General features: G+C 61.3%; 50 protein-coding genes and 3 pseudogenes (1 of these 53 running past the window's edge). 28 read left to right on the forward strand and 25 right to left on the reverse strand.

Annotated features, from left to right (window positions below; genetic code table 11):
* On the forward strand, window positions 1-273 hold a 273-nt coding region (locus SO156_RS27515), incomplete at its 5' end, for a hypothetical protein (protein ID WP_498536946.1).
* Between the two features lie 378 nt (window positions 274-651).
* Window positions 652-894 (forward strand): hypothetical protein, encoded by a 243-nt coding sequence (locus tag SO156_RS27520; RefSeq protein WP_498536947.1) that lies wholly within the window; start codon window positions 652-654, stop codon window positions 892-894.
* 1,290 nt (window positions 895-2,184) lie between these two features.
* Here the strand turns inward: SO156_RS27520 and SO156_RS27525 are convergent.
* Both SO156_RS27525 and SO156_RS27530 read right to left on the reverse strand, forming a co-directional pair.
* A complete protein-coding gene (locus tag SO156_RS27525) occupies window positions 2,185-3,453 on the reverse strand; it encodes a glycoside hydrolase family 16 protein (protein ID WP_498536948.1) in 1,269 nt (422 codons plus the stop codon).
* Window positions 3,454-4,319: 866 nt separating this feature from the next.
* Window positions 4,320-5,444 (reverse strand): hypothetical protein, encoded by a 1,125-nt coding sequence (locus SO156_RS27530; protein WP_498536949.1) that lies wholly within the window; start codon window positions 5,442-5,444, stop codon window positions 4,320-4,322.
* Window positions 5,445-5,577: 133 nt separating this feature from the next.
* Between SO156_RS27530 and SO156_RS27535 the strand changes: the two genes are divergently transcribed.
* The 6 genes from SO156_RS27535 to SO156_RS27560 all read left to right on the forward strand — a co-directional run bounded on the left by SO156_RS27535 (window position 5,578) and on the right by SO156_RS27560 (window position 13,348).
* A complete protein-coding gene (locus SO156_RS27535; protein WP_498536950.1) occupies window positions 5,578-5,838 on the forward strand; it encodes a hypothetical protein in 261 nt (86 codons plus the stop codon).
* Between the two features lie 1,996 nt (window positions 5,839-7,834).
* Window positions 7,835-8,113, forward strand: a complete 279-nt coding sequence (locus SO156_RS27540; RefSeq protein ID WP_498536951.1) for a hypothetical protein — start codon at window positions 7,835-7,837, stop codon at window positions 8,111-8,113.
* Between the two features lie 168 nt (window positions 8,114-8,281).
* Complete coding sequence (locus SO156_RS27545) at window positions 8,282-9,694, forward strand: mannose-1-phosphate guanylyltransferase/mannose-6-phosphate isomerase (RefSeq protein WP_498536952.1); 1,413 nt, start codon at window positions 8,282-8,284, stop codon at window positions 9,692-9,694.
* A gap of 731 nt (window positions 9,695-10,425) precedes the next feature.
* Window positions 10,426-11,496 (forward strand): GDP-mannose 4,6-dehydratase, encoded by a 1,071-nt coding sequence (gene gmd, locus SO156_RS27550; protein ID WP_498536953.1) that lies wholly within the window; start codon window positions 10,426-10,428, stop codon window positions 11,494-11,496.
* Window positions 11,477-12,430 (forward strand): GDP-L-fucose synthase, encoded by a 954-nt coding sequence (gene fcl / locus SO156_RS27555; RefSeq protein WP_498536954.1) that lies wholly within the window; start codon window positions 11,477-11,479, stop codon window positions 12,428-12,430. Before gmd ends, fcl begins: the two co-directional genes overlap by 20 nt.
* Window positions 12,431-12,469: 39 nt before the next feature.
* Complete coding sequence (locus SO156_RS27560) at window positions 12,470-13,348, forward strand: aldose 1-epimerase family protein (protein WP_498536955.1); 879 nt, start codon at window positions 12,470-12,472, stop codon at window positions 13,346-13,348.
* Between the two features lie 8 nt (window positions 13,349-13,356).
* On the opposite strand, the gene SO156_RS27565 is transcribed toward SO156_RS27560, so the two are convergent.
* Genes SO156_RS27565 through SO156_RS27575 form a run of 3 tightly spaced genes read right to left on the reverse strand, consistent with a single transcriptional unit; the run spans window position 13,357 to window position 15,948 of the window.
* The gene (locus SO156_RS27565) at window positions 13,357-13,929 is read right to left on the reverse strand and encodes a hypothetical protein (protein ID WP_498536956.1); all 573 of its coding nucleotides are present in this window, start codon (window positions 13,927-13,929) and stop codon (window positions 13,357-13,359) included.
* Window positions 13,926-15,104 carry an ERF family protein gene (locus SO156_RS27570; protein WP_498536957.1) on the reverse strand — a complete coding sequence of 393 codons (1,179 nt, stop codon included), beginning with the start codon at window positions 15,102-15,104 and terminating at the stop codon, window positions 13,926-13,928. The genes SO156_RS27565 and SO156_RS27570 overlap by 4 nt, the downstream gene beginning before the upstream one ends.
* On the reverse strand, window positions 15,088-15,948 hold the full coding sequence (locus SO156_RS27575) for a YqaJ viral recombinase family protein (RefSeq protein ID WP_498536958.1): 861 nt from the start codon (window positions 15,946-15,948) through the stop codon (window positions 15,088-15,090). Before SO156_RS27575 ends, SO156_RS27570 begins: the two co-directional genes overlap by 17 nt.
* A gap of 247 nt (window positions 15,949-16,195) precedes the next feature.
* Between SO156_RS27575 and SO156_RS27580 the strand changes: the two genes are divergently transcribed.
* Complete coding sequence (locus SO156_RS27580; RefSeq protein ID WP_498536959.1) at window positions 16,196-16,591, forward strand: hypothetical protein; 396 nt, start codon at window positions 16,196-16,198, stop codon at window positions 16,589-16,591.
* A gap of 176 nt (window positions 16,592-16,767) precedes the next feature.
* Here SO156_RS27580 and SO156_RS27585 read toward each other — a convergent pair whose 3' ends face one another.
* From SO156_RS27585 to SO156_RS27610, 6 genes are all read right to left on the reverse strand, one after another.
* Window positions 16,768-18,468, reverse strand: coding sequence for a glycoside hydrolase family 26 protein (locus SO156_RS27585; protein WP_498536960.1), 1,701 nt, complete (start codon window positions 18,466-18,468; stop codon window positions 16,768-16,770).
* 696 nt (window positions 18,469-19,164) lie between these two features.
* On the reverse strand, window positions 19,165-19,500 hold the full coding sequence (locus SO156_RS27590; RefSeq protein ID WP_498536961.1) for a DUF5681 domain-containing protein: 336 nt from the start codon (window positions 19,498-19,500) through the stop codon (window positions 19,165-19,167).
* The gene (locus SO156_RS27595) at window positions 19,497-19,919 is read right to left on the reverse strand and encodes a DUF5681 domain-containing protein (RefSeq protein WP_498536962.1); all 423 of its coding nucleotides are present in this window, start codon (window positions 19,917-19,919) and stop codon (window positions 19,497-19,499) included. The genes SO156_RS27590 and SO156_RS27595 overlap by 4 nt, the downstream gene beginning before the upstream one ends.
* The gene (locus SO156_RS27600; protein ID WP_498536963.1) at window positions 19,909-21,321 is read right to left on the reverse strand and encodes a site-specific DNA-methyltransferase; all 1,413 of its coding nucleotides are present in this window, start codon (window positions 21,319-21,321) and stop codon (window positions 19,909-19,911) included. Before SO156_RS27600 ends, SO156_RS27595 begins: the two co-directional genes overlap by 11 nt.
* A 938-nt stretch (window positions 21,322-22,259) precedes the next feature.
* Window positions 22,260-23,510, reverse strand: coding sequence for an NAD(P)-binding domain-containing protein (locus tag SO156_RS27605; RefSeq protein ID WP_498536964.1), 1,251 nt, complete (start codon window positions 23,508-23,510; stop codon window positions 22,260-22,262).
* Window positions 23,507-24,973 carry an ATP-grasp domain-containing protein gene (locus tag SO156_RS27610; RefSeq protein ID WP_498536965.1) on the reverse strand — a complete coding sequence of 489 codons (1,467 nt, stop codon included), beginning with the start codon at window positions 24,971-24,973 and terminating at the stop codon, window positions 23,507-23,509. Before SO156_RS27610 ends, SO156_RS27605 begins: the two co-directional genes overlap by 4 nt.
* A 180-nt stretch (window positions 24,974-25,153) precedes the next feature.
* Between SO156_RS27610 and SO156_RS27615 the strand changes: the two genes are divergently transcribed.
* Window positions 25,154-25,309: a hypothetical protein gene (locus SO156_RS27615; RefSeq protein WP_498536966.1), complete on the forward strand. Its 156-nt coding sequence runs from the start codon at window positions 25,154-25,156 to the stop codon at window positions 25,307-25,309.
* Between the two features lie 1,112 nt (window positions 25,310-26,421).
* Here SO156_RS27615 and SO156_RS27620 read toward each other — a convergent pair.
* Window positions 26,422-26,802 (reverse strand): hypothetical protein, encoded by a 381-nt coding sequence (locus SO156_RS27620; RefSeq protein WP_498536967.1) that lies wholly within the window; start codon window positions 26,800-26,802, stop codon window positions 26,422-26,424.
* Window positions 26,803-27,608: 806 nt separating this feature from the next.
* Here SO156_RS27620 and SO156_RS27625 point away from each other — a divergent pair.
* Window positions 27,609-27,889 (forward strand): annotated as a pseudogene (locus SO156_RS27625) (AbrB/MazE/SpoVT family DNA-binding domain-containing protein).
* Window positions 27,804-28,259 (forward strand): type II toxin-antitoxin system VapC family toxin, encoded by a 456-nt coding sequence (locus tag SO156_RS27630; RefSeq protein ID WP_498536968.1) that lies wholly within the window; start codon window positions 27,804-27,806, stop codon window positions 28,257-28,259. The pseudogene SO156_RS27625 and the gene SO156_RS27630 overlap by 86 nt, the downstream one beginning before the upstream one ends.
* Before the next feature lie 31 nt (window positions 28,260-28,290).
* Here SO156_RS27630 and SO156_RS27635 read toward each other — a convergent pair.
* A pseudogene (locus SO156_RS27635) lies at window positions 28,291-28,494 on the reverse strand (transposase domain-containing protein); the annotation flags it as partial.
* 777 nt (window positions 28,495-29,271) lie between these two features.
* Here SO156_RS27635 and SO156_RS27640 point away from each other — a divergent pair.
* Entirely contained in the window at window positions 29,272-29,676 is a 405-nt protein-coding gene (locus SO156_RS27640) for a hypothetical protein (protein WP_498536969.1), read from the forward strand.
* Window positions 29,677-29,720: 44 nt separating this feature from the next.
* Here the strand turns inward: SO156_RS27640 and SO156_RS27645 are convergent.
* Window positions 29,721-29,828: pseudogene (locus SO156_RS27645) on the reverse strand (IS5/IS1182 family transposase); the annotation flags it as partial.
* A 39-nt stretch (window positions 29,829-29,867) separates the two neighbouring features.
* Entirely contained in the window at window positions 29,868-31,805 is a 1,938-nt protein-coding gene (locus SO156_RS27650; RefSeq protein ID WP_498536970.1) for an autotransporter family protein, read from the reverse strand.
* Here SO156_RS27650 and SO156_RS27655 point away from each other — a divergent pair.
* From SO156_RS27655 to SO156_RS27670, 4 genes are all read left to right on the forward strand, one after another.
* Complete coding sequence (locus tag SO156_RS27655) at window positions 31,780-32,181, forward strand: hypothetical protein (protein ID WP_458145179.1); 402 nt, start codon at window positions 31,780-31,782, stop codon at window positions 32,179-32,181. The genes SO156_RS27650 and SO156_RS27655 overlap by 26 nt on opposite strands.
* 15 nt (window positions 32,182-32,196) lie before the next feature.
* Entirely contained in the window at window positions 32,197-32,361 is a 165-nt protein-coding gene (locus SO156_RS27660) for a hypothetical protein (protein ID WP_458145180.1), read from the forward strand.
* 1,935 nt (window positions 32,362-34,296) lie between these two features.
* The gene (locus SO156_RS27665; protein ID WP_498536971.1) at window positions 34,297-34,554 is read left to right on the forward strand and encodes a hypothetical protein; all 258 of its coding nucleotides are present in this window, start codon (window positions 34,297-34,299) and stop codon (window positions 34,552-34,554) included.
* Window positions 34,555-34,869: 315 nt separating this feature from the next.
* On the forward strand, window positions 34,870-35,256 hold the full coding sequence (locus tag SO156_RS27670) for a carboxymuconolactone decarboxylase family protein (RefSeq protein WP_498536972.1): 387 nt from the start codon (window positions 34,870-34,872) through the stop codon (window positions 35,254-35,256).
* A gap of 296 nt (window positions 35,257-35,552) precedes the next feature.
* Here the strand turns inward: SO156_RS27670 and SO156_RS27675 are convergent, their stop codons facing one another.
* Together SO156_RS27675 and SO156_RS27680 are read right to left on the reverse strand one after the other, a co-directional pair.
* A complete protein-coding gene (locus tag SO156_RS27675; protein ID WP_498536973.1) occupies window positions 35,553-36,641 on the reverse strand; it encodes an ABC transporter substrate-binding protein in 1,089 nt (362 codons plus the stop codon).
* A 199-nt stretch (window positions 36,642-36,840) separates the two neighbouring features.
* On the reverse strand, window positions 36,841-37,176 hold the full coding sequence (locus SO156_RS27680; RefSeq protein ID WP_498536974.1) for a transposase domain-containing protein: 336 nt from the start codon (window positions 37,174-37,176) through the stop codon (window positions 36,841-36,843).
* 296 nt (window positions 37,177-37,472) lie between these two features.
* Here SO156_RS27680 and SO156_RS27685 point away from each other — a divergent pair, with 296 nt between their 5' ends.
* A complete protein-coding gene (locus SO156_RS27685; protein WP_498536975.1) occupies window positions 37,473-38,198 on the forward strand; it encodes a winged helix-turn-helix domain-containing protein in 726 nt (241 codons plus the stop codon).
* A 44-nt stretch (window positions 38,199-38,242) separates the two neighbouring features.
* On the opposite strand, the gene SO156_RS27690 is transcribed toward SO156_RS27685, so the two are convergent.
* On the reverse strand, window positions 38,243-39,364 hold the full coding sequence (locus SO156_RS27690) for an alpha/beta hydrolase family protein (protein WP_498536976.1): 1,122 nt from the start codon (window positions 39,362-39,364) through the stop codon (window positions 38,243-38,245).
* A 241-nt stretch (window positions 39,365-39,605) separates the two neighbouring features.
* Here SO156_RS27690 and pgm point away from each other — a divergent pair, with 241 nt between their 5' ends.
* The 4 genes from pgm (at window position 39,606) to SO156_RS27710 (ending at window position 44,412) form a co-directional block, all read left to right on the forward strand.
* Window positions 39,606-41,252 carry a phosphoglucomutase (alpha-D-glucose-1,6-bisphosphate-dependent) gene (gene pgm, locus SO156_RS27695; protein WP_498536977.1) on the forward strand — a complete coding sequence of 549 codons (1,647 nt, stop codon included), beginning with the start codon at window positions 39,606-39,608 and terminating at the stop codon, window positions 41,250-41,252.
* Between the two features lie 363 nt (window positions 41,253-41,615).
* Window positions 41,616-42,665, forward strand: a complete 1,050-nt coding sequence (locus SO156_RS27700; RefSeq protein WP_458145185.1) for an aromatic ring-hydroxylating dioxygenase subunit alpha — start codon at window positions 41,616-41,618, stop codon at window positions 42,663-42,665.
* 4 nt (window positions 42,666-42,669) lie between these two features.
* Window positions 42,670-43,422, forward strand: coding sequence for a GntR family transcriptional regulator (locus tag SO156_RS27705; RefSeq protein ID WP_498536978.1), 753 nt, complete (start codon window positions 42,670-42,672; stop codon window positions 43,420-43,422).
* A 9-nt stretch (window positions 43,423-43,431) separates the two neighbouring features.
* Window positions 43,432-44,412, forward strand: coding sequence for a PDR/VanB family oxidoreductase (locus SO156_RS27710; RefSeq protein WP_458145187.1), 981 nt, complete (start codon window positions 43,432-43,434; stop codon window positions 44,410-44,412).
* A gap of 86 nt (window positions 44,413-44,498) precedes the next feature.
* Here SO156_RS27710 and SO156_RS27715 read toward each other — a convergent pair whose 3' ends face one another.
* The 4 genes from SO156_RS27715 to SO156_RS27730 form a co-directional block, all read right to left on the reverse strand.
* On the reverse strand, window positions 44,499-45,029 hold the full coding sequence (locus SO156_RS27715; RefSeq protein ID WP_498536979.1) for a hypothetical protein: 531 nt from the start codon (window positions 45,027-45,029) through the stop codon (window positions 44,499-44,501).
* Between the two features lie 276 nt (window positions 45,030-45,305).
* Window positions 45,306-46,388: a winged helix-turn-helix domain-containing protein gene (locus SO156_RS27720; protein WP_498536980.1), complete on the reverse strand. Its 1,083-nt coding sequence runs from the start codon at window positions 46,386-46,388 to the stop codon at window positions 45,306-45,308.
* Window positions 46,389-46,565: 177 nt separating this feature from the next.
* The gene (locus tag SO156_RS27725) at window positions 46,566-48,527 is read right to left on the reverse strand and encodes a putative bifunctional diguanylate cyclase/phosphodiesterase (RefSeq protein WP_498536981.1); all 1,962 of its coding nucleotides are present in this window, start codon (window positions 48,525-48,527) and stop codon (window positions 46,566-46,568) included.
* A 173-nt stretch (window positions 48,528-48,700) separates the two neighbouring features.
* Window positions 48,701-49,066, reverse strand: a complete 366-nt coding sequence (locus SO156_RS27730) for a nuclear transport factor 2 family protein (protein WP_458145191.1) — start codon at window positions 49,064-49,066, stop codon at window positions 48,701-48,703.
* A gap of 103 nt (window positions 49,067-49,169) precedes the next feature.
* Here SO156_RS27730 and SO156_RS27735 point away from each other — a divergent pair, with 103 nt between their 5' ends.
* Genes SO156_RS27735 through hemC form a run of 3 tightly spaced genes read left to right on the forward strand, consistent with a single transcriptional unit; the run spans window position 49,170 to window position 52,454 of the window.
* Window positions 49,170-49,760, forward strand: coding sequence for a TetR/AcrR family transcriptional regulator (locus tag SO156_RS27735; protein ID WP_458145192.1), 591 nt, complete (start codon window positions 49,170-49,172; stop codon window positions 49,758-49,760).
* A 57-nt stretch (window positions 49,761-49,817) separates the two neighbouring features.
* On the forward strand, window positions 49,818-51,446 hold the full coding sequence (locus SO156_RS27740; RefSeq protein WP_498536982.1) for a GMC family oxidoreductase: 1,629 nt from the start codon (window positions 49,818-49,820) through the stop codon (window positions 51,444-51,446).
* A gap of 27 nt (window positions 51,447-51,473) precedes the next feature.
* Complete coding sequence (hemC, locus tag SO156_RS27745; RefSeq protein ID WP_498536983.1) at window positions 51,474-52,454, forward strand: hydroxymethylbilane synthase; 981 nt, start codon at window positions 51,474-51,476, stop codon at window positions 52,452-52,454.
* Window positions 52,455-52,637: 183 nt separating this feature from the next.
* Here the strand turns inward: hemC and hemE are convergent, their stop codons facing one another.
* Window positions 52,638-53,690 carry a uroporphyrinogen decarboxylase gene (hemE, locus tag SO156_RS27750; protein ID WP_498536984.1) on the reverse strand — a complete coding sequence of 351 codons (1,053 nt, stop codon included), beginning with the start codon at window positions 53,688-53,690 and terminating at the stop codon, window positions 52,638-52,640.
* 96 nt (window positions 53,691-53,786) lie between these two features.
* Between hemE and SO156_RS27755 the strand changes: the two genes are divergently transcribed.
* Both SO156_RS27755 and SO156_RS27760 read left to right on the forward strand, forming a co-directional pair.
* Window positions 53,787-54,008 (forward strand): hypothetical protein, encoded by a 222-nt coding sequence (locus SO156_RS27755; RefSeq protein ID WP_458145196.1) that lies wholly within the window; start codon window positions 53,787-53,789, stop codon window positions 54,006-54,008.
* A 174-nt stretch (window positions 54,009-54,182) separates the two neighbouring features.
* Complete coding sequence (locus SO156_RS27760; protein ID WP_498536985.1) at window positions 54,183-56,084, forward strand: sensor domain-containing diguanylate cyclase; 1,902 nt, start codon at window positions 54,183-54,185, stop codon at window positions 56,082-56,084.
* A 15-nt stretch (window positions 56,085-56,099) separates the two neighbouring features.
* Here the strand turns inward: SO156_RS27760 and SO156_RS27765 are convergent, their stop codons facing one another.
* Together SO156_RS27765 and trhO are read right to left on the reverse strand one after the other, a co-directional pair.
* On the reverse strand, window positions 56,100-56,315 hold the full coding sequence (locus SO156_RS27765; RefSeq protein ID WP_458145198.1) for a SlyX family protein: 216 nt from the start codon (window positions 56,313-56,315) through the stop codon (window positions 56,100-56,102).
* Window positions 56,308-57,075 (reverse strand): oxygen-dependent tRNA uridine(34) hydroxylase TrhO, encoded by a 768-nt coding sequence (gene trhO, locus SO156_RS27770; protein ID WP_498536986.1) that lies wholly within the window; start codon window positions 57,073-57,075, stop codon window positions 56,308-56,310. The genes SO156_RS27765 and trhO overlap by 8 nt, the downstream gene beginning before the upstream one ends.
* A 188-nt stretch (window positions 57,076-57,263) precedes the next feature.
* Between trhO and ggt the strand changes: the two genes are divergently transcribed.
* A protein-coding gene (gene ggt / locus SO156_RS27775; RefSeq protein ID WP_498536987.1) for a gamma-glutamyltransferase crosses the window boundary here: on the forward strand, window positions 57,264-57,671 show its start. The gene runs 1,179 nt beyond the window's last position; 408 of the gene's 1,587 nt are visible here — the first part of the coding sequence; it begins with the start codon at window positions 57,264-57,266; its stop codon lies beyond the right edge, outside the window.

Below are 57,671 nucleotides of genomic sequence, written 5' to 3' on the forward strand. Positions count from 1 at the left end.
ACCCATTCAACCTTCAATCTGTCGACCGACGGAAACGCCGGCACTCTCGTCATCGATCCGCCTGCCGACGCGTTCAGATTCGCCATCACCACCTCGCAGCCTGGATCCACCTCTGCCTCGACGTCCTTGGCTACCGGACCCGTTCCTCACTCGCAGGAGTTGTCTGCATTGTACGACCTCCATGCTGACTCCGGCGTCCAGCATGCCGTGGAGAGCGTCCATCTCCCCGCGTCCCTCGCATCACCGATCGATTCTTTTCTCTTGCACGTTTAGGTGGTCGATTGGGCTTGGAGAGAGGCGATAATAGCCTAGCCGCCCACCCGTGACCGCGGTAAAGGAGGGCGATTGGTCCATTGGGATTTTGAAGGCGACCCTCCGACATGAGACGCTTGTCAGCCAGGGGGCATCTAGGGAGAGCGAGATTTCACCGGTATTGAGCGGGGCAGGCCAGCTTGATTTTTCAGAAGGCGATTTGCCTGCCGTCGACCTCGATAGAATAGGACGATAAAGGATCAGAAGCTTGTGCGAAGTCTTGTAATCGCGTCCCTATTTGCTCAAATTGTTGTTTGGCATCCGGTACCCGTGTTAGCGGGGGGCACCTGCATCCTGCATCCGCAACCGTTCAAACTGCAATCGGATACGATTCATTGGTTGATCAAGATCAAGCCGGGCGCTGAATGTATCCAAGGGCTACGCTGGTCGACGATCATGATTGACACGATCGCGGTTGTTGACCCACCGAAATCTGGCCGTCTTGTCGTGCAGGGCCCTTCATTCCGCTATTTTTCCGACCCGGCCGCACAAGGGGCCGACAAATTCACGATTGCGATCAAGGGGACCTCGCTGCACATCGGCGGAACTTCGTCGATTGAAGTTGACGTCGTCTCACCGTGAATTGCGTAGGACGAGGGATCCTGGTTCGACAGTTCTTTGGCGAGAAGTGATCGAGTGCGCGACCGACCCGAATGGCAAGCCGCTAGTGGGGACTGCTGCAAGTTGTTCGCATCGGCATCATCCGGGCCGTTTCGCGCGAAAAGTCGCCGCAGATGCCGAACCACTGCGCAGGACATCAGGCGCACAGGTGTGACCGCAGGGTATTCGCCTATTTGAATGATCTGATCATTTTATTTCGACTGCGGTGCCAAACAATCGGGACAAATCACTAAGTCTTTTTTCAGTCGGGCCTGTGCTTCCCAAGCCTCGTTTGTTCCGCGATTTCCAGACGTAGTCGAATGTCGCGCACCCCGTTTGTTGTTTGCGAGTTCGCCTTCCTGCTTCTGTCGGCCGTCTGCAGTATCTGGCTCTGGCACGGCTGTTAACCCGTCTCCGTCGATTAAAGAACTGCCAGTGGCCGCGGTACCGCAACCGTTGCCGGACAAGCAGCACCCCCCGAGTGAGAGCCCTGCAATCAACACCGCAATGTATCTTGTCTTCACGTCATTAACTCTGAACTGCGAACAAAAGGGATCAAGGCCGATGGGTAAACCAGACTGACACGGGCCGAGCAAGGGCAAGATCAGCTATCAAAGGCGCTGATGTTCTCGATGGGAGCATGAAAATATTAGCGCGTGCCCCGGGGGAAATCGCGAAAGACCGAGGTGCAGGCGCCTCATCCCCGGCGGCGAAGCGACTGCAGATCGCGGTTCCGGAATTAGCTTGATCCGGTGACATCCAGCTGTGATGGGGCTCGCTAGGTTGGTGCGCCGGACTTTGCCCCGTCCCGGTCCACCCAAGGCGAAGTCGTCGCGCCAACATACTCGGGCGCTGCAGCCTCGTTTGATCTGTAAGGGCGAGCGTATGCGCAAGCTGATGTCACCCGTTTTTCAATGCTTGCCTTTGGTTGACCTTGTTGGCGCTGGTCGTCGCCAGCGTTGCGCGCATAGGGCCTCTAGGTCACTTCATGGGATGCATGACCGGCTACGCTGTCCGAGTATACATCTCTCGTCGACGAAGGCAGCGGCAGATGTGGCAGTAACCGAGTTCACCCAAGATGATCGTGATTTTCTATAGCTTCGTGGGAGCCGCGTTGGCCATGGCGGCAGCTCTCGCTTTGATCTCGTGGGCCTTGCGTCCCGACATTTCGACCGACACTAACCGCGACTAACGCGCTCGCTGACAGAAAGCAGACTGGGTAAGCACCCGACGAGCAGCCATTTGAACAGCGAGCCAAAACCACGTAACGCATCAGAGCGGTGATGGCTCGCCGTATTTTGTCATCGTGTTCGAGTAGGTCTTAAGGTGATTGACAGTCGTCGTCACGGGGCCAGACGGCATGGGGAGTGTGAAACCAGCCGTCGGCCAGCTCCCGCCAATAGCGAAATTGATCATCATCGTGGCTGGCACGGCAGCTTTTCCCTTGAACACCCATGGAAAGTGCCACTTCGCTGTCGGGTTGCCATCGTGGTAGATGGTCATCGTGTCGTCGTCGAGCCAGAGCAGCGATATTTTCACCGGCCTGTTGACCCAATAATCTGCGCCGTAGAGCGCTGGATCGATCTTTAGATAGCCAAACCGCGTGATATAGTTATCGTCATGCCACAGCAGTGTCTTCCTCGCGCTGCAATTGCAATGGATCATGTTGCTGGTTTCATTCGCGCCATTGTAGACGAACTCCATCATATCCATTTCGGGGTTTGGATCGATCTGCCCATCGCCAGGAACGATCCACCATGCGGGCCACACACCGCTTGCCTTGGGCAGGACGATTTCAATTTCACTGAAGAAGTATTGAGCGGTCTTGACCGAGCGGATCATGCCGCTGTCAAAAATCAGGTATCGGCTTCCCGTTGGGTTCGGATTATGCGCGCTTGTGCCAGGGCGCGGTGTTGCCGTGAGCCTGAGGGCGGTGTCGAAGGTTATAGCGCTGTCAACGTAGCGCTGGCATTCATCGTTGAGGTGGTCGGCCTTCGCCCCGTACGAGGACCAGAATTTGCGGCGCCATCTCGTCGCGTCAAACGAACCGACAATGCTCATGTCCGGTATAAGCTGCCAAACTCCGACGCTCGGCAGGTACGAGCCATCCTGTTGCTTGACCAGCTGAACGACGTTAGCGTCAGACGGTGGTGGCGTAGTCGGCACATAATACTTGAAGCCATTGACCGTCGGAATCAGCGAGAGCGTGAATTGTGATGGCGTCTGGCTGACGCTCTGCCAAGCCCAACTGCCATTGCGCACCGAAACCATCACGCGGTAGAGACCGGGAAGTGCGGTCGATGGAAGCTTCAACGATGCGCCGAATGATTGCGACGTGGTCGTGAGCGGTGGAGCGCCCCATGCGATGACCTCGGTCGCGGCAACCCACGAACCATTCGGTTGCTGTGCCTGGATCACAAAAACGATGTAGTATTGGCCCACACTTTCTGCGTCAGCAGAGGCAATGTCGGCCTGCATCTTAATCGTCTGCCCGACTAAGGCGCTGGAAATCTGAGCTAATGTTGCGGTGAATTTCGCCATGCGTGTTTTCATCGGGACTAGCAAAAAGCAGCGAGGCTGCCGTTTCCCATCAGCGATCCAGGTCAACGACCATGTCGCGGTATAGCCTGAACTCTGAACAAAATTGAGGCCGCTGGTCGATGGAAAGAGGTTCGCGTTCTGGCTCCGAGGAACCGGTCTACAAGGCAAAGAGAAGCGAAATGGCTATGTCCAGCGGCATGAAAGGGCTTCAATGATGGGACGGGCATCATCACGGTGGCAGCCGAGGCGGTTCGCAAAGCCAGGAAGGCTGCTGGCGTGTCTCAAAAGGACTTGGCGTGAAGTTAGAAGCAGGCGTTGACCGGGCTCTCCCAGGCGGAGCGCGGGAAGCGCGGCTTCGATCATTACGATTTCCTCGCTCACTTGAGTAATAGTTTGCTTTGGAGCGATACCGGTGACGCTCTTAGGCTGTCTCAGCATCCAACGCCGATGCGCCACAGGTCGGCTCGCGGCGGATAGACCGTTCCGGAATCCAGTCATGCGGCAGTATGGGAGATGAACCGTTGGTTAAAGGCTAGCGAGGCGGGAATGTCCGATTGCTGTTGAGCGCAGGATTGGCCGAGGCGGCCGGTGGTACGCCTTGCCCGATCGGGTTGCGGAATGGATTGTTGCTTGGTTGGGTCACCACGGGCGTCCGCGAACCCCGTGCATAACTTTGAGATGTATAACCCTGTTGTCGGCCACTCGCATTTTGCTGCGTGCCTTGTGCGTACGCTGGAGCGGTAAGAGCCGAAGCGAGGGTAGAGATCAGGAGAAGTCTAGCAGCATTCATGAAAGCCTCCACACGGGGAGCTTGTTGAAACAACGCCGCTATAAGAGCTAGGTTCCATCCATGGCTTGGCAAGAGGTTAGGGCTTCTTGCAAGCCGAATAAAAGGTGCCGTTGGTGGTAACGACCCGCTCGATGCATTGCCGAGGATCCACAATGTCACCGTCAACGCTGAAGTAGTAAGACTGGTTCTTGAGGATCAGTGCATAATGACCAGGGGGAAGCTGAAGCGCAGGGTCCTCACTGTGGAGTTTATACATCTCTGGGTTATCTTGAACGGGAGACGCTCGGTATGGGTATGAGAAGTTTCTGATGACCCAGGCGTCGCTGTCGTCAAGTCGCTTGCCGGCCGATTCGGCCGAAAATTCGCGAGCAATTCTGGCGATTACGCGCACCTCGGCGCGCTCCAATATGTTGGTCGCGGCATCTCGCCGAAAGACAACGAACTCAAGACGCCCGTTCGGCAAGCTCACCTTGCCGGGTAACTTGAATGCTGCAGAGACCGCAACCCTGGCGTCGGGCGCTCTGCCGGGGAGAGGCTGCAATTCGGTCAGGGCGTTGTCCATGAGCGCGTAGACGCCGTAGTCGCTCGGCCGCGGGAAGGCAGGAGGCGGCGGAGGCCGCTGCACAGCCGCGTCGGCCATTGCCGAGATGGATGCTGCTGCTCCCTTCTCGGGAACCGCCTGTCCCCCATGTACTCGGAGGGATTGTCCCAGCGTCATTAGGCGTTCGCGTTGCAGCACGACGGTAAAGATGGCTCCAACGACCAGGAGGACCAAACCGGTTCGCGTCATAACCGCCCACAAGGGATGGCGATTTGCTCGTTTTGCCGGACGGATCGGCCCTGCGTCCGATTCGGATGGAACGGTACCTATCTCCCATGGCCGCGGAGCACGCGGAAGAGCCGAACTCAGCTGGGGTACCGAAGATGGTGCGGGCAGGCCAACTTGCTGCTTTGAAAATTCCTCGACGCCGCGAATCGCGGTTTCAAGCGCACGTTTGGCGTGTCGGATATCCGTCGGAGCTGAATCGACGAGCTGTTCCTGAAGCTTATGGCGCGCCAAATCATAGACCGTCTGGCGCATAAGCTCAGGATCGGTCTTTACCGTGTCGATCATGCGAGCGATCACGAGTGCAAATTGAACCTCGTTAGGGGACTGATTGGCGTCCTCTTCTTCGCGCTCTCGCAGCTCTCGCGAATTCATGCCGATTTGGGCGCTCCTGTGGCGTCTGGCCGCAATCTTATTTCAAGTTTTCAAAATACCCCAAAAGAAACTAGAGTATTGGTCGCCGGCTTGAAAGAGGGCATATCCGGCCGTCGGTTCGGAGAGGAGGAAGATGGTGACCTTCGTACCAAGACGCGAACTCGTCCTGCTGGGTTTGGTTTGCCTTGTCCTTGGTTCGACCAGAATTCCTGCATCGGCCGTCACCGCCGAAGTAGCTCGAAAGTGCAGCGCGCTGATGACCAAGCAGTTTCCGCCCCGCGAACCCGGCAACCCTGCGGCGGGGAGCGCGAAGGGAAGCGGTCGCGATCAGCAAGCCTTTTTCAACAAGTGCGTTACCAATGGAGGGAAGGTCGACGATGACAGCGCCAAGTAGAGGAGGCCATCAACGCCTGGCCGTTCCTTGCCCGGGCTGATTGTGGCGCTCACTCCTTTGGTGGTGGTTCCTGTACGTTGCCATCCTTCGCCATACATTCCCTGAAGTAGGCTTGACGATCGCCGCTGCCGCGCACCGATCCCGGTCGCTTATACGGGTAGACAAGATAGGAGTAGCGCATGCACTTCCTCGCAGTCTCTGCACTCGGACCTGCAAACGCGCGTTCTCCGTGCAGGTCTAGTGTAACGGCGATGCCTATTCCCCCCAGAAGCCAAATCAGTTTTCGAGAAGTCATGTTGCCATTCCGCTGCCTCCAGGAATGAGGCTCTTACTGCTAATGCGGAATCTGAAAATTCCGGTCAAGAGAATGTAGTGCGGCGTGACGTTGGTTGCGACGAAGGTGGGGTAACCTTAAGTCAACGGCGTCTGCGTTATGGTCGTCGGGCAATGGCGTGTTGGGCCAACTCCGCCGACGTCGCCGGCCCAACAAGAGCGCGCGCAGGGCATAGCCCGCGCCAAAGCCGCCGGCGAAGATCGTCGCCATCATGAGTACTGCAAACGTGATTTTTTTTGCAGAGATTCGATGGTCGTCCAAGCCGTCGAGGTGCGGAGCGATCCATGAGGTGAGCAAGAAGGCAATCGCTCAACTCTAAGTATGCGGACGACGGTGGCGCAAGCCCGATTCATTGTCGACTCGGGGAGCTGTCGCTTCAGCAGGTCTCACGGTCCTACCTCAGGAATCACAAAAAAACTGGATCAACGAAACGCCAGACGGGCAGCATAGAAGATGACCGCGCCGCCTGTGACAGCTGCAAGCACGGCTAGCGGTAGAAACCTTCCTAGCCTTCGGAAGCTTGCGTAGTAAGCTATCGTCCTGCCGTGCGGACCGCCGTATGTCAGGCGCAGCGCCAAGGTTCCTAACCCCAACGCCAAGCGGTCGAGCATTGATCTGGATTGCATTGCACGTCGCTCTTGTGGAGCGCTAGGATTCGATTCACTCACCCGCACGGTAAGGGTACTTCGACAATCTTCAACCCCAAATCCAGACCAGGCTGCACAATTTTTGTCCATGAACTGCGCGGTACTTGGCAGTGTATGTCGTCAGCGGCACATCGGGCGTCAGATGACTCAAACAGAGTGATCCGTGAGCTAGTACACGTCGCTGCGATGGTTGGTTCGACTTAGTGCCTTGTTGCGGCTCGAGTGAGCGCACGCTCGTCTGACATAGGGCCTATATGCCTCGCTGCGCCTTCTGAGCGGCTCTGAATTCCAAACCCCCGGGTCGAGCCGTCGTCGGATTGGCCCGAGGTCGCAGAGCGTACGTGATTACGCATCAGAAAGGCGGGCGGCTGGTTTACACGCGGGGCGCCCAAATAGGGCTCGTACTTGAGGTATTCAGTGCGCCGCTTTCGCGAGATGGCAGCACGCGTGGAATAGCCGGCGCCGAAGGACAGAGCTGCCACAAAGAACAGTATCAAGAGAGCAAGCACAGAGGACTCCATCAATCGCACGTCGGCTATCCGTCAAATCCAGCGGTAGCAAGTTTCGCGCCAGAAAAGTTCAAATAGCAGGCCCCGCCGTGCGCTGACATAGCCAGCTGTTATGTGCTTTGTATGTCAAAGCCGGCAACTAACTAGAGAGTTGCCTTAAAGATCGAAACGCCAAATAAGACAAATTGGCGCCTGGGCGCCGCCGGGGCTCTTGCCTTCATCTGTAGACCAAAACTTCGAGCGTTTGGGCGATGAGCCGTCACCCTTAATCCGGGATTCACCAACCCGCAAGCCGGTCTCTTGCCCCTTACGTATCGTTTAGCCGCATCCATCATCGTTGGCGCAGAGCGTACCGGAGGGACAAAGCCATGCCACGAATTTCTATTCACGCGTGGACCGCTGCAGCGGCGATGTTGCTCGCGTCAGCGTCCGCAACAAGGGCGACGCCGAACTGTCTGCGGGACAACAAGCCATACAAGCTTGCCGGCGATACCATCGAATGGTCAATGACGATTGCCCCGGGGGCGGATTGCATTCAGGGCCTGCGCTGGTCGACGATGCAGATTTACAGTGTTTCGGTCGCAGAAAAGCCGAAGAGCGGCGAGCTTGTCATGGTGGGACCGGGATTCCGCTATTTCGCTAAGCCTGATTTCTCGGGAACGGACCAATTCACCTTGGTTGTCGTTGGAAAGAACCGTCATGACGAAGGCACATCCACCGTTCAAATCACGGTGTCGCGATCGAATGTCCCGCTGGTTGCGAGCGCCGTCAGCCACCTCGACTGAAGAAGAGATGGCTGTCGCTTCCGCTTGCGACTTTCGCGTGATTGCTTTGAAAATGAGCAACGATCAAAGTCAACGTATGGTTACTCGAGGTTTGTCTAAAGGCCTTCGACTTTGGAGTATTACCTGTTACAGCAGCACGCTTGTGCAATTGCGAATTCAGAGTTGACTGTGGAAAGACCTATTTCTCCCCTGATCATGTGTGGCGGTGCGGGCACGCGGCTGTGGCCGGCTTCGCGCGAGGTGCGCCCCAAACAGTTTTTGCCGCTGTTCGGCACGCGCTCGACGTTTCAGGACACGCTCTTGCGCTTCTCCGATGGCGCGCTGTTCGATCGTCCGATCGTCATCACCAATGCGGCCTATCGCTTCATGGTGCTGGAGCAGCTCGCCGAGATCGGCATCGAGGCCGATGTGTTGCTGGAGCCGACGCGGCGCGACTCGGGACCGGCGATTGCCGCCGGAGCTGCCTTTGCGCAGAGCCGCGACAACGAGGCGATCGTGCTGGCGCTCGCTGCCGATCACGTCGTCCGCGACGCTGCCGCGTTCGTCGCGGCCTGCCGGCACGGGCTGGTTGCTGCGAGCGAGGGGCGCATTGTCACCTTCGGCGTCAAGCCGGAACGGCCGGCAACGGAATATGGCTACATCAACCCCGGGGAAGTGGTCACGGGCGAGGTGCGCGTGGTCACCAAATTCGTCGAGAAGCCGGACGCGGTGAAGGCGGCCGACTACGTCAATTCGGGTTATCTCTGGAACAGTGGCAACTTCATGTTTCCGGCCGCTGTTCTGCTCGACGAGTATCGCAAGTTCGATGTGACGAGCGTGCAGGCGGTCTCCGAGGCCGTCGCGAACGCCGGCCGCGATCTTGGCTTCGTCACGCTCGAGCCGAAGGCGTTTGGTTCTGCGAAGGCGATCTCGATCGACTATGCGGTGATGGAAAAGACCGCACGTGCCGCGGTCGTTCCCGTGTCCTGCGGCTGGTCTGATGTCGGCTCCTGGCTTGCGGTGTGGGAACTTTCGGAGAAGGACGCCCAAGGCAATGCCGCGCACGGCACCGCCGTGTTCGAAGACTCCCGCAATTGCAACGTCACGACCGATTCTGCACTGGTCGCGCTCGAAGGTGTTGACGATCTCGTCGTGGTGGCGACCGCCGACGCCGTGCTGGTCTCGCGCCAGAAGGATGCCAACGGCCTGAAGCGTCTCGTGACGAAGCTCAAGACGGTGGCCCCGAAGGTGACCGAGGAGCACCTCAAGGTGCATCGTCCCTGGGGCAGCTATCAGTCGGTCGACAATGGCGAGCGCCATCAGGTCAAGCGCATTGTGGTGAAGCCGGGCGGGCGGCTGTCGCTCCAGAAGCATCATCATCGCGCCGAGCACTGGATCGTGGTCCGCGGCGCGGCCCGGGTCACCGTCAACGAGACCATCAAGACGGTGCACGAGAACGAGTCGATCTATATCCCGATGGGTGCCGTGCACCGAATGGAGAACCCCGGTAAAATTATGCTGGAGCTGATCGAGGTCCAGACCGGCAGCTATCTCGGGGAGGACGATATCATCCGGATTGAAGACGACTATCAACGCTCGTGACTCGATGCTGCACTCCGTAGCGGGCATTCGGCAAGACAAGACCGGATATCGCGGGTCTTGTGGCCGGCAAATCGCATTGTCTCGCTGATGTAGCTGAGAAGAAAACGGCCGGTACGGATCAACCGGACCCGAAGGCACCGGCGCGGCGTGATCGCGCTCTGGTCTCCCAGCGCAGTAGCATTTGTCCCAATTCGCCAGGCTGCTTAAGCGCAGCTTCTTGGTGGGGCGTGGCTTTATTTGTGTTGGCGGGCCGGAGCCAATCTGGGTCCAGGTAACCTTCCCACATACGAGCTGCGTCCCGCCGCTTGCGGGAAATGTAGGCCTTGGTGAAGTAGCCAGCGGCGAACGCCGTGCCCAGCAAGACCAGAAGTACAATGATCCCCTTCACAGAGTCACTCCTAAAGTCGCCTCGAACGCTTCTGCCAAGATTGCTGTGTCTTCGTCAACGGAAGAGGCGACGCTAGGCGCCTTAAGGCGTTGCATACGGCCGCGAGACCATGAACCGGTGTTCGGCCTGTTTCGGCTTGAGAAGTCCCCGTTAGCAGGCAAATCTAATAGCACGTTTCAAAGATGTTTCCCGGCCGGCCCTTTTGCCCCATGGCATGGGCCGGGGTTGACCTGGTCGACCGATGCGGCCAAAAAGATCGGTCCGGGACAGCTGTTCTTGGTTTTCGGTGTCGGCCCACCGGACCACGAGGCTCCCGCCGATTGATTGGGAACAAGGTTTTTGGATGGCTGAACGTGTCGCTCTAATCACCGGCGTTACCGGACAGGACGGCGCCTATCTCGCCGAGTATCTCCTGTCGCTCGGCTATGTCGTGCATGGCATCAAGCGGCGCTCGTCCTCCTTCAACACTGCGCGCGTCGATCATCTCTACCAGGACCGACATGTCGGGAACGTGCCATTCCTGATGCACTACGGCGACATGACGGACTCGACCAATCTGATCCGCCTGGTGCAGCAGATCCGGCCGACCGAGATCTACAACCTCGCCGCCCAAAGCCACGTCGGCGTCAGCTTCGAAAGCCCGGAATACACCGCGAACGCAGATGCGCTCGGCGTGCTGCGGTTGCTCGAGGCGATCCGTATCCTCGGCATGGAGAGGGAAACGCGCTTCTACCAGGCCTCGACCTCGGAGCTCTATGGCCTCGTGCAGGAGATCCCGCAGAAGGAGACCACGCCGTTCTACCCGCGCTCACCGTACGGGGTGGCGAAGCTCTACGGCTACTGGATCACGGTGAACTACCGCGAAGCCTACGGCGTGTTTGCCTCGAACGGTATCCTGTTCAATCACGAGAGCCCGATCCGCGGCGAAACCTTTGTTACCCGCAAGATCACCCGTGGCGTGGCGCGCATCGAGGTCGGTCTCGAAGACACGCTCTATCTCGGCAATCTCGAGGCCAAGCGCGACTGGGGCCATGCCCGCGACTATGTCGAGGGGATGCACATGATCCTGCAGGCCGAGAGGCCCGACGATTTCGTGCTTGCCACCGGCGAGACGCGGTCGGTGCGGGAGATGGTCGAGCTTGCCTTTACTGAGGTTGGGCGCAAGATCGAGTGGCGCGGCAAGGGCGTCGATGAGGTTGGTCTCGATGTGGCGAGCGGCAAGACCGTGGTCAGGATCGATCCAACCTATTTCAGGCCGACCGAGGTTGATCTGCTCATTGGCGATGCCAGCAAGGCGCGGCAACAACTCGGCTGGAAGCCGAAGCGGAGCTTTGCGCAATTGGTTCAGGAAATGGTCGCAAGCGATCTGTCCGACGCGAAACGGGAAGCCGCAAATGCCAAACGCACCGTTTGAGCTGAAAGGCAAGACGGTCTATGTCGCCGGCCATCGTGGCATGGTCGGCAGCGCACTCATGCGCCGGCTCGCGCAAGAGGACGTACGGCTCGTCACGGTGGAGCGGAGCGAGGTCGATCTGCGAAACCAGACCCAGGTCTTCGATTGGTTCGCCAAAGCCCGACCGCGGGCCGTGTTCCTCGCCGCCGCCAAGGTTGGCGGCATCATCGCCAACAATACGCTGCGGGCCGAATTTCTCTACGACAACATAGCGATCGCCGCGAACGTGATCCACGCCGCGCATCAGAACGGCACCGAGAAGCTGATGTTTCTGGGCTCGTCCTGCATCTATCCGAAACTGGCGGCCCAGCCTTTGCGCGAGGTTTCGGTGCTGACGGGGCCGCTCGAGCCGACCAACGAGCCCTATGCGATCGCCAAGATCGCTGGCGTCAAGATGGTTGAGGCCTATCGCAGCCAATATGGGCGCGACTTCATTAGCGTGATGCCGACCAACCTCTACGGCCCCGGCGACAACTACCATCCCGAACATAGCCACGTCGTCGCCGCCCTGATCCGCCGTTTCCACGAGGCGAAACTGTCGGGTGCAACGAGCGTCGTGGTCTGGGGCACTGGAACGCCGCGGCGTGAATTTCTCTATGTCGACGACATGGCGGATGCCTGCGTGCTCCTGATGAAGACCTATTCGAGCGCCGAGTTGATCAATATCGGCACTGGCGAGGATATCGCGATCGCCGAATTCGCCCGCGTTGTCGCCGGCATCGTCGGCTATCGCGGCGAAATCGCCTTCGACACCTCGCGCCCCGACGGCACGCCGCGCAAATTGCTCGATGTCAGCCGCCTGAGCGAGCTCGGCTGGCGCGCCAAAACCTCGCTCGTGGATGGAATCCGACGGGCGTATGAGGCGTACCAGGCGAGCCAACCGGTATCCCCATAATAGCTTGGGGCGGGTCTAGCCGCTGTGGAGGTGCGACACATGGCCGAAGACAACCACACACTTCGTAGCGGCGGCCTCAGCGCGACCATCACAGCGCAAGGCGCCGAATTGTGCTCGCTGAAGCACGAGACGGGCCTCGAGTTCATCTGGCAGGCGGGACCGGAGTGGCCGCGCCATGCGCCGCTGTTGTTTCCTATCATCGGCCGGCTGAAGGACGACGAGCTGCGGCACCGCGGCAAGACGTACCGGATGACGCAGCATGGCTTTGCGCGCGACCGGCGGTTTGTGTGGCTCGAGCGAAGTTCGGCCCAATGCGTCCTTGCACTCGGCGACGATGCCGAGACGCGGGCGACCTATCCATTCGCGTTTCGGCTGGTCGTGACCTACAGCCTCGATCAGGCTGGCCTGGAGGTCCGGTTTCAGGTTGTCAACACGGGCGGGGAGATGCTGCCGGCGTCTGTCGGCGGCCATCCGGCCTTCAACTGGCCGCTCGCGCCGGGGGCGCGCAAGGAAGCCTATTCTCTGACATTCTTCCGGGATGAACCGCATCCAATCAGGCGGCTGGAGGCTGGGTTGTTATGCGCCTCGGCGCCAAGCCCGGTCAACAACCGCGTGCTCCCGCTTACTGAAGCCCTGTTCGTCGACGACGCGATCATCTTCGATCGCCTCGAGAGCCCATCCGTTCGCTACGCGGCGGCGCAAGGGCCCTGGGTGGAGGTGTCATGGGCTGGCTTCCGCGAGCTTGGCATCTGGTCAAAGCCAGCCGGGGCGCCGTTCCTTTGCATCGAGCCCTGGCGCGGTTATGCGAGCCCCCGAAGCTTCGACGGTGACCTTGCGGACAAGCCCGGCGTGATGCATATCGCGCCGGGGTCTGAGGAGACGTTGTCGTTTCGGATTGCGGTTGGGCTAGGGGCCTGAATTGGATCTCATCGCCGATGATACATTGGTGCCGCGAAGCGCTGGTTCCTCATCTCGCGCAGCAGCAGCATCCGTTTGGTTTGTGCAGCATTGAGTAGGCCCTCGAACAGTATGAAGATCTCGCGTGCCTGCACATAGACTTCTGTATTAATGGCGTGTTGATCAAAGCCATAGCGAGCAAGTCGCGTGTCGATCTCGGTTGCGGCCACCGCATCAACCCGCCAGCTCAACGCATTTTGCAGGGTGTAGTACTCGGCCTCATTCTGGAATTCGGGGGCGATCCCGATCATGTCGATGCTGCGAAGCGCGGTTTCAATTGCCTTTTGGCGATAGGTTTCCAGAACCTTGTGCCGTAGCACCCGGTAGCGCTGGATCTCCCAGGAAAGTTCAGCGACATCGATCGCGAGCAGCCACTCAATGGCGGATCGGGGCGCGAGGTCGGCGAAGATCGCCTGCTTCAGCGTCAGGTAGTGTTCAAGCAGTTCGCCCGGAAGCAGCAGAGGTGGCGGTGCCAGTACCTCAAACTCTGCGGGCAGCGCGGTTGCGACCTGCTGATGTGCCGTTTGGCAGGGGCCGTTCATGGCGAGGCCTCCGACCCCAGGTTTGCGGCAAGGGCCGCGATGCTGATGGCGGCGTTGGCTGCGCCGTGGATGAGGCTCGTCGCCCACAGCTCCTGCGCGAGCGGCAACGGCGCGATCTGCAGGTTCGCCCACCACGCCCGCTCATTGCCATGCCGGTGCAGCTCCTGGTGATGGGTGCGGCATAGCGGCACGGTGAACTCGTCACTGACCTTCTGGCCGAGGGCGCGTGGCTGGGCGAACTTGAGGTGGTGCGCGTCGCACGGGGTTCGCCGGCAGACCAGGCAGGGTTGGTCGCGGACGAACAGCAGGTGAGCCTTGCTGCGCTTGCGGGGCGGATCCTTGGGATGGGCGAGCCCTGTCTCCGGCGCCGCCGGCTGCAGCGCCGCCTCGGCGCCCGTGGCAGCCGCTGGAAGCGGCTCCGGGAACGGCTCTTGCTCGCCATCTGAGACGGGAGATGGTTGGACGCCGCTGGCTGTGGATCCGGCGGCGGTTTCGAGCTTGGCCCGATAGGCGGCTTCGACCATCCGGGCGTCGGCCTCCAGAAGGGTATTTTTGAGCGGGATGCTGGCCTTGGCCCAGCTGAGCAGGTCCTTGCCGAAGGGTAAGGCTGCGAGCTGGCTCAAGAGCTGCTCCCGCAGCTCGGCGGATTGCGGCGGCCCCAGCACCGGCGCGCGGTTAAGAACGCCTTTGGCGGGCTTGGCCTTGGCGCCAAGAGGTGCTTGCGGCCCGGCCTCCGGCACGGCTGCCAGCGCATCCGGTGCGTCCAGATCGTCCTCGCCGGCAATCCCGACCAGGGCGAACAGGGCATAGCGCCGCGCATAGGTCAGCGCCGCCCCCATCCGATGCGGTGCCTCGACGTCTCTGGTGGCGCACACCGGCCAGTCCGAGGAGATCCACTCGCCCGAGGAGTGGGCGAGCAGGGTGGTGAGGTGGATCTGGCCGGTGGTTTCGTCGATATGGGTGGTCTGGATGGTGGCGATCTCCTGCTGGCTTAGGGTCTTGCGCACGATGTCGAGGCCCGAGGCCAGCGAGGCGTAGCGGAAGGTCCGATCGTCATCGCGCAGGAACGGCGAGCGGATCTGAGCGGTCAGGGTCTTTTCCGGGTTCGTCAATTCGGCCTGCGCACGCGCCAGCGCCGCCGCGATCGCACCAATGTGCTCACTGGCCTGGTGCATGGACGCTCTCCATCTCAACCGGATCAAAGCTGACCGCGCCGGCTTTGGAGCGCTTGGCGCGAATGCCGTGGCCAAAGGCCTCCTTGGCATCCTCGGGCATCAGCTTCTTGAGCTCTGCCTTGGCCTGCTCATGGTCGCCGTAAGCCTCTCGGGTGCGGAGGTAAGTCGCCGCGCACTCCGCCCACAGATTGGACGCGGTCATGTCGACGACCTTGACGGCGGCGAGACGCGGACGCGGCGGCTCGATGCCGAACAGGAGCGGCGGCTCGCCGCTCTGCACGCAGCGCCAGAACTTCTTTTCTGCGGTCAGCAACAGGTGTTGGTACAGCGGATCGGCGTGGACGGTGATCTCAACCCATTTGCCGCCGCCGGTAATCACCGACAGCACCGCCGAGCGGGCGGCGATCACCCACATGTTGTGCTGCAGCTGCGCCATGTGCTTCTCGGCTGCGGCCTCTTCCGTAAAACCCCAGGGCAGCATGAACTTGGCTTCGAATACTGCCCCGGTCTCTGCGACAACGCCGTCGAGCGTTGCGGCCATCCAGCCATGCACGGGATGGCGAAGGCGCTTTTGCACGTCCGTAATGGTCTGGCCCGAGGCGTTCTGATACCAGCCCCGGTTGAGCTCTTCCGTAACCGTCCCGAGCTGAACGATCAGGTTGTGGGCAAAATCTTGCGGCGCGATCTCACCGCGCTTTTCCCGCCACAGGCGAATGAGATCGTCCTGGTCATCGCCCATGATGATGCGTGCATCCGAGCCGCCGATAAAGGCCCGGCGGTCGTGGGGGTTGAATTTGACGACGGGATGGGGCGCCTCGGCGCCGTTGGCTGCGATCGTGGTCACCGGTATCTCCTTCGGGCTTGGCACTCGCGGCTTGCCGCCGCACCGCCAAAACCCCCGCTCCCGCGGGGTGAGATACCGGGGCTATCGGTCAACGCCCGGCCCAATCAGTAACGCTCCTTTTGCGTGGGAATGCCAGTCCTTTCTGCAGCAAAAGTGCCATTCTTTTGGGCTAGAAAATCTTGATATTTCCGGTGCTTGGAGGGACCTTTTCGGGTGTTGGAACGAGCGCAACTGAGGGCGCGCGGAGATGGCGTCGCATCGACAAATCGAAGCCAATCGCATCAACGCCAAGCTCAGCACGGGGCCCAATACTGCTGACGGCAAAGCCCGGTCCAGCCGAAACGCGTTGCGTCACGGTCTGGCGCGGCGCGGCGCCGACGAGCCTGTAGGGGTAGAGAAGTTGGTTGCAGCTATCGGACATTGCCTAGGATATCAGATCGCCTCGGAATCTGTGACGCACCTCGCGCGTTGCAAGCTCGAGTTGCTGCGCATCCGCGGCGTTCGCCTGGAGATGTTGGCCGCGATCTGGGAGTGCCCCGTCCCGGCGCGTCTGCAGCACCTCGCGGGCCTTGAGCGCTATGAGCGCGCCGCCTTGGCGAAACAAATGCGGGCGCTTCGGTCTTTCAGACGCGAGGGCGGCTGAAGCAGAAGGACCAGATTGGCTTCGTTGCGGAATTTCCGGCTGATGACGGTCATGATGTCAGCCTGCCGCGAAGCGACACTCGAGTTAGTCGAGATTAGCTTGTGCTGATCGTTCTGGGAGTTGGTGATGGCTGCCGCACCTAGCGACCGCATGCAGTGGCTGGGTGCGGCAGTGGATCAATGCTGCGGCCTGGTCAGAATTGAGTCCTGTACCCAAGTGGCGCTATTCAACAAAGCCGAAACGACCTGACCGGGATCGACCCGACCGGTATGACCGGCCAGATGCTGGTTCAGGAGCGCAAAGCCGCGGCTTGCCAGGAACGCTGCGGTCGAGCCGTCTGCATGTGAGGCATCCGCCGCGGTGATTGGTGCTAATACAGCGTTCGAACCGCCTGTGTCGGCGAGCAGGTCCCCGACGCGGCTCAACAAAGCTGAACTCTGGCCTGCCAGCCCCATGCTTGTGCTGGCCGCAGGCGTAGTCATCCCACAGATCGTGTCGCGATGCTCGCTCCACCATCCATGGTACGAGCCGGTGCCCGTCGAATGTTCGGTCGCACCAGTCAGCGGCGGCGACGTTGGAGTCGGCGCAGCCGCGGGATGAGTGTCTGCGACGGCAACGACCGGCGAGTGCGACGAAGCAGTAGTCCCCGGTGCGGACTTGGATGTGGGTGCAGGCGCGGATGCGGGCGGATCGCCGAAAGACTTCGAATGATCGGCCACATTGGTCTCGGGCGGCGACGTTGGAGTCGGCACGGCCGCGGGATGAGTGTCCGCGACGGCAACGACCGGCGTGTGCGACGAAGCAGTAGTCCCCGGTGCGGACCTGGATGTGGACTGGGACGCGGGCGGATCGCCGAAAGACATCGAATGATCGGCCACATTGGTCTCTGGCGGCGACGTTGCAGTCGGCGCGGCCGCAGGATGAGTGTTCGCGACGGCAACGACCGGCGCGTGCGACGAATCAGTGGTCACCGGTGCGGACTTGGATGTGGCTGTGGACGCCGGCGCGGATGCGGGCGGATCGCCGAAATACTTCGCCCACGCGGCGGCCTCAAGCGGCTTGTGGTCGGCAGAACTGGTGAAACGGTATTGTCCGCCCGCGTTCGCATCCCAGATGTTCACAAAGCTGACATGGACCCCCGACTGATGCAGCGTGTCCGCGAGCCACTTCACGAATGTCGGATTGTCGGTAAGACGCGCGCCATCATGCGTGTTGCCCGCACCAGTTTCGGCAATTGCGAACGGCTTGCCTGTCGATTTGGCGAGATCGATCAGCTGCTGGAGCGTGGTGGCATGGCCCACGCTACCATCGAGCGACCATTGGTTGGAGGCCGGGTAGGTGTAGTAGTGCTGAAGATTGACCGGATCCGACGCCCATTGCTGGACGCTCGAATCGAAGACCGGGTGCGACGAGTTGAGGACTTGCCCGCTCTTGTCCCAGTCATAAAGGTGTGTCGGCGAGCCGTAAGGAAAGACATCGCCATAGATGTCGGCGGCGATGATATCGACATACTGGTTCCCGGGATAAGCGGTCTGGATGACATTGCCGGCGTGGCTGTAGTTCACCACGCTCGGATTCCACGCCACCTGCACGTTCACGCCCTCAGCCTTGCCCGCGGCGTGTAAGACCGTGGAGATGTGCTGGAACGCCTTGACCCAATCCGCGCGCGTTGCTGGGTCGTTGCCGGCATAGGACGGCATGGTGTCAATATTCATCTCCCAGCCGGGCCGCCAGATCTGAGTCGTGAAGCCCTTGTCAGCCCAGGCCTTGACCATGCCCTTCAAGACGGAGTCGTATTTTCCGGCAGCAAAGTCCTTGTAGAACTGATCAGGAGTTCCCGAGCCTGATGCCGTCGAGGTCATCGGCAGCCCGATCACCGGTGTAACGCCCTTAAGCACTGGCGATTGCGCCATCGAGGCTGCATTCCAGCTCGCCTGACCAACCCAACCCGAGATGGGCAGGCGCTGGTCGCCATATTGGTCGAGGAATTGCGGCTTCGATTTCATCAGGTCCGAGAAGGCGTTGAAGTTTGCTTCGAAACTCGCCTCCTCACTGGAATCATAATAGTTCGGGTTCCCGACAAAGACGCCGAGAGGAAACGGCGTTGCACCGCTTGCGTTCTGAACCATGCCTTTTTTGTGCTCCCCTGCTTTTGAGTCGTGTGTAAGGAGCGAATGCGGGTTTCTGATGTCTTAACTCGACACGTTGGCGTCGCCAGTTTGCCACGCATCCGGCAACGCTAAGCCCGCGGTGGTCGGCGATGGCCGTGCTCGACGCCAATCGAAATCGGTCTCATTCCCCTGGTCCGGCGACAGATCAAGAGCGCGCAGCAGCTGGTGAGCAGTGGCGTGAGGCTGAGACGCGCCGAGACTCAAGTTCGGAGGCAAGTGGCGTCGGGCAATCGTGATGCCTCATTCGACGACATCCAGCTGGCGGTCATTTAGCCACAAAGGATTGCGGCTTACCAAGCCTTGTGGTTCTTTTGCGCTGGATCGGCACGCTGTGGGATGCCGCGGGCTCAATGCTATCGCGGCTTCCTTGCCAATCCAACCAACAGGCGCCTCAGCCCTCGTTCAATACTTCATATCGTTGTCGCTGAGGACCGTAATGAACTTATCGCCTGGCGCGGCACCTCCCGGAAATTGCTGGCGTATTTGATGGAGCAATCGCGCAGCGCCCGCATCCTTGTTCAGAGCGAGAGTGTGGATCTGGCGCAGAAGTGCCTCCCAGCGTGTCATCATCACTTCGCCGCCGTCGAGTTCGATTACCATCTGCTCGTTGGCAACCTTGCGGAACAGGTAGGCGATCGACATCCGACGCACGGCTTGCCGCGGTCGTCGTGCTGCATTGCCGGAGTGGCCCTTCTTGAACCGGCTGCCTTTCGGCGGATTTCGGTACCCAGTGCTCATTTTGGGTACCTCAGTGCCGCATTCAGCTCGTCTATGCGCGCTTGCCAGTTGCGCCCGAAACGCTGTGTCGCCTCGGTTACGCCGATGATCTCGTACTCTGAGGCGCCCTGAGCCTCAGGCGCGAAGTATTCCGTGGCCATTTTCACAAGAAGTCGCGCTGTTGCAAGATCTCCTCTGATGGCCTTCGCGAACGACTGGCGGAATTGGATTTCAGCTTTTGTCATCCGTTTGCGCTTGCCCTGGTCGACCACAGTGATCTCTTCGTTATCGATCGCCTCCAGGACTTTTCCGGGGTCGAGCAGCTGGCGAACCTTTTTCGCTTTCCCGCTTGGATTTCCCGACGTGCCCTTCTGAAAACGCGTGGCGACCGGCGGCTTTCCATAGCCGACCTCGTAGTCCTTCTTGGAGTTACTGCTCATCGCCGTGCTCCTTCTCGGCCTCGATGTCACGGAAGAGCTTGCCATCCGAAAGCCGGACCGCATCGCGGCCGGTCAAATTCTGCCAGCGTCGGATCGCAGTATCGACGTAGAGCGGATCGAGTTCGATCCCGCGACAGATGCGGCCGGTGCGCTCGGCGGCGAGCAGCGTCGTACCGCTGCCCAGAAAGGAATCGAGCACAAGCTGGCCGCGATGCGAACAATCGAGCAGCGCATCCATCACGAGCTCGACCGGCTTCGCCGTCGGATGCAGCTCGAGTAGGTTGTTACCCTTGCGCGCCTGTGTGCTGGCACTGTCGTAGTGCCATACGTTGCTACGGTCGCGCCCATATTTGCCGAGCTCGATATTGTTGGTGTGCCGCCCGGTCCCGGACTTGAAGATGAAGACAAATTCGTGCTGAGAGCGATAAAGTGATCCCAGGCCCGCGCTGCTTTTCACCCAGACCACGATGTTTTTCAGCTCGGAGTAGACACCGCGACCGGCCGCAAGCAACTCGTCAGCATGGCGCCAATCCATGCAGACAAAGTGAATTGCTCCCGTTTTGCTGTATCTTGCCAGCAACCCGCAGCTCTCCGTCAAAAAGCGGGAGAACTCCTCCCGGTTCAGCTCTCCGGCGCCTTGGGCGAACTCGCGGTGACGGATCTTGCCCCTTCCAGAGACGTGACCCTCGATCGGGACATTGTAAGGTGGATCAATGAACACCGCGTCCGCGCGTTCATCATGCATCAGGTTCTCAAAAGATGGCTCCAATAGCGCGTCATCACAGAGAATGCGGTGGTTGCCAAGTTGCCAAATATCACCGGGGCAACACACCGGCACGCCGGACGCGGCCTCGGTATCCTCACTCGCCTCGAGGGTGAGCCCGTCGTCAATCTTCTGGATCGCTTGATCGATCTCGGGCAAGGCGAAACCCGTGATCGACAGGTCGAAATCAACGTCGAGGGCTTTCAGCTCCAGAAAATTCTCGCCGAGCAATCGCTCGTCCCAGTGCGCATGCTGGGCCAGCCTGTTGTCCGCGATCCGAAGCGTCTTTAGTTGCGCCGGCGACAAATGCCTGAGTTCAACGACGGGTATGCGGGGCATGGCGAGCTTCCTCGCCGCAAGAACGCGCGCGTGCCCGATAATGATTTGACCGCGATCGTCGGCCACGACCGGCATGACAAATCCGAACTCGCGGATACTGTCCGCAATCAGATTGATCTGAGTTTGGGCGTGCTGCCGCGGGTTGCGGGAATCGAGAACGAGATCTTCCACCGCACGATATTGGATTTGGATCTCGATCAAACCGGCGTTGGTCGCCGGATTGCGGCGGGTGCCTGGTGGTTTCGTTATCCGGCGCCCCACAGCGGGGCGCTCGGTGGGCTCTTGATCGGGGGATGTCATTTTCAGTGCTCCGACAGATTTATCGAAGCACTCAACTACCCCAAAAGCCGCGCTAAAAGTCTACAATTAAAGCGCAACAATATTTCCTCGGCTTCCGACACGCCACAGCGTTCGTCCCCGGGGGATGGCCCAACTCGGTTTTTTGGTCGGGCGCCCCAGCATTTGCCGGCCAAGATTCATCCAGGCTAGCCGCACATGCCGGCTGGAGCTGGCCAATTCGTTTGCCGCGCTATAGCGAGCCGCCAAGGTCGGAGCGTGTGTGATCATGTGACTTGCAAAAATGGTCCCGTCCGGGCCCCCTGGGCCGTCGGCAGCCAGTTGCAAGCGATGCCAGCTCTTCTCCCTTTTGGCATTTGCCAACACCAAGGCGCGTCGATTCCCTCCAACAACTGAAACAATTCCACCTTGAGCCGCTAATATGCGACAAGCCCGGCTGATAGAGGGCGTTTTTCCGGTCCGAATTCTTTCGCAGATCAGAATAAGCTGAACCTTCACCCAGAGTAGGGGAAGCATGTCCCGGGGCACGACAATCGATCCTCGTGGTCGTCCTACACGGCGTTGAATTACCTCTTCCATAACTCCTCCCAGGTTGCCCGAACGGGTTCATCACCAAGATCTGGGATCGAAACCAAAGGATAAAAGATGCAAAATTCGCTCGCCGATTGGTTGTGGAATCGCTCTTGCCTGACTACCCAACCTAAGCGTTCATCATAGACAAACTTAAGTCAAAAGTTGCTAAATTTGAACGTATTCTGCCTGCCTCACAGATCATGGATATTTGTTACCCGGATCGATGAAATGATTGGTCGGACCGAAAGCTTTGTGGTGGGCACCCGCTTCAAGATCAGCGAGTTTGGTGCGGTTCGGTCCCAGATCTGGCTAACAAGACCGGTTCGGTCGTCGAGGTCAGCCCTCGTACCACCGGCATCACGGTGCGATCACTCGGGGCGGGATGCGCGCGCCGGGCGCCAGTAAGCCCATTGTTGGCCAGCAAGAAGGCCGGCCGGCGCCGACAGGCGGCGCGAAATAACCTGCGCGCTGTATTCGGCGCCGATCACAAAGCGAAAGAGCGGCCCAAAGCTCATCGCGGAGGAGGGACCGACGAAGTGAAGTCCCGGTACCGACGCCTCGAAGTAGGCGTTCAGTTGCGGCGCGCGCCCAAGGCGCTTGATCGCACATCGCAGATCCTGAGAGATGAACGTCAGACGTCCAACATCGATGTCATAACCGCTGCCGGCGATGACATGATCAACCATCAGCCGACGTTCACCTGCATCACTTGCATGGCGCAGCGCCAGCGCCACGCGCCCGGACACTTCGCTCGCCTTGACGACAGTTACATTGAGATGGATTGGCAACCGAGTTTCAACGCGGTCGCGGAGCCACCATGCCCCCTCCGCTGGCAGGTGGCTGTTGACGAACCGCGTTCGCCAGTTGGCGGGCACTCGATGCAGCGCGCCCGGAAATTGGGTCAACGCTTTGGCTTTTAGCCCGCTGCCGAGCCCCGAGATGGGCCAGCGCACGCGCTCCCAGAGACCAGGTTCCCGTGAGGAGCGATCATGCCAGCGAACCGAGCTCTCCCGTACGAGCAGCTGCGGCCGGGCGCCGGCTTCGCGCAATAACGCAGCCGCCTCGAGCGCTGACTGACCGGCCCCGATCACCGCGACATCGCGCCCCGCGAATGCAGCGAAGCTGGTCACCCCCGACGTATGGCCTGCAAGATTAGGTGGCAAGGATGCCAGCACTGGCGGGACATGCGCAAAGCCGGACAACCCCGTTGCAACTATGACCCGGTCTGCAACGAGCCGTTCTCCATCAGACAGAAGGATAGCAAAACCGTCGCCTTGCCGCTCAACATGCTCAACCTCGACGGGCTCGACCCAAGGCACATTGTGTTGCTGGAACCAACGCCCGTATTCCGTGAAATTCGCGATCGAGCATGGCTCGAACGTCTCAAGACCGCGCGGCTCGTTATAATCAGCGAAGGAGTAGCCCGGGGCCGGTGTAGAGAGATTGGTTCCAAAACAGAAGGACTTGAGATAGCGCTCGCCGCCGGCCTCGGCGATATCGGACCAGAATCGCATCGGCTGTCCGAAAATGCGATTTTCTACCTTACGCGCCGAAAGATGTGCGGCGAGCGAAAGTCCATATGGACCGGCTCCGATGATCGCGACGGCGACCCGGCTCATGACAATTCCTGCATGACTTGCTTTGGCGTCCAAGCGACGTCTAGCGCCGACAAGCGCAAGAACCGCGGCAAAGCTTTGACGCCCAGATGGATCTGCAAGAGCGAATGGACTATGCGAGGAGTTGGATCGCTGCCGTCCGCAACGTAATCGACCGCATCGGCCGCGTGCTTCCTAAGCCAGGCACGCCAATGCCCGCGGTCCTTGGACGACATTCGCCTTGTGATAGTCTGGGCCAAAAGGAAGGTGCGCACGGCAAAGCTATCGCAAAAGACGACTCGCTCATTATCCTGCGCCTGCGCCTTCCGGACTGCATCGCGCAAGGATGTGGTGTCGCCAACAGCGTCAAGGCACGCAAGGAAAGGGAGCGGCATACCTCGGCGTATATCCATCCCGATCTGATTGAACAGGCGCGGGTTAAAATCGATAACCGCCCAACGCCCATCAAACAAAACAAACTCAACCTCGAAAATTCCGAAATATTCTAACTCGCGGCAAAGGCGGCGAACTGCCTCTGAAAGCTCCGGGGCCGGTGGCAGCGATTCAAAACAAAGCCCAACCCCCATGGGTTGGGATCGCTGCAACACTTTGGTTGCGCTACGGCTAACAAACAGCTCGCCGGTCCGATCGATGAATCCCGTCACCGAATGCACACCCTCGCGCCCTACTCGGACAAATTGTTGCAGAATAGGCAAATGGGCATCAGCCCAATACGGCCTGTCGGCCGCCCGGCCTTGCTCGCGATCAACAAACAGTTGGTATTTGTTCAAAAGCTCACTGCTCGAGTAGGCCACTATCCCCTTGTCGCTCCTTAGGCGGTGAACATGCGTGCGCGGCTTTATAAGAATTGGATAAGGTAGGAATGGCGCTAACTTCGCGACATCATCGAAGTTTCGGGGGGCCCAGCTCGGCAGCACGGTGAGGCCGGCGTTGATTGCAGCATCCGCAAGAAGCTTCTTGTCAAGAATGCGCTGCATGGTCGCAAGCGATGGTTGATACATACAAAAATACCGAGCCAGAAGCTCGGTATTCTCGGTATACGTCCAGGCAGTGTCATCCGATGTCGGTAGCAAAATTTTACCGGGATCGGCCGCGCCAATCGCAACAAGCCGCTCAAGAAACGGTTGGCCCTTGCTTTCCGGCGGCGCGGAATAGACGTGTGCCGCATGACGTGACCATGCCGCTGCGTCCAGGCGTTGGCTCGATAGGACGCCAACGTCGATATTGCATCTCGCGAGATGGCGGACAGCGGCGATCGTTCCACCAAACGAAGCAGACGCTAAAAGCACTGAAAGATCTTTGATCAAACTACACATTGTACCAATCTTCAAAATAGATTGGACCGCGATCATGCGGTTGCCAGAAAAGCCCGGCGACTCGTGTCGAACATTGAAGGCGCGGCCGCAGTATTGATCAGTGCCGCACCAGCCCGGCGATGCTATGATCCAGCCTTTACCAGCGTCCATCCGAGTTCGAAATTAACGTAAACGTTCATCGTAAAAGCGGGGTCTGGTAGGCAATCGACGAATACCCGGCGCGATATGCGCCACGCCGGGTTTGACGATCCGGGGGCAGACCCGCCAGTCCAAGGAAATCCACTCGCCTGAGTGCTTCTCGCTGGCAGGCCATTTTGGAGGATAGCGCTGATGGCTGTTGCGAGCGAACAGGTGATGCGACGAATGCCCGCCTCGCGGATCAAGGCCATAGAGGCCTTTGCGAAAAGTCAGGGTGGCTCGCGCTCCCACGTCATTCGTCAGCTCATCCAACACGGCCTGCAGGCTTGGATTAAGGATCAGCGTTAATGCGGCAAATTCGAGGTAGGCCGATTGCCCAATCGCATGCGCGGCGCCCGTGACGCATGTTGTCTGCCCAGGCTGATGTTACGGTCGGCCCGGAAAATTGGCCTCAGCTCTGAGTCGCCTCGAGCTGGGGCCGAAATTTTGAAGACCTGTCTCGCTTCGATCTTCTTTGGTTCTCAGCCACACAACCTGAATGTGCTTTGTCGGTTGTGCAGTAACAAAACGTGTCAGTTCTCGCTCGCCTGCAACCAGCTGCGGTCAAAGCGCCTTGCGGCTTAAATGCGCGGAAGCAGATTGCGACATTGGCGCTGTCTCGTCCCTGCTTACCCTTGCCGGTATAGTGATTTCGGTCCAGCACTGCGGCGGCGGGCGTGTGGACGGCTCCGGCGTTTCTGCCAGCCCCGAGCGCCGGGGCCGCTCCCTTCGAGACAAAAGCAAAAACGCCGCCCGCTTAAATCTATCGCGGACGGCGGCGTTCCAGCCCCGGGTGGGATGATGCAAAAATCCCGGTACCAATTGGTCTGAATGGGCCAGGCGAAGGTTCAACCGCACACGGCGCGTTCGCGTTTGGGAACGCTTCGGAAGCAGGTTCCCGGTTCGGCGTCTGGTCCTGACAGCCAGGTACATGTCTGCGTGATGATGGCCCCAGCTTTCCCCCCGAGCTGGCGCCTCTTCATTTGCCCGCGAGGACGTGCCTGTCACAAACCTGTGGCATGACCATTGTCTAGTCGAAATCAACTGGGATTTCAGTGCCCAGTTAGAAAATACCGCGCTGTCGGGATCCGTATTTCCAGCCCGACAGCGCCTCTTTCAGGAAGCGTATTTTCGGAGCACCCATGCCATCGAACACCGTTGAATTGATCGTTTCCGCTTATGTACGTTTGAAGAACCGCCGAGCATTGGAGGAGATGCGTGAACTTCGGCGCCAGTTGCTCGGAGGCCTACAAGCCGCGTCCGGCATCAATCCGCGCCCGGCTCTGAAGCAGGTTGAGGAGGACCTGCGCGTAATAGAGCAAGGGCTAGAGCAGCTCCGACTGCCTCGCGAGCGCAAATCCGAAAGGTCGTGCGGGCGGGTTTAGGCATACGTCAAGTGGAACATACCCGAACACACATCCTCATGTTGGGGTAGCAAGTGTTCCAAACGGCGAACATCCCCGGATCGGGAGCCGAACGCTGTAGCCGCGGCTCATCTGCAAAGCTTGCGGCAGGCCTGGCGCGATCCTGAGGGGCGGCAGTGAGCCGATCATGAGTATCTTCCCGATGCGCGATCGCGCTAGGGTTGGTTCACGAAGCTCACGCCGAACGTCCCCTTCGCCAGCCCGGAAGCCGCAGCGCGCAAGCTCATCGAGCTCGCCACCGGCATCGAAGTCGTTCAGGACTGCCGGATCCACATCGAGAAAATCAATGCCCTTTTCCTCTACACGTTGAAAGGCAGCGGCCCGGAGTTCGGCGCAGGGATCACGCACGCGGTCGAGCGCGGACGGCTCGAGCTGCACGAAAGCGGGACCTATGTCCGGCTCCATACTGTAGACAACAAAGCACCCCTAACGCTAAACGCAACGAATGACAGATCGGGGCTGGGGCCGCCCATTTGACGAACCGATCAAAGTGCCTGACGCTGCGCGATGCGGGCGAGCGTATCGCCGCGCTGCCAAAGAACGTCGTCCGATGACAGTCTTCGTTACGTCAACACGAACATGACCCAGGCTATTGCCGATCCTCGTATCGCTCACATCGGGGATCGCCATGCCTCACCGTAGTGATCTCCTGGAAGTTGTTTTTCGGGTCACAGTGCAATAGCGCGTACTCCGACAGATACGGATATGCGACGCGCCAACAGATATTCACGCCCGCCGGCACCTCTCGCGGGTACCCGCGTATCGTGTACATGCAGATGTTGTTGAGGCCTGGGTCTGGCCTTTTGGGCGTCTCGGCGGTGCCTTGGGCATGAGCCTGCACTAGCGAAGCCAGTGCGAAGAACGAGGCAGCGAAAGCGCGCATTTTCGTCTCCTCTTGCTTTCAATGGCAGCAATCGAAGCTTAAGGCCCGGCTCGTGCCTGCACAAGCTATCCCTCTTATTGCGGCCTCGGCATTCTGGTGCAGGGGGCGCTACAAACCGCACGGAACTTTAGTTCTGCCGCGCTGCCGTTCAGCCTGGTGACTTCGCGAAACTACTCCCCATTGGCCGCGAAATTCATCCTCGTATGTCTGAACGGTGGCCGTGTTGGCCTTCGCGACTCTCGGTATCCTTGCCATCCGGCCTCTCGCCTTATCTTACTTTCGTTTTACCGGATGAGAGCCGATGTCTGCTAGAACGAAACTGACCACCACCGTATCGAGCAAGGGCCAGGTGATCTTGCCCAAGGCGATCCGGGACCAGCGGCGTTGGCTCGCCGGGACGGAGCTGACGGTGGAGGATACCTCCGATGGCGTCTTGCTGAAGGCGAAGCCCGCCTTCGCAGCCACGCGTCCGAAGGACGTCTTTGGGTCGTTGCTTATGAGGGCCCGGCAAGGTCGATTGCAGATATGGACGCGGGGGTCGCCGCCGAGGCGAAACGGCGGCATGCTCGCCATCGATACTAATCTCATCGTACGCTACCTTGTGAACGACGATCGCGCCCAGGCCGCGCAGGCGCGCAGGCTGATCGACAACAATGACGTCTTCATCTGCACCACCGTCTTGCTGGAGACCGAGTGGGTGCTCCGCAGCGTCTATGGATTTTCCGCTGCCCAGTGCGCCAAAGTCCTCACCGATTTTGCCGGGCTGCCGCGCATCACGTTGGAAGACAGTGTTGCAGCGGCGAAGGCGCTGGATTGGATGCGCAAGGGCGTCGCTTTTGCCGATGGCCTGCATTTGGCCAAGGCGGAAGGCTGCGAGGCCTTCATCAGCTTCGATCGCGATTTCGTCAAAACTGCCCACGCGCTTGGCAGCATCAAGGCGCGGAGCGCGTAACCTTGTAAGCGTCCATTCCTGACACGTGGTGTCAGTTGACGGCGATCGCTGGTCGCCAGCTCCAGGGCAGGAGCTCGTCGAGCCGGTTCATAGGGTGCCCGTTGGACATGCGCTGGGGCACGTCCTCAAGATAGGCGAAGGGCTCGACGTCGTTGAGCTTGGCAGTGGCGATGAGGGAGCAGACGGTTGCCCAACGTGCGGTGCCGCCGTCGGATCCGGCGAACAGGTGGTTTCTTGCGGCCGAGCTGACAAAATTGTGGTGCCGCCCGATGTCTTTTGTCCCGATCCCGACGTTGGCATGATACGTAGCCGTCGAGATTGCGTTAGGTTTCCTTCGCGTGAACTCGACTGCGTGCCCGCGTGGCGGTGGGCCCCGATACGTGGAGACGTCGATTGGCGATCGTTGGCGTCAGGCCGTTATTTGGTCTGAATTGGAAGTCAACGTCTCTCATAATTCATCTCGGTCCGCACATCGGCCACTGATTTTATTTCGCGCTCGGCAACGATTGAGGACGACAATTTCAATTGTGTAACAGGAGTAATTTCAATGAAACGATGGGCAATTGTAGCCTTTGTAAGTGTTGGTCTTGTTGGAGGGGCATTCGCTCACCCGCTGGACCCTCCCGGCACCGTTTACATCGATGGGGTGCCGTGCAACCTCCCATGCCAGTCCTACATGGCGTGGAGCCGGCAGACGCTTAAGGCGAGCCAGGCTTCTGCCAAGGGGGCCGCGAACGCATCCGTCGGCAAGGCGTCGATGGAAGCTCCCCGCAAACGCATTTCGAAGCGCGTTGAGCCGACCTCGGTCGATGCGCCGTCTCGGAAGAAGACCCGTGATTTTCGGGACTCGCTCGCCGCAGCTCCGAAACCGACGCCTCCTCCAAAGCCGAGAAACCCTCCGCCGTGGCTCATCACAACTCCAGAGTCTCCGCCTGTTCCCGAAACCGGAAATGCTCCGCCTACCGTGGAGACCAGCAATCCTCCTAAAGAGAGGTCTCCTCAGGAGTTGATCGTGGCTGCGTTAGCGATCGCCGAGCAAATCACGAACGCCGAAACCCCGAAGGCGCCGGGCAATGATCGCGCGGATGAGACCAAAGCTGGCGACGTCAAGGTCTCGATACCTTTGGTCGTGCTCCTGCTCTCCCGACCGGATGTAAAATCGGTCGCCGCGCTCAAGGGCCAAAAAGTTGCCATCGACAAGGCTCAGTCCGCGGTTGAACAGGACATCCGCTCCGCATTGGAGGCCGTCGGTGCTATGGACGCTCTGCTTACGGTTGGCGACGGCGCCTCGCTAGATCGACTTATCAGCGGAGACGTACAAGCCGTAGTATTAGAACTAGTTTCCCCCGACGCGGCGGAGGCATTCCCTGAAATTAAGGGCTTCAAGATTCTCCGCGTTCCACTCTTAGCTCGTTGACGGCGAGCACATTGCAACGGAGCCGTCGCGAGCAACACCTAGAAGATGCCATTGAGGACACGACGGTCGTTTACCCGAGCAAGGCCACGCGGCTTGTTCGGCAACATCGGCTTGATGGCAACACATTCATGGTCGGCGAGTTCGTAGCGCATGATTCAAAGCAGGCTGCGATTTGAGGCGACGCGCTGAGTCTACCACGAGTACCGCACGCCGAAGTTGCCTTTGACGCCGTCGCGCCTCCCGCCGTCGGTGCCGCTCACTGCGAACTGGTAGCCGGCCTGGGCATAGAGGCTGAGGCCGGGAATTATCTTCGCGCTGAGGCCGCCGGCAAACTCCAGCCGCGTCGCCTGCTCGAGCAAGGGCACCGGGTCGATGCCGAACGTCGTGGTCGCGTTGCCGCCCCAGTCGCGCCAGACATTGGCGAGCACATAAGGCTGCCACACCCGCCCTGCGGCGTCGTTGATGGTCCACTTGCCGCGCAGGCCGAGCCGCCCGCTGGCGCCGGACGTGGTGCCGAGCGCGACCGGACCCAAACCGTCATTGTCGTCATCGAAGGAAACCCGCTGCCAAATGATCTGGCCCTCCGGCTCCAGCACGAAGCCTGGCCCCAACCATGGCAGCGGGATCGGATAGCCTGTCTCCAGCGATGAGGTGAAGCCCGTGCCACTGATCGGCAGGTTAGCAAACTGTGTCGCCGCGTTGCCGTTGTAGAATGAACCCTGCAGCACCACGTCGATGTACCAGCCGCCGGGGCCATAATGGGTCCAGTAGCCCCCCACCGAATAGGCATTGAGATTCACCGATCCGGTGTGCTCCAGGATATAGGCCGTCGCCGCCGCGTTGGTGACGAGGCCGTTCACGCCCACATTGCCGTTGCCATAGGCGAAGTAGAGGCCGACAGTGTCGCTTTGGCCCGGGATCAGGCTGCCGCGCCAGAGATCGGCGCCGGCCTGGATGCCAGCCAGCTGGCCGCTGGCGCGCGGATCGGCAAAGGCCTGGTAGTGGTTGTCGATCTGCTGGCCGAACAGGCGGCCCCAGACCATCTGCCGGCAGTTAGCGACGGGCGGAGCCTTGGTGATGGCGGCGCCGCCGGTCGGGTCAGCATTCAAGCACGCCGCGTCGGCTGACGCATCGCCGACGCGCTCATGGAAGGTGCCGAGCGTAGTGAGCCCCATCTGCCGAGCGATTGGTTGCACCACGCCATAGGTCGCAAGCTCCGGCCCGATGATCGGCCAGACGCCCGGCGGCATCGGCTCCGGCGGTGGATTGGGGCCAATCGGCTCCGTTGGCCCCGTATCGATGAAGGTCGAGCGCAGGAACCAATCATTCGCGACGGTCGGGTCGTTGATGGTGGGAGGGCTGCCCTGGAACAGATGATAGTCGTAAGCTCCCGCGCGCAGCTCGGGGTTGGCAAGCGTAAAGGCACCGGGTGTCGTGGCACCGTTGATAGCATTGACCACCAAGATTCCGTTTGCCGTGGTCAGCATGCCCGGCCCTCCGACATTGGTGACCAGAATCCCCGTGCTGCCGGTGGCGGTGCCGCCATTGATGATGAGCCTGTCCGACGGCGAGCCATCGGTGCCGAGAAAACTGTTGAGCGCGAGGATGCCGTTCCCGCCGACATAATTGCCGGCGACAGTTAGCGTCGTGCCGGGAGCCGTTACACCTGGAACCCCGAGCTGCACTGTTCCCGCGTTCTCAAGGCCATTGTTGAGAGTCTGGTTAAAGCCCTGCAGGGCGAGCGTGCCGCCAGTCTCCACAACGGTATGGGAGGCCGCGCTGAATGCATTGACGGCGCCCGCCGCAAGCGTGCCGCCTCTGATCGTCGTATCACCGGAATAGGTGTTGGCACCCGACAGGGTGAGTGTCCCGGTGCCTACCTTCACCAGCGAGCCGCCACTGCCGCTGATCACCCCGCTGACCTCGGTCGAGAGACCGTTGCCACCGACCGTCAGCGTATTCGTGCCGAGGACATAGTTTCCGGCGCCCTCGATCGAGCCCGCGGTCGTTCCGCCATTTGTCAGGCCCGATATGTCGAAAGTGCCGCCCGCGTTGGTGATGAAACGCGCCTGACCGCCGCTGCCGTTGGTCTGGAAGAAAGTGGTGGCGCCGCTGTTGGTCGTGACCACGGCATTGCCAGCCGTGCTGCTGTCAAAGATGTCGATCAATCCATTGTTGACGATCGTGGCGTTGGCCGCCGTGCTGTTGTTCCTGAAGCCCAGCCTGCCGCCCGCGTTGACGGTGATGGTGGCGTGGTCCGCACTGCTCGTGTTGAGAAAATTTATCAATCCATTTGTTGTGATGGTCGCGGTCCCCGCCGTGCTTGAATTGAAGAACCCCAAATCGCCGTTGTTGGTGATAATGGCATTGGCGGCTGTGCTGCTGTTCAAGAAGAATAACGATGCACCGGGGACGGTGATAAAGGTCGGCGCATTTGAGGAATTGTTGACGATACCGCTGCCGTCGATCGACAGATTGCTTGGCGACAGGATGGTAAACGAATAGGCAGGGGCCGCGGCCGTGAACGCGAGCGTGTTGATTGAAGAGGGAAGGGAAACACTGATGCTCGTCGGAGTCGCCCCGGAGAAGGTCGCGGTGCCGATCGGCACCTGTGTATTCGGCGACCAGTTGCCAGCCGTGTTCCAATTGTTGCCAGGACCCGCCCAAGTCGCGTCCTGCGAATAGGCGGGCGCTGAGAGCCACACGGCGAGCAAGGCAATCCCGGCGAGTAATGCGCAGAGGCGGGGTCGGGGTGGCCACGCGCGCAAGCCCAATGGATCGCTCTCGCGCGCTGACACGCCTGCACATTTGAGACCATACCGGTTACGCATCGGCCGCCTCGCCATTCCAGGCTGGACCATGCCATAGCGTGCATCAAGCATTTGAACTCCGCCGACATGTCGCCAATCGATGCGACCATGAGAGATCGGGTCGCTTCGAATTAATTCGGACGCACAAAGGTCCTAACCGGCGCCACAACAAAACCGTTGTGGATGGCAGCGCGCAAAAAAACCGCTTGCTCAATCTGAGCTTGTATTATTTGCAGAACATATCCTGTCGATTTCGCCACAATCATGGCGCGAGACAGGGCGGGCTCGTAGTTCTCGTCGGTTGTGACTATCGAGTGACAGGGGACAGCGACGCTGACCAAATTCCGAAGTGCGACACCGTTGAACTTCGCTTGCGACTTCTTGCAGTCGAATGTCGTCTGTTGGCGCAAAGCGGACTTCGAGCCGCGCGTCGAAAGGGCAGGCTGGCTTCACGGCTAAGATAACTTACGAGAAGTGGTGTTATCGGACGTAATTGATCTTCAGCGAACTGCCGGTTCTTCAGCGCGGCCTCCGCGATCCGCGGATAGCGCTTGAGCGCTGGGAGCTTTGCGTCGTTCTGACTCCGCTTGTTCCGATTGGGCCTCCCTCTAATCCGATCGGAGGGCACCCGGTAAACGGCAGCATGGCGGCCTCAGTCTGTGTGGACCGGGCTGGGGCCGCTCCCCGGCGGGAAGTTTCACGGTATCCCATAGTCGGGACCACAGGTTTATCCCAATTGAAGTCCGGCCAGCGATCCGCGCTCAAGGCGACGTTGTGGCTGCAACGATAGTCCGCGCAATCGACCAGGACGCCGCGCACATCCATGTCGCGCATCTCGCCGAAGGTGATCTTGACCGGCCGGCGACCGGGGGCTGTGCGGTTTTTTCGGCGGACAGGCTTACGCATGTCGCGCCGACGAAAAGCAGCTCGCAAATTATCGATTACTAGCGTTCGGCGACGACAGCGAGCTACTGCGTATCGTGGGTTCGGGAAGGCCAGCGGCTGGCGATGCATCCGTTGGCTGAAACGATGAACACGAGGCGGCCCGGTCGCGCTGGCGGGCCTTTTCGTTCAGTTGTGAACTGCTTCACAAATCGATTTAGGGATTGCCTGTTACGTCTTGCCTATTGCGCCGTATCTAGGTCACTCCCAACGTTCGAAACGTTGGGGGTTTTCCTAGACATGCTTGGCCTGTGCCGGGGGCTCGGTCGACACAACAGGAGACGTTAGTGAAGCTTATCCTTTCAATCTTCTTAGTTTTTCCGGCGAGCGCTTTCGCCAACGATTGTCCCGGATTTTTAAACTACGTGAAGGCCAATTCGCAGCTCAAACAGCTCAATAACGGCCAGATTCAGTGCTCTATGACCAGGCCGCCCAAGCAGCACTCTAAGGTATTCACTTTTACATCCGGCAACGTGACCGTCGCTTGTACCGTCTCGGGATCGTATCCCTACCGACAATTGTCCTGCTCTGACGGCGGTCGAAGCTTTGGAAAAGCGCTGAAGAACTAAAGATCAGCCCTCCGTCAAGTTCGCAAATTATCGATCGCTTGTGGCTCAGAACGACGGCGGGCTACTGTTGGTGGATGTAGAAATCAGGCCGCCAACTGAGGCGGCCTCTTCTTGTGCGCTGCCTCGCCTCTGCTCCCTTAGCGCGGGCGTTTGGGGCGAGCAACTCTAGGGCTTTTCTTTTCTGCCGGGACGGTCAACAAATATTGCTGAGGGTCGGCGGCCACACCTTGGGTTATAAACCTATCAACGGTTGATCAATGCGGGAAAACGTCGCGCGGCCGCCAGCTCGCGTGGCGACCTTGACCTATCTCAACGGTCGCAGTCACGCCGGCTGGCCAAGAGTCCAGGGTGACGACCGGGACAAGATGGTAACCCGCCTGATGAAAGAGTATCGAGTTTTCGTCCTCACATTCGAGGGCAACGTGATCCAGAACATCGCTCTGTTCTGTGCCACCGAGGGCGATGCTAAGAACCGGGCGCAGCGGCTCGCTGACGACCATCCTGTTGAGCTTTGGGAAGGGCCACGCCGGATTGCTCGCTACGAGGCGATGCACTAGCGAGGTTTTCTTAACGCGCGGAATCCGCTGGAGTCTGATTCGCCGCCATGGGCGGGATCTCGTCAGGCAAGTGTCAGCCTACTGTGTGACCCTTCGTTTCTGCTGATTCCTGCCAGGGAGTTGGCGGCGGCGAGGTCCGGTTTGGATTTGCCTCCATTTCCCGGACCTCGCTTTCGCATCCCGCAGCAAATGACGCGATGGGCCAGTTGTTGACCTTGCCTCGAAAAAACTCTAGTCGCTCCAACCGTCGCGCGCAGTCCTGTGATAGCCTTTGTCGACCGCCCACATTCGAAAGGGCCGCAACAGGAGTATCGTATGCAGGACGAGGAGCGGTTCACCAAGGGCCTGGAAATTCGTCGTGAGGTTTTGGGAAACGAATACGTCGACAAGAATTTAGCGGGCTCGGACGAATTCATGATGGCATTTCAGCGCATCGTAACAGAACTTGCGTGGGGGTACGCATGGAACGGCACTGCGCTCGACAAGAAAACGAAGTCGATGCTCAGCATTGCCATATTGGCGGCGAGCGGACGTTTCGAAGAGGTCGAAATATATACAAGAGGAGCCCTGCGGACAGGCGTCGCGATAGATGAATTGAGGGAGATACTGACCCACGTCGCAGTCTATTGCGGCACGCCCACAGGTCGACAGTCATTTTTGGCTGCGCACAAGGCCCTCAAAGCGACGGGCGGCTCGCAATAGCTTTTTGGTGAGTGCAAATGATGATGGCGTCGATGTTCGCCCCGGGGTCATTTGCGACGGATTCAAAGGAGATGGCCGGCGGGGTCATGTCCGCTTCTCTCCATAAGCGCTGAACCCTGGGTTGGCTGGCCCGAGAGAACGTTGCGTTCGGCCAGAGCCCCGTGATTCAAGCTCCCAAACTGGCGATGAGGCCGTACACCTCATATGCCGACCGCCGACAGCCGACATCACAACTGATTAAGCGCTGTTCGGCTTGGGGCCGCTTCCAGACTCACGCATTGCAGCAAAAGCGAACTCTATTCGACAACCTCGTCGGCGACGGCCAACAAGGTGGAAGGCACGGTGATGCCGAGCGCTTGGGCGGTCTTAAGATTGATGACGAGGGTGAACTTGGTCGCCTGCTCGACCGGAAGATCGCCGGGTTTGGCGCCATGCAATATTTTTCCGGCATAGATGCCGGCGTGACGCACAGAGTCGGTTGGGTCGGTTGAATAGCTCATCAGAAGGCCGGCTTGTGCGAATTGCGGATAGGGTCCGGCACTCGGCTTTCCGGTGGCTGCAAGGGCACTTACGAGGCGTGGAAGATCAGCGCCCATCAGAGGCTCGCCCGAGATGTAGAACGCGCTTACGTCATCACGAACCCCCGCTGCGACGGCGCTGTCCAGATCATCAAGAGTTTTGATTTCGTAGTGAATGAGTTCGAACCCCATCTGGAGGGATACCTTTTGCAGGGCATCCTTCTCCTGGATCGCCAGTAGTCCGTTAACGGGGGCTATCATGCCGAGGCGCCCCAGATTTGGGACCAGTTCCTTGAAGAAACCGATCCGTTTTTGGGTCACCGTTTCTTCGCCACCGACCGCGCTCATTACGATTCCGGTGACCATCCCGCCCGGGTGTGCATAGCTTTGAACGATGCCTAGCGCGATGACGTCGGCAGCAATGTTGCAAAAAACGAGCGGCAGCTCTGGAAAAGATCGACGAAACTCGTGAAACACTTCGCACTGACGTGCGATTTCCGCCGGGGTCGCTTGTCCCCGGTACGAGCCGTCCCTGCACAATACCGAGTCGACCAACCCATAGAGAGAACTCGATACGACGATCACGCGCGCATTGTTCGCGGCCAATTCCTTGGCGAATCGAGGATAGCGATCCAAGGCCCCTTCTGCGGACCGCACGGCAAGGGAATAGTTCGTCCCTTCAATGAAACCTTCTTCCTGAAGGCCTTTCCGAAGCGCGACAATTCGATCCTTAGCGACTGAGGTCTCAAGCTTTTGCACCAGCAAAAACCCGACCAACGGCATGTCCGTTTTCTTCTGCGCATAGCCGGGTCGAGGAATAGTCAACGCGGCGGCGCCAATTAGCTCGATGAAGTCACGCCGGTGCATGACGACCTCCAAGAATGCAGCGCTCCAGTTTACCTGTCCAACCTCAGGGTTTGGAAGACGTACGGGCGTCTGCCTCCCCCACTGTCGAAATCCAGGTCGAGACTTTCAGCCTGCCCGTGAGGCTCTCCGAGATGTTCTGTGAGAATTGGAAGCTTGCTGATTTCCGATTTTCGTAAGCGTCCATTTCTGACACGTGGCGTCAGTTGACGGCTCTCGCTGGTCGCCAGTTCCAGGGCATGAGCTCGTCGAGCCGGTTCATGGGGTGCCCGTTGGACATGCGCTGGGGCACGTCCTCAAGATAGGCGAAGGGCTCGACGTTGTTAAGCTTGCGCCACGCTGATCGAGGATCGAGCCAGACCGCATAACCGACCAGCTGCGCCGAGCCGCTGATCACGAGTGCAGTCAGCTTCGATCGGGATTTCGTCAAGGCAAGGTGCGGACGCCGTAGCCTTGCATCCCAGGTGACGATTTCCCTGTTCAGGCCGCGCTCATTCCCTGATGCGATCCGAAATTTCCCTGCTACGGCTTCGCGCATACGCGGCCGCAAGAGCCGGGATTCGCAGGCGCTTCCCGCAATGTCGCAAGCACCCTAGGTGGCTTTCCGCGGCCATTTCCCTGCAGAATTCCCTGTTACCAGGGAATATGCTTGCGCTCGCTGATATTGTTTGCGCACGCCGAGGGGCGTACTATCGCGTCATGTTCGCTGGGGCTTTCGAATGCATTGTGAATGAAGGTTCACATCGCGACGCATTGCGTTGCGAGCATATCTGCGCGGCCGGCTGCTCTGTGCACCGTTTCGACGACGTCGAACGTTCAAGGAAAGGCTGACGCATGGCCGGCTCCGTATCCCAGGACGCACGTCGCCCGGATCGCATCGTCGTCGTCGAGGACGATCCGGTGACCCGCGCCATGCTGGTTGGTTATTTCAGCGAGAACAATTTCAACGTAGTCGGTGCCGGCTCCTGTGCGGAATGCCGCCAGGCGCTACGCGTCCGCACCGATCTCGTCTTCCTCGACGTTCAGCTGCCCGACGGTGACGGCTTTGAACTTGCCAAGGAGGTCCAGTCGCTCAGCAATGCCGGCATCATCTTCGTCACGCGCCGCGACACCGACGTCGACCGCATCCTCGGGCTCGAGATCGCCGGCGATCATTACGTGACCAAGCCGATCAACCTGCGCGACCTGCTTGCGCGTGCGCGCAGCGTGCTGCGGCGGCGCTCGATCGATCATAAGGCGGCGCGCAACCACAACTCGATTGCTTTTGGTGATTGGATCATCGATCTGATGCGCCGGGAGCTGATGGACGGCGACAGCAAGCCGGTCGCGCTCACCCGTGCCGAGTTCGATCTGCTCGCCGCGCTCGTCGGCGCAGACGGCCGGCCGCTCAGCCGTGACTACCTCATCGAGGTCGTCAGCAACCGCCAGACCGAGGTCGATGTGCGCACGGTCGATGCGCTGGTGGCGCGGCTGCGTCGCAAGCTGATCGGCAGCGGAACGCCGGTGATCGCAACCGTCACTGGCGTCGGCTACAAGCTCGCGATCAGCGAACGGCTCTAAGGCGCGATGACGATTGATCCCAATCTCATCGCGCTTGAGACGCGTCAGCGCGCGGCGGCCGCCTGACTGCTCGCGAGCCGGTCGTCGACGGCATAGAGGCTGCAATCGGTCGCCCATTTGGCGCAGGCCGCGAGTGCATCGCGCCGTGCGTCGTCGGTCTTGGCGCGGCCGGAACGCCAGCCGAAGGCGCCTTTGGGCGCGACCGCGAACGCCTTGTGCGGATTGATGCTGGCGAGATAGCGCGAAAACTCGTCCTTGCCCGAGGCCGAGAGCTGCCCTGGCGCCGGCAGCGGATCCGGCGGACTCAACATCTCGCGGCTGCCGAGGCCACGCTCGTGCAAGAAAGCGTCGACCAGCGGCGTCCAGAGCGGGCGGGTCACGGTGGAATAGAGATAGTGGCCATCATCGCCATAAGGGGGCGCATCGATGAACTTGGCACTGCCGCCACCGCTGCGGAACGCGTCGTAGAAGCGATGCGCCAGCACGGGTGCGAAGAACAGGTCATTTGCGGCATAGACCCACAGCATCGGCACGCGCGAGGTCTTGCCGAAGGTCGCGAAAGCCTGCACGAGATCGTCCGCATTGCAGACGAAATTGTCGCTGGACGAGCCGCGTCCGCCGGCAAAGTTGATCGCGGCGACCAGCCCGGGCGGTGCCTGCGCGGTCAATGCGACGGTGGTAAGTCCGCCTGCGGAATGGCCGACCGCGATCATCCCGGTCGTGGTGACGTCGCTCCGCCGTGCCATCGCATCGATCGCGGCGCGCAGGTCGGCGACCGCAACCGCGGTGGCCGGCAAATAGGCGGCACGGGCACAGGGGCCGAGGCTGTCGACCCGGTCGCCCGGCGAGGTGCCATAGCCGCGCCGCAGCACGATCAACGCGGCAAATCCGCGCCGGGCAAACTCCAGCGCGATGGCGTAATATTTGTGCGCGGACATGGTCGCGCGGTCGTCGAAGTCCCGCGGCGAGCCATGGCTCAGCAGAGCGAGCGGATAGCGCCTGGGCGCGGCAGGCCGCACCAGGAAGGCCTCCAGCCCCTTCGGCCCTGCTGCCGCCATCGGGATGCGGAGATCCTCGGTGTAGAACTCGGCAGCCTTCGCGCGAGCCATGGCGCCTGCGATGGCGAGCAAGCAGAGCACGGGCAAAAGCCGGCGCGCGAGGTGCATGGGCGGGATGATTCTCCGTGACCGCCAAAGACCATAGCAGAGCCGCACGATCCGGCGAACGGACGTTCACCGGATTTGCCTGCCGCCGGCCGCTGCCGATGGATCGTCCCGCGGTGGATGGGCGTTGTTGGCGGGTCGTCGGCTGGTGCGTGGTGCTGACCGGTCGGGCAAGCGGCTTGGCGACAGCCTGACCGATGGTATGGTGTTCGGGGTTGTCGTTTGAAGGTTACGAGGAGTTGCAGTGGCAGAAGTCGATCCCGCGGCGGGTAAGCCGGTTGCGCCGAGCGCGCTTGCCAATGTTCCTAGGCTTGTCACGGCCTATTTCGCCAACAAGCCTGACACGGCCGATCCGGCCCAGCGGGTGGCATTCGGAACGTCGGGCCACCGCGGCACCTCGCTGAAGAATTCGTTCAACGAGGGCCATATCCTCGCCACGACGCAGGCGATCTGCGACTACCGGCGCGAGAAGGGGCTGACCGGTCCCTTGTTCATCGGCATCGACACCCATGCGCTCGCCGAGCCCGCGCTCGTCAGCGCGATCGAGGTGTTCGCCGCCAACGGCGTCGACGTCATGGTCGACCAGGCCGGCGGCTACACGCCGACACCGGTGATCTCGCATGCGATCCTGTCCTACAACAAGGGCCGCACATCGGGCCTTGCCGACGGCGTCGTCATCACGCCGTCGCACAATCCGCCGGAGGACGGCGGCTACAAATACAATCCGCCGCATGGCGGTCCCGCCGACACCGACGTCACCGGTGTCGTCGAGAAACGCGCCAACGCCTTGCTCGCCGATGGGCTGAAGGGCGTCGCGCGCATGGATTACGCGAAGGCGCGCAAATCCTCCTCCGTTCACGCTTTCGATTTCGTCACGCCTTACGTCGCCGATCTCGGCAATGTCGTCGATCTCGAGCTCGTCAAATCGGCCGGCGTCAACATCGGAATCGATCCGCTCGGCGGCGCCGCCGTGCATTACTGGCATCCGATCATCGAGCGCTACGGCCTGAAGGCGATGGTGGTGAACGAGGCGATCGATCCGACCTTCCGTTTCATGACGGTGGATTGGGACGGCAAGATCCGCATGGACTGCTCCTCGCCCTACGCCATGGCGAGCCTGATCCACATGAAGGACCGCTTTGACGTCGCCTTCGCCAACGACACCGATGCGGATCGCCACGGCATCGTGACGCCGACCGGCGGACTGATGAACCCCAACCATTATCTTGCGACCGCGATCGCCTATCTCTTCGCGCACCGGCCGGACTGGGGCAGGGATGCCGCAATCGGCAAGACCGTGGTCTCGAGCTCGGTGATCGATCGCGTCGCCAGGAAGCTTGGCCGCAAGCTGGTCGAGACCCCGGTCGGCTTCAAATGGTTCGTCGATGGCCTCGTCACCGGCTCGTTCGGCTTCGGCGGCGAGGAGAGTGCAGGGGCATCGTTCCTCAAGCGCGACGGCACGGTGTGGACCACCGACAAGGACGGCATCATCCTCGGGCTGCTCGCGGCCGAAATCCTGGCAAAGACCGGCCGCAACCCGAGCCAGCTCTTTGCCGACCTCACCGCCGAGCTCGGCGTGCCCCACTATGAGCGCATCGATGTCGCGGCTACCGCGGCCCAGAAGGGCGTGCTGAAGTCGGTGACGCCCGAGCAACTCGGCTTGAAAGACCTCGCCGGGGATCCCGTCCGGGCCACGCTGAGCAAGGCCCCAGGCAACGGCCAGCCCTTCGGCGGCATCAAGGTCGAGACCGACTACGGCTGGTTCGCCGCAAGGCCCTCCGGCACCGAGGATGTATACAAGATCTACGCCGAAAGCTTCCGCAGCACCGACCACCTGCACCGCATCCAGCAGGAGGCTCAGGCCGGGCTGAGAAGGGTGTTTGGGGCGTAACTGGGCGAGCCTCGCTCCCACCACAGCGACGGTGTGATCCCTCTCCCGCTTGCGGGAGAGGGTGGGGTGAGGGTGTCCGCGTCGGGATAGTCTCAGGTTTACTGAGAAAATCCCTTGGCGGAGACAGCCTCACCCGGCGCTTCGCCATAGCCAAGGCTTTCGCCTTGGCGTTTTCCAACGGTACGGCCGCCGAAGGCGGCCTACACCTCTCCCGCGAGCGGGAGAGGTGAGCCGGAGCCCGCGGCTTCTCTGGACCGATCTGTATACATAAATCTAGATGGAGGTATTATTAAACCTCCAATTCTTTCTTCCTCTCTGTTATTGTATACATAACGTATTCAATAACCCTTGGGAGAGAGACCGGTGACAAAACCCTTCCCGATGAATGCCTGGTACACCGCCGCCTGGGACGCGGAGGTAAAGCAGGCGCTGCTGCCGCGCACGATCTGCGGCAAGCACGTGGTGATGTATCGGAAGGCCGACGGCGCCGTGACGGCGCTGGAAGATGCCTGCTGGCACCGCCTGGTGCCGCTCTCCAAGGGCCGGCTGGAAGGCGACACCGTCGTCTGCGGCTATCACGGCCTGAAATACAACGCGCAGGGCCGCTGCACCTTCATGCCCTCGCAGGAGACCATCAACCCGTCGGCCTGCGTGCGTGCCTATCCCGTGGTCGAGCGTCACCGCTACATCTGGCTCTGGATGGGCGATCCCGCGCTGGCTGATCCCGCGCTCGTTCCCGACATGCATTGGAACGACGATCCGGCCTGGGCCGGCGACGGCAAGACCATCCATGTGAAGTGCGACTATCGCCTCGTGGTCGACAACCTCATGGATCTCACGCACGAGACTTTCGTGCACGGCTCCTCGATCGGGAACGAGGCGGTGGCCGAAGCGCCGTTCGACGTCACTCATGGCGAGAAGACGGTCACGGTGACGCGCTGGATGCGCAACATCGAGCCGCCGCCGTTCTGGGCCAGGCAGCTCGGCAAGCCCGGCCTCGTCGACCGCTGGCAAATCATCCGCTTTGAAGCCCCGTGCACCGTCGCCATCGACGTCGGCGTGGCGCCGGCTGGCACTGGCGCGCCGGAAGGCGACCGCTCGCAGGGCGTCAACGGTTTCGTGCTCAACACCATCACGCCCGAGACCGAGAAGACCTGCCACTACTTCTGGGCCTTCGCGCGCAACTATCGTCTCAATGATCAGCGGATCACGACCGAGATCCGCGAGGGCGTCACTGGTATCTTCCACGAGGATGAGCTGATCCTCGAGGCGCAGCAGCGCGCGATGGATGAGAATCCCGATCGCGTCTTCTACAACCTCAATATCGATGCCGGTGCGATGTGGTCGCGGCGGCTGATCGACAAGATGGTCGCGAAGGAAAACGGGCCGCAACACCTGCAGGCCGCAGAGTAGGTCCATGGCCGAGCGCGAAGTCGACCGCTCCGTCTCGCAGACCGTGAAGGCGCAGCTCGCGCTGCGCGACCAGATCCTGTCGGGGTCTTTGCGTCCCGGCGAGCGCATCTCCGAGCTCCAGGCGGTCGAGACCACGGGCGCCTCGCGCACGCCTGTGCGCATGGCGCTGGTGCGGCTGGAGGAGGAGGGCCTCCTGGAGGCGATCCCATCCGGCGGCTTCATGGTGAAGGCGTTCTCCGAGCGCGACATCCTCGATTCCATCGAGCTGCGCGGCACGCTGGAAGGGCTCGCCGCACGCTTCGCCGCCGAGCGCGGCGTTTCCGCGCGCGAGCTCGAGCCGCTCAGGGAGTGTCACACCGCGATCGACGAGCTGTTGCGCCAGATGCCGATCTCGGTCGATGCCTTCTCGTCCTATGTCACGCTCAATGCGCGTTTCCATGCGCTGCTGACTGAATTGTCGCGCAGCCCGCCCTTGATCCGGCAGATCGACCGCGCCTCCGCGCTGCCGTTCGCTTCGCCCAGCGGCTTCGTGATGGCGCAATCGGCGCTGCCCGAGGCGCAGCAGATCTTGATCATCGGGCAGGAGCATCATCGCGTCGTGATCGACGCGATCGAGAACCGTGAAGGCGCCCGCGCCGAGGCCATCATGCGCGAACATGCGCGGCTCGCCGTGCGAAACCTGCGTCTCGCGCTGCGCAACCGGACCCATCTGGAACTCTTGCCGGCACTCGCGCTGATCAAGTCCGCAACCGACTAGGGGAGTACCATGCGATTCATCGAAACCTGGACTCCGGCGACGCTGGTCGAGACGCGCGATCTCTCACCAAGCATCCGCGAATTCCTGATTCTGCCGGATCAATTCGACGGCGCCGCCTATCCGGTCGGCAGCCACATCAACATTAGCGTGACCATCAATGGCCAGCCGGAGACGCGGTCCTATTCGCTGGTCGGCGAGGCTGATCCCGGTGGCTTCAGGATTGCCGTTCGCCGTGCCGAGGATTCCCGCGGCGGCTCGCGTTACATGTGGTCGCTCCAGCCGGGTGCTCGGCTCGACGTCACGCTGCCATCGTCGCTGCTCGCGGTCGACTGGAGCCGCAAGGATTATTGCCTGGTCGCCGGCGGCATCGGCATCACGCCGATCGTCGGTGCTGCGCAGGCGCTGATCCGGCGCGATGTAAACGTGATCCTGCATTATGCGGTGCGCTCGCGCCACGATGCCGCCTATCTCGATCATCTCGCCGCGCTGCTGGGCGATCGTTTGGTTGTCCACGCCAGCGACGAGGGCGGGCGGCTCGATCTCGATGCGCTGTTCACCTCCCTGCCGCCGGACGCGCTGGCGCTGTTCTGCGGCCCCATGCGCATGCTGGACGGCGCGCGCCATGCCTGGCTAGGTGCAGGGCGCCCGCTCGCTGATCTGCGCTACGAGACCTTCGGCTCCAGCGGCTCGTTGCCCACGGAAGCGTTCCGCGTGCGCCTGAAGGGCTCGGACGTGGAGTTCGAGATCCCGCGCGAACGCTCCATGCTGGACGTGCTCAACGCCGCCGGCCACGAGGTGATGTACGACTGCAAGCGAGGCGAATGTGGTCTGTGTGCGATCGACGTCGTCGATGTCGAGGGCGAGATCGACCACCGCGACGTCTTCTTCAGCGACCATCAGAAGCAGGAGAACCAGAAAATCTGCGCCTGCGTCTCCCGCGCGCGGGGCACCATCACGGTGGATACGCTGCAACGGGCGGATGCGATCTAGAGCCCGCAGGCGTGCCGCCGTACCTCGCATGGCAACGTTGGCCATGGGCGGTGCAGCGGTTCGCCATGCGATGTCGCCCAGATTGCTCAACGGCCTCCGTGACGAGCGCTGCGCGAGTGGTGCCCGCGGGCGAAGCCGTAGGTGTAGCCGTCGTCGTAAGGTGAGCTGGCATAGGCGTAGTCGCCGTCATCGGCGTAGGAGCCGTAGTAAGACTGGCCACTATAGTCGTAACCGCCATAGTAAGGTTCGCCGCCATAGCCATAGCCGCCGTAAGCCGCCATAGCCGCAGCCGCGCCGTAGCCGGCGTAGTAAGGCGCAGCGCGATAGCCGTAGCCGCCGTAGTAGGACCCGCCACCAAAGCGGCGGCCATCGAAGCTACCACCGAGGCGGACGGGTCCGTAGCCGCTGCCAAGGCGAGCGAAGCCGAAGGCGGAATGACCGAGGCCGACGCCGGGGTGGACGAGACCGACGCCGGGGTGGATAAGACCGAAACCACCGGGGTGGACGAGACCGATACCACCGAGGTGAACGAGGCCAAAAGCGGATGCCGAGGTCGACAACGACGTGCTGCCAACGGCGAGAGCAGCGGTTGCGACAACAATCATGGTCTTGCGCATTCCAAACCTCCTTCGCGGATGCGTCCTGCATCCGTCACGATTTCTGGGGACTGTCTTGATGCAGTTTGAGTGCATCGTTCTATTGCATGCGTATCGGCAACTTTACCCGCATGCGCCGACGCCGGGAGTAAAGCTCTGCGAATTGCAGCAAATTGCTACTAACTGGAGGGCGGGGTTCCACGTATTCCGGACCAGGCACGATCAACGGACGTCTGGTATTTCGCGGTAGGGGGCACCATCACCGTGGATACGCTGCAGCGGGCGGACGCGATCAAATCAACTTACGTAAGCTTGAAGGTTCGCGCCAATATTCAACGAGCGGCTACACTGTTCGATGGCTGCTTCATATTGACGGAGGTGCAGGTGCGCAATGCAGAGAAGCCGCGCCGTGATGCTCTCCTGCAACACGGTCAGATTTGTTCGGTCGCCGTCGAACCGATCTGACCAGATGTCGCGGGCGGTCTGAAGATCGGTTAGCGTTACGTTGATCCGCACCTGGTCTCCGTTGCGTCTCACCGCGCCGTGTACGGCCCAGCGGATGCCGAGATCGGTCCCGAGCTGCTTCAGATCAATCGACTTGTTCTTGTAGGTGAAGGCGGTCTCGCGTCCAATAACGAAAGTGGCGGGCGTTCGCGCGAGACCGGTCGTCAAATCTGTCGTGATGGCGTCCGCAATGCGCTCCTGCTCTGGATCGTTATTGAGGTTCGCGAAGGGCAACACGACGAGCGAGATACGAGTCGCGATCTCGGGCCTGACTGTCGGTTGTCCCTGGATCCTTTGAACTTCCCGAACTACGTCGGTACGGATCGTCTTCCAGACATTCCAATAACCGATCAGGCCGCCGGCAATTGCGCCGATGGTGGCAACGGACGCCAGCGCCCCGCCGACGAGCTTCATGTGACCTCTGAGCTGACCCAGCCAGTCATGGAATCGCCGTTTGCCTGCTGCTCTTTCAGAGGGATCTGCGACCGAAACCGCTGAGTTCCCGGCTGCGCGGGCAGGCTTTGACGGTTCTGCGAGGGAGACAACCGTGGTTCCTGGGCGCCGATCCTCATCGTGTACAGCTCCCACGAAACGAAAACCCTTTCGTGGAAATGTTTTGACGAGACGTTGTTGCTCGCCGGAGTCGCCGATCGCGCGTCGTACGGCGTTCAGCCGGGTCGTCAGTGCCGAGTCAGATACAATCCGACCATTCCAAACCGCGTTTATGAGATCGTCCTTGCTGACGACGCGATCCCTGCTGCGGATCAAATATTCGAGCAGATCGAGAACCTGCGGCGTCGTAGGCACAACATCGGGCCCGCGCCGCAACTCGCGCCTGTCAGTGTCCAACGCACAGTCCTCGAAGAAATAGCGCATGGCACCATTCCCCAGGCTTGCCCTCTACCCCCGAGAGCGCGGCAGCGATTGTCCGGCCAGAATAAGCCTTCGGAAGTGAGAGTGTAAGCCGAATATCAAATCCGCAGATATGATCTCTTTCACACATGCGGGCGGGCATCTCAGGAAGAGGACGGAGATTCGAAAGCGCAAGGTTGGCTACGCCGCGTAAGTCGCCCGCTGTTTCTTCGGGTCGATTAGAGCCAAAGCCTGCTCGGCCGAGGCGGGGCGGCTGATGAGATAGCCCTGGACTTCGTCGCATTGGGTCTGGCGCAGATATTCGAGCTGATCGGCCGTCTCGACGCCTTCGGCGACCACGCCGATGTTCAATTCCCGCGCAAGAGCGATTACCGACTTCACGATCGCGGCGCAGTCCGGCTGCGCCAGCATGTCGCTGATGAAGGACCGATCGATCTTGATGCGGCTGAACGGCAGTTTGCGCAAATAGGTCAATGACGAGAACCCGGTGCCGAAATCGTCCAGCGCCACCGTGACCCCGAGTTGCAGCAGCGCGTTCAGGATCGACGATGCCAAGCCGTATTTCGACAGCAGCATCGATTCGGTGATCTCGATCTCAAGCCGGCTGGGCGCGACGTTGGCCTCACTCAGCGCCTGCACGATGGTCTGGAGAATGCTCGTGTTGTGAAACTGTGCCGCGGAGAAATTCACCGCGACCCTGATATCGTCGGGCCATTCCCCCAGCGTCGCGCAGGCGCGCCGGATGACCCACTCGCCGATCTCGTGGATGAGGCCGGTTTCCTCGGCGATCGGAATGAACTCACTGGGCGGCACCAATCCGCGCACCGGATGCTTCCAGCGCAGAAGAGCCTCGAAGCCGGTGATCCGGTTCTCCCTGAGATTGAGGAACGGCTGAAAGACCAGGAAAAGCTCGTCCCGCGCGACGGCGAGTTCGAGATCCGATTGCAGCGCCTTGCGATCGCGCGCCGACTTGTCGTCGGCGGCCTCGAAGAAGCAGATCGTGCCGGGTCCGCACTTCTTGGCACGATAGAGCGCGGCGTCGGCATGCTTGAGCAGGTCGAGCTGCGTCTCGCCGTCCCGCGGTGCCAGCACGATACCGACGCTGGTGCCTCCGATGATCTCGCGGCCCTCGATCAGGAACGGCTTGGCGAAGGCCGCGACGAATCGCTCTGCGATCTCCAGGGCGTCCTCGGCCCGGGTGAGATTGGCCATGACCAGCGCGAACTCGTCGCCACCGATGCGCGCGACATGCTCGGCCGCCCGCGTGCAGCGTTGCAGGCGGCCGGCGACCTGGACCAGAAATTCGTCACCGGCCGGATGGCCGAACTTGTCGTTCACCTCCTTGAAACGATCGAGGTCGAGCAGCAGCACCGCGAACTCCTCGCCGGACAGGGCAAGTCGCTTCAAGGCGGCATCGAGTGTCTCGTTGAACGCGAAACGGTTCGGCAGGTGCGTCAGCGGGTCCTGGCGGACGGACCGCTCTGCTTCGAGCTGCCGCATGATGCGTCGCATGAAGGTGAAGGAATTGACGAACACGCCGCGCAGCAGCACCGATCCGTAGACCACGACCAGGACCGCCATCAGCAGATAAGCGGGGTCGCCGCCGCTGCCGAGACAGATCCCGATGCCGAGGAAGAGGGGAGTCGTGAACGCGATGGCCGCAATCGGAATGGTGGCGAAGGCGAACGCGCCGCCGGCCAGCATGCCGGCGCACAGACAGGTGATGACGAGCTGGCCGCCGGTGGAGGCGTTGGCGAAGAACGCCACCGGCACGATGCCCCAGGCGGAGCCGAGGACGAACGCGTTGCGTACCAGCCGGTGCATGGCGCGGCGGGATACGAATTGCGGCTTTGTGATCCGGCGCGCGCTGTGGGATTGCACGCCGAACAGGATCGCAGCGCTCGCAACCGCAATCGCCCACGCCATGGCAAACTTCCAGTCGGGCGAATGCCACAGCGCGATGGCGAGCACAGCCGCATTGCAGGCATTGGCCAGCATGATGCCGACGGAATAGCCGAGCACGAGAGACATCTGCTCCGCGCGGATGTGGCCGGCGACGGCGTCGTCGGTTGCGGGGCCGCCGAACGCGGCGAGATCGCCAGCGAACAGCTTGGTCAGATAGGACGTCAGTCGGGACGGCATTGCAGAGCCTGCAGCATGGACCGTTCATATTCGGCCCAAGGTCCGAGAATTCGCTGCAAACCTTTGACGAACTATGAATTATCGCCTGCGTCGGCATCGCTGCGGCACAGGGTGCATACGGAACCGCCGGTATCGGTAACAAATCGATACAAATGCCGGCCGCGGTTCCCGCGTCAGCGCGCCAACTGCTTCGGATCGTAGAAGAAGCGTTCCTCGATCAGCTCATCGCCGCGCCAGGTCTGCCACGCAATCTCCTCCAGCGTGCGCGTGACACCTTCGGCCTTGGTGAAGGCGAATTTCCAACGCGTGGCGACATTGTCTCCGGCGATCAGGCTTGGTCCGAGCCGCACGGCCTTGACCTCCTTGAAGGCAGCCAGCACGCCGCGTTCCTTGGCCGCGAGCTTGTCGCGGCCAACCATGGGCTCGGCCTGGTTTTCATAGGTGGCGGCGTCGACTGCATAAAACTGCTCGATCGCTCCGACGAAGTCGCCGTCCTCGAGGTGCTTGGCAAACGCTTCGACAATCTCACGGCTCGGCATGGCTGCACCTCATGATTATAAACCGACTGATAGTCGGTAAATACCGACCGTCAGTCGAAAAGTCAACTGGCCGCAGCCGCGAAATTCGACTACAGCAGAATTCATGGCAAAGCAGGCGGAACGACGGGCCGCGACCACAGAGGCGATCCTGACGGCGGCGCGCCGCCTGTTCGGAACACAAGGCTTTGTCGCTACCACCATGGACGACATCGCCGACGGCGCGCGCGTTGCCAAGGGCGCGGTGTATCATCACTTCAAGACCAAGGAGGCGGTGTTCGCCGCGGTGTTCGACCAGGTCTCGCATGACCTCGTTGTCGAGATCGACCGCGCGGCACGCGCGGAGAAGGACGTGCTCGCCGCGATGGTCGCCGGCACCCAGCACTATTTCGCCGCGACAGCCAAGGGCCCGACCGGCCAGATCATCCTGCGCGACGGCCCGGCCGTGCTCGGCTGGGAACGCTGGCGCGAGATCGACGCGCAGCATTTTGGTGGCAAGATGCCGCGCGCGCTTGCGGTCGCGATGGACGCGGGCCTCATCGCGCGGCAGCCGATCGAGCCGTTGGCGCGGCTGTTGCTGGGCGCAGTGACGGAGGCCGCGGTGGCCTGCGCCGGAAGAGCCGACATCGCCAAGGCGGGCGCGGAATATGCCCGCGCGTTCAAGTCGCTGATCGAAGCGATGCGTCTGCGGCAATGAGTGTGCTATGGACCTTCGATCCGAAACGCAGACAACAACAATAAGAACCGAAAAATCATGACCGCCCAACTGCAACCCGCTCATTCGACCGATCCCGAATTCGACTACGTCATCGTAGGCGCCGGCTCGGCCGGCTGCGTGCTCGCCAACCGATTGTCGGCGAACGGCAAGCATTCGGTGCTGCTGCTCGAAGCCGGGCCGAAGGATTCCAACATCTGGATCCACGTGCCGCTCGGCTACGGCCGGCTGTTCAAGGAGAAGAGCGTCAACTGGATGTACCAGACCGAACCGGAGCCCGAGCTCAACGGACGGCAAGTGTTCCAGCCGCGCGGCAAGACGCTGGGTGGCTCGAGCTCGATCAACGGACTGTTATACGTCCGCGGCCAGCATGAGGATTACGACCGCTGGCGCCAGCTTGGCAACGCGGGCTGGGGCTATGACGACGTGCTGCCCTATTTCAAGAAGGCCGAGAACCAGGCGCGCGGCGCCGATCAATTTCACGGCACCGGAGGACCGCTGCCGGTCTCCGATCTGATCCTCTCCGATCCCCTGTCAAAGGCCTTCATCAGGGCGGCGGTCGAGATGGGCCTGCCTTATAATCCCGACTTCAACGGCGCCGCGCAGGAAGGCGTCGGCCTGTTCCAGACCACGACGCGCAAGGGCCGCCGCGCATCCACGGCTGTCGCCTATCTCGGTCCCGCGAAGAACCGCGGCAATCTCAAGATCGAAACCTTGGCGCTCGGCCACCGCATCCTGTTCGAGGGCCGCCGCGCTGTTGGCGTCGAATATCGCCAAGGTTCGGCCTTGCGCCGCGCGCGGGCGCGCAAGGAGGTGCTGGTCTCGAGCGGCGCCTACAACTCGCCGCAGCTCTTGCAGCTCTCCGGGGTCGGCTCGGCCGACCTGCTGCGCAGGCATGGCATCGATGTCGTGCTCGATGCTCCGGGGGTCGGTCACGATCTCCAGGATCACATGCAGGTCCGCATCGTGATGCGCTGCTCGCAGCCGATCACGCTCAACGACGCCATCAACCATCCGATCCGCCGCACGCTGACCGGCGTGCGCTACGCGCTGTTCCGGCAGGGCTGGCTGACGATCGCTGCCGGCACCGCGGGCGCCTTCTTCAAGACCAGCCCGCGGCTTGCCACGCCCGACATCCAGGTGCATTTCCTGCCGTTCTCGACCGACAAGATGGGTGAGAAGCTGCACGATTTTTCCGGCTTCACCGCCTCGGTGTGCCAGCTCCGTCCGGAAAGCCGCGGCAGCTTGCGCATCAGAAGCGCGGACCCGACGGTGCCGCCGGAAATCCGGATCAACTACATGTCGACCGAGACCGATCGCACCACGAACGTCGAGGGCCTGAAGGTCCTGCGCAAGATATTGCACGCGCCGGCGCTAAAGCCCTTTGTGGTGGAGGAGGTCGATCCCGGACTCAAGGTCGCGACCGATCCGGAGCTCCTGGAATTCTGCCGCCAGCGCGGCAGCACCATCTATCATCCGACGTCGACCTGCCGCATGGGCAATGACGCGCTCGCCGTGGTCGACCAGCGGCTCAAGGTGAGGGGCATCGAGGGCTTGCGCGTGGTCGACGGATCGATCATGCCTGATCTCGTGTCAGGCAATACCAACGCGCCGATCATCATGATCGCCGAAAAGGCCTCCGACATGATATTGGAGGATGCGCGGTGATCCGCGCCTCTAGAGGGAGCATTGGGCTTGGCTATTCGATTGCGGATCGGTACGCGCAAGAGCGCGATGGCGCTGGCACAGACGGAAGAGATCGCGCGCCGCCTGGCTGCTGCCGTGCCCGACATCGACGTCGAGATCGTCAAGTTCGACACCACGGGCGATCTTGACCAGACCAGTAAGCTGCTGCCGCATGGCGGCAAGGGCGGTGCCTTCGTCGCACAGATCCGCGCCGCGGTGCTGTCAGGCGAGTTGCAGGCGGCAATGCATTCGCTCAAGGACATGCCGGGCAACGAGGACACGCCGGGCCTCGTGATCGGCGCCACGCTGTCGCGTGATCCGCCGAGCGATGCGCTGGTGCTGCGCGAGGGCGTTTCGCTCGATGCGTTCAGGCAGTCGGGCGGCAAGGGTTTCAAGATCGGCACCAACGCGGTGCGGCGCGCGGCCTATGCGCATCGGCTGTTTCCGGAGGCCGAGGTGATTCACTTTCGCGGTGCCGCCGACACGCGCGTGCGCAAGCTCGACAACCGCGAACTGCAGCGGCTGCCCGACGGCGGTGCGGTCGGTCCCGCCGATGCGCTGATCATGGCGCGCTCGGGGCTCGAGCGCGTCGGCCTTGCGAGCCGCATTGCCTACGAATTCTCCGCGGCGGAGATGTTGCCTGCGGCAGGGCAGGGTATCGTTGCGGTGGAATGTGCAGCGCAGGACTGGCAGACGCGGCGCATCCTCGCATCGATCGACGATCCCGCTGCGCATGCCTGCGCCGATGCCGAACGCGAGGTGCTGTGGGTCCTCAACGGTCACTGCAATTCGCCGGTGGCGGGGTTCTCGGCGATCTCTGGCGATCAGATGTCGCTGACCGCATCGGTGCTCGATCTCTCCGGCAACACCATCATCGAAGCTTCGCGGTCGGGGCCCGCAATTCGCCCGCGCGAGCTCGGCCGCGCGGTCGGGCTTGAATTGCTGGCGAAGGGTGCGGCCGAGATCATCGAGCGCAGCCGGCCGCGGTAGACTGGCCGCCGAGCGACTTATCGGTGCGATGATAGGATCGTACCCCTGTTTTGCCCGACGTGTCAATTGATTTCGGATGGACCGAATCGATCGGCGCGCGACGCTGTTCTACTTTGCATGGGGTTGTTTTCGAGTTTTTGGCAGGAGCGCACGACCCCGGCCGCAGCAGAGGGCAACGATCGGTCAGCCGCGCACGCGCTTCAGCATCTGCTCGACATGGGCGATCGGCGTCTCCGGCTGGATGCCGTGGCCGAGATTGAAGATCAGCCGTCCCGTCGCGAAATTCGCCAGCACCTCGTCGACGGCGCGATCCAACGCATCGCCGCCGGTGATCAGCACCAGCGGATCGAGATTGCCCTGCACGGCGACGCGCGACTGCACGCGCTCGCGGATGAAGGCGGGCTCCGCCGTCCAGTCGATGCTGACCGCATTGACGCCGGTCGCCTCCACATAACCGGGCAATTGCGCGCCGGCGCCGCGGGGAAAGCCGATGATCTTCGCATCCGGAACCCTGGCGCGTACGCCCTCGACGATGCGGCGCGTCGGCTCGACCGACCAGCGCGCAAATTCGGCCGGCGGCAGTACACCCGCCCAGGTGTCGAAGATCTGGAGCGCATCCGCGCCGGCGGCGAGTTGCCCGAGCAGATAGTCGATGGAGTTTTCGACCAGCGTGTCGATGATCTTCGCGAATGCCTGGGGATGCCGATAGGCCATCATGCGCGCCGGCGCCTGGTCCGGCGTGCCCTGGCCCGCAACCATATAGGTCGCGACCGTCCACGGCGCGCCGCAGAAGCCGATCAGCGCGGTCTTCGAATCGAGCGCGCGGCGCACGATGCGCAGCGCCTCGAATACCGGCTCGAGCTTGCTGAAGTCGGCGCGCGGCGACAGCGTGCGGACCTTGCCGGGATCATCCAGCGGCTCAAGCCGCGGACCCTCGCCGACTTCGAAGCGCACGGAGCGGCCGAGCGCGTAGGGGATCACCAGGATGTCGGAGAAGATGATGGCCGCATCGAAGCCGAAGCGGCGGATCGGCTGCAGCGTCACCTCGGCAGCGAGCTCCGGCGTGAAGCAGAGATCGAGGAAGCCGCCGGCCTTGGCGCGCACCTCGCGATATTCGGGCAAATAGCGGCCGGCCTGCCGCATCATCCAGATCGGCGGAACGGTCTGCCGCTGGCCAGAGAGCACGTCGATGAAAGGTTTTGCGGGCGAGGACTGCACGAATGATCCCTGGGACATGTTGCGGTTCCTGATACACCGCCGCTCCCGCCGGGCCAAGCGGAACGACGGAACCTCGCTGCAGGCGGCGACGTTGACGGGCCAATGGAGGAGCCCATGGCTGAGAAATTCAACCCCGCGCCGCACGACAAGCACGCTGAGAATCCACGCGAGGCGCTCGCCGCTGATCGCGAAACCCATGCCAAGCTCGATGCCGGGCTGATCGATACGTTCCCGGCATCCGATCCCGTCAGCGCCACCCAGCCGACGCCATCGAAGGCCGATGCGGAGGCGGACAGCCAGTCGCTGTGGAACAAGGTTAAGGCGATCTTCAGCTAACGTCCCGCGCGGGCCGATTTCCCCCTCGACGCGCTAACCTGCCGTTAGCGATCAGACGATCGCGAGCACCGTAGGACTACGTAAATCGGCGCAGTTTGAGGCGAATTGCGCTGCGCTTTTCAGGTTTCGATAACGGAAGCGGCGGATTTTCCGGGCATCGGAGAGTCCTGTCGCATGAACGTTGTGAGCTATAGAGCCGGCTTGAGCCGCCTGCCGTTGCGGGCGGCCGCGTTCGTCGTGCTCACTTGCACGGCCATCCTCGGCATCAGCGGCTGGCGTGAATGGAGCTCGCGGGACGCGTTGTTGCGCGGCACCGAGACGGAAATGGCGAATCTCGCGCGATCGCTGACCCAGCACGCCGAGGACAGCCTCGATCTGCTCGACTCCGGTGTCGTGGGCGTCGTCAGTCGCCTGGAAATGGACGGCACTGATCCCTCCACCATCGCCAAGCTCCGCAACCTCCTCGAAATCCGCAAGAAGGCGATCGAGCGCATACACAGCCTCGCCATCATCGACGACAAGGGCAACTGGCTGACATCCGCCGGCGCCGTCACTTCAACGCTCAGCGACGACGAGTTCTTCAGGCATCACCGGTTCTCGCCGAAGCGCGAGGCGTATGTTGGCCGCCCGATCAGAAGCCTGGTCGACGGCGAGTGGGTGGTCACGCTGTCGCGCCGCTTCAACAAGCTCGATGGCAGCTTTGGCGGCGTCGTGCTTGCGACGATCAGTGCCAACTATCTCTCGCATTTCTACCAGCAGTTCCTGATCGGTCGGAACAGCTCCATCACGCTGGTGCATGGCGATGGCATCATCATCGCGCGCGATCCCAGCAATGAAAAGTTCGTCGGACGCAGCGTGGCCGATGGGCTGCTGTTTCGCGAATCGAAGCTGCAGCCGAGCGGGGCCTATCAGTTCAGGTCGCTGCTGGATGGCGTCGATCGTGTCAGCTTCTACAAGCGCAGCGGCCGCTTTCCGCTTCTCCTGATCGCGACCGTCGATCGCGATGAATTGCTGGCGCCCTGGCGGGCGGCAGCCATTTCGCGCATGCTGTACGTCCTGGCGCTGGTGATGTTGATTGCGATCATCGGTGCGGTGCTGGTCCGGCAGTTGCAACGCGGCCAGCGCATGGCGGCGGCGTTGGTGGAGAAGGAAGCGCATTTCCGCCTGTTGGCCGAAGGCTCCAGCGACATGGTGACCCGGATCGGGCTCGACGAGCGGCTCCGCTATGTCTCGCCCTCGTCTGCCCGCGTGACCGGCTGGCGCGCCAACCAATTGATCGGCACGCCCGCGCTCGCCGGGATCAATCAGGAGGACCTGCCACAGGTTCAGGCCATCGTCGATGCGATGAAGCGCGGCGAGACGGAGGAGGCGCGGGTCACCTATCGAAACGTGCACCGCGAAAAGTCCGAAATCTGGCTCGAATCGACCATGCGCGTCACGCGCAAGGTCACCGGTGCGATCGATGGCGTGGTTGCGATCTCGCGCGACATCACCGAGCAGAAGAACCTGGAAAGCAGGCTCGAGACGCTCGCGATCGAGGATGGTCTCACCGGGCTAGCCAACCGGCGCTGCTTCGACGACCGGCTGAACGAGGAGTGGGCGAGGGCCTATCGCGACCGCTCCAGCGTTGGCCTGTTGATGATCGATGTCGACCACTTCAAGGCCTACAACGACGAATACGGTCATCCGGCCGGCGATGCGTGCCTGCGCACCGTGGCGAAGATCATCGCAGCGGAGGCTCGGCGCGTCAGCGATCTCGCCGCGCGCTATGGCGGCGAAGAGTTTGCCGTGCTGCTGCCGAACATCGATGCGGCCGGCTGCGCCCGGATCGGCGAGCGGATCCGTCAGGCGATCCGGGCCGCGGGCCTCGTTCATATCTCCAATGGATCCGCCGGCTGCGTCACCGCCTCGGTCGGTGGTGCGACCTGCCGACCGTGGCTGGAGCGAACCGGTGGGCCGGGAACGCTCGTCGAGGCGGCCGATCGTGCACTCTATGGCGCCAAGCAGGACGGGCGCGACCGGCTGGTGATGTCGGTCGAGGTCTCCAATCTGCTGCCGCTGGCTTCAGGGCAGTAGTTTGAGGCCCACGCCTCAGTAATGCGGCGGACGCTCGTTGGCGGGGCCGGGCGCATTGGCTTCGGCCTCCAGGAGACGCTCGTTCAGCGCTGCGATCTGCCGCGTCAGCGCATCGATCTGTTTCCACTGCGCCGTGATGGTCTGGTTGAGCTGCTCGATGGTGTCGTCCTGGTAGGCGAGCCGTGCTTCGAGCGTGTCGATGCGTTCGCTGAGGGTCTTGATCTCATTCATCGGCGGAGGCGTCCTTCTGCCGCTCGCGCAAGCCGTGGCCGAGCGCGACGCGCTCGTCGAAAACGAAGCATTCGCCGCGCCAGCGGCTTTGCTCCTCCGGCACATCCTCGAGATATCTGAGAATGCCGCCCTTGAGGTGATAGACCTCGGCAAAGCCGCGCGCGAGCAGATGCGCGCTTGCCTTCTCGCAGCGGATGCCGCCGGTGCAGAACATCGCGATCCTGCGATGCTTTGCCGGATCGAGCTGCTGCGCGGCAAAGTCCTTGAACTCGCCAAAACTCCTGATGCCGGGATCGATGGCACCTTCGAATGTGCCCATCGCCACCTCGAAGGCGTTGCGGGTGTCGAGCACCAGCGTATCGGGCTCGGCGATCAGCGCATTCCACTTGGAGGCATCGACATAGGTGCCGACCTGCTGCGTCGGGTCGGCGGCGGCGTCACCGAGCGTGACGATCTCCTTCTTTAGCCGCACCTTGAGCCGGCCGAACGGCATCGCCTCGCTGGTCGAGAATTTCAGTTCGAGATTGTCGAGCCGTCCGCCGAACATGTCGCCATGTGCGAGCTCATGCGCGAAGGCATCGATCGCCTCCGCAGAGCCGGCGACCGTGCCGTTGATGCCTTCCTGCGCCAGCAGCACGCTGCCCTTGATGCCGAGGCCGGCGCAGAACGCGTGCAGCGGCTCGCGCAGCCCGCGATAATCTGCGAGCGATGCGAACTGATAGAAAGCAGCAACCTTGCAAGCCGTGTTCTCAGGGGTCATGGCGGCTCGTTTAGCAGGCCGAGGCCGCCCAGAAAACCCGCAGCAATGCGCCCCATTCGTGCAGCGGATGGCAGCCATTTCCGTGGTATGCCAGCATTGCCCGGCGGGGTCCGAATGTGTCATGTAGACCCGGATTTTCGAGAGGGCGCTGCGTAGGCGCGCCCCGCGGCAAGAGAGCAGAACAGGCTATGAGAAGCTTCCATTTCCCCGGCAGGTCCACGGTCCACGCCCAGAACGCGATGGTGGCGACCTCGCATCCGCTGGCCGCGCTCGCGGCGGTCGAGGTACTGCGCGAGGGCGGCACGGCGGCGGACGCGGCGGTCGCGGGCAGTTTGCTGCTCGGGGTGATCGAGCCGCAATCGACCGGTATCGGCGGCGACTGTTTTGCACTGATCCAACCGCGCGGCGAGGGCAAGATTACGGCCTATAACGGCTCGGGCCGGGCGCCCAAGGCCGCCAATGTCGAGTGGTATCTGGAACGCAAGATCAACTCCGTGCCGCTGACCTCGGCGCATGCGGTCTCGATCCCCGGCGCGGTCGACGCCTTTGCGACCGTGCTGCGCGACCACGGCAAGTTCGGTTTCGACCGTTTGGCG

The sequence above is a fragment of the Bradyrhizobium sp. UFLA05-125 genome, assembly GCF_059803515.1.

What these genes read in the sequence shown, in the direction of transcription:
- SO156_RS27525 (WP_498536948.1), bottom strand. Translation starts at nt 3,453, where the DNA reads ATGGCGAAATTCACCGCAACATTAGCTCAGATTTCCAGCGCCTTAGTC.
- SO156_RS27530 (WP_498536949.1), bottom strand. Translation starts at nt 5,444, where the DNA reads ATGAATTCGCGAGAGCTGCGAGAGCGCGAAGAAGAGGACGCCAATCAG.
- SO156_RS27535 (WP_498536950.1), top strand. Translation starts at nt 5,578, where the DNA reads ATGGTGACCTTCGTACCAAGACGCGAACTCGTCCTGCTGGGTTTGGTT.
- SO156_RS27540 (WP_498536951.1), top strand. Translation starts at nt 7,835, where the DNA reads ATGACGATTGCCCCGGGGGCGGATTGCATTCAGGGCCTGCGCTGGTCG.
- gmd (WP_498536953.1), top strand. Translation starts at nt 10,426, where the DNA reads ATGGCTGAACGTGTCGCTCTAATCACCGGCGTTACCGGACAGGACGGC.
- fcl (WP_498536954.1), top strand. Translation starts at nt 11,477, where the DNA reads ATGCCAAACGCACCGTTTGAGCTGAAAGGCAAGACGGTCTATGTCGCC.
- SO156_RS27560 (WP_498536955.1), top strand. Translation starts at nt 12,470, where the DNA reads ATGGCCGAAGACAACCACACACTTCGTAGCGGCGGCCTCAGCGCGACC.
- SO156_RS27565 (WP_498536956.1), bottom strand. Translation starts at nt 13,929, where the DNA reads ATGAACGGCCCCTGCCAAACGGCACATCAGCAGGTCGCAACCGCGCTG.
- SO156_RS27570 (WP_498536957.1), bottom strand. Translation starts at nt 15,104, where the DNA reads ATGCACCAGGCCAGTGAGCACATTGGTGCGATCGCGGCGGCGCTGGCG.
- SO156_RS27580 (WP_498536959.1), top strand. Translation starts at nt 16,196, where the DNA reads ATGGCGTCGCATCGACAAATCGAAGCCAATCGCATCAACGCCAAGCTC.
- SO156_RS27590 (WP_498536961.1), bottom strand. Translation starts at nt 19,500, where the DNA reads ATGAGCACTGGGTACCGAAATCCGCCGAAAGGCAGCCGGTTCAAGAAG.
- SO156_RS27595 (WP_498536962.1), bottom strand. Translation starts at nt 19,919, where the DNA reads ATGAGCAGTAACTCCAAGAAGGACTACGAGGTCGGCTATGGAAAGCCG.
- SO156_RS27600 (WP_498536963.1), bottom strand. Translation starts at nt 21,321, where the DNA reads ATGACATCCCCCGATCAAGAGCCCACCGAGCGCCCCGCTGTGGGGCGC.
- SO156_RS27605 (WP_498536964.1), bottom strand. Translation starts at nt 23,510, where the DNA reads ATGAGCCGGGTCGCCGTCGCGATCATCGGAGCCGGTCCATATGGACTT.
- SO156_RS27610 (WP_498536965.1), bottom strand. Translation starts at nt 24,973, where the DNA reads ATGGACGCTGGTAAAGGCTGGATCATAGCATCGCCGGGCTGGTGCGGC.
- SO156_RS27615 (WP_498536966.1), top strand. Translation starts at nt 25,154, where the DNA reads ATGGCTGTTGCGAGCGAACAGGTGATGCGACGAATGCCCGCCTCGCGG.
- SO156_RS27630 (WP_498536968.1), top strand. Translation starts at nt 27,804, where the DNA reads ATGAGGGCCCGGCAAGGTCGATTGCAGATATGGACGCGGGGGTCGCCG.
- SO156_RS27670 (WP_498536972.1), top strand. Translation starts at nt 34,870, where the DNA reads ATGCAGGACGAGGAGCGGTTCACCAAGGGCCTGGAAATTCGTCGTGAG.
- SO156_RS27675 (WP_498536973.1), bottom strand. Translation starts at nt 36,641, where the DNA reads ATGCACCGGCGTGACTTCATCGAGCTAATTGGCGCCGCCGCGTTGACT.
- SO156_RS27680 (WP_498536974.1), bottom strand. Translation starts at nt 37,176, where the DNA reads ATGCGCGAAGCCGTAGCAGGGAAATTTCGGATCGCATCAGGGAATGAG.
- SO156_RS27685 (WP_498536975.1), top strand. Translation starts at nt 37,473, where the DNA reads ATGGCCGGCTCCGTATCCCAGGACGCACGTCGCCCGGATCGCATCGTC.
- SO156_RS27690 (WP_498536976.1), bottom strand. Translation starts at nt 39,364, where the DNA reads ATGCACCTCGCGCGCCGGCTTTTGCCCGTGCTCTGCTTGCTCGCCATC.
- SO156_RS27705 (WP_498536978.1), top strand. Translation starts at nt 42,670, where the DNA reads ATGGCCGAGCGCGAAGTCGACCGCTCCGTCTCGCAGACCGTGAAGGCG.
- SO156_RS27710 (WP_458145187.1), top strand. Translation starts at nt 43,432, where the DNA reads ATGCGATTCATCGAAACCTGGACTCCGGCGACGCTGGTCGAGACGCGC.
- SO156_RS27715 (WP_498536979.1), bottom strand. Translation starts at nt 45,029, where the DNA reads ATGCGCAAGACCATGATTGTTGTCGCAACCGCTGCTCTCGCCGTTGGC.
- SO156_RS27720 (WP_498536980.1), bottom strand. Translation starts at nt 46,388, where the DNA reads ATGCGCTATTTCTTCGAGGACTGTGCGTTGGACACTGACAGGCGCGAG.
- SO156_RS27725 (WP_498536981.1), bottom strand. Translation starts at nt 48,527, where the DNA reads ATGCCGTCCCGACTGACGTCCTATCTGACCAAGCTGTTCGCTGGCGAT.
- SO156_RS27730 (WP_458145191.1), bottom strand. Translation starts at nt 49,066, where the DNA reads ATGCCGAGCCGTGAGATTGTCGAAGCGTTTGCCAAGCACCTCGAGGAC.
- SO156_RS27735 (WP_458145192.1), top strand. Translation starts at nt 49,170, where the DNA reads ATGGCAAAGCAGGCGGAACGACGGGCCGCGACCACAGAGGCGATCCTG.
- SO156_RS27740 (WP_498536982.1), top strand. Translation starts at nt 49,818, where the DNA reads ATGACCGCCCAACTGCAACCCGCTCATTCGACCGATCCCGAATTCGAC.
- hemE (WP_498536984.1), bottom strand. Translation starts at nt 53,690, where the DNA reads ATGTCCCAGGGATCATTCGTGCAGTCCTCGCCCGCAAAACCTTTCATC.
- SO156_RS27755 (WP_458145196.1), top strand. Translation starts at nt 53,787, where the DNA reads ATGGCTGAGAAATTCAACCCCGCGCCGCACGACAAGCACGCTGAGAAT.
- SO156_RS27760 (WP_498536985.1), top strand. Translation starts at nt 54,183, where the DNA reads ATGAACGTTGTGAGCTATAGAGCCGGCTTGAGCCGCCTGCCGTTGCGG.
- SO156_RS27765 (WP_458145198.1), bottom strand. Translation starts at nt 56,315, where the DNA reads ATGAATGAGATCAAGACCCTCAGCGAACGCATCGACACGCTCGAAGCA.
- trhO (WP_498536986.1), bottom strand. Translation starts at nt 57,075, where the DNA reads ATGACCCCTGAGAACACGGCTTGCAAGGTTGCTGCTTTCTATCAGTTC.